The sequence below is a fragment of the Pseudoduganella sp. OTU4001 genome, from assembly GCF_038440195.1.
Lineage (GTDB): Bacteria > Pseudomonadota > Gammaproteobacteria > Burkholderiales > Burkholderiaceae_D > Rugamonas.
Genome location: NZ_JASATG010000015.1, coordinates 1 through 55,507 on the forward strand (window position 1 = coordinate 1; position 55,507 = coordinate 55,507).

A 55,507-nucleotide genomic window follows, 5' to 3' on the forward strand; every position below is an offset into this window, starting at 1 on the left:
TGAAACCGGCGTCGCCGGCTGCCGCGGCAGCGGCTGCCGCCCGTGCTGCGATGTCCCAGCCGCCCAGCGCGGCCCCTGCCGCACCTCCTGCGCCTTCCGTGGAGGAGCAATCGCCATCCGCATCTATCGCGCCGGCCACGCCGGATCGTGTGCCAGGCACCCCAAGCATCGCATCGACCGGTGAAGACATGTCCTGGTTTGACGACGCCCCTACGCCGGAATTCAAGCCGCAGCGCAAGAAGGTCGCCCCGGAGCCCGAGCAGCCCTCCGCCGCCCAGCCGCACCGCCCGTCGGCGATGCCGCCCGCCCAGCCCGCGCCGACCGCGTACGGCACGCCCGCCGCGTCCAACGCCCCGGCCGCGCGCCCGCCGTTGCCGCCGCGCGCTGCAAGCGCCCAAGCAATTCCCGCTCCGGCTGACGCGATGCCAGCCTACGACGACATCCCGATGGACGAACCACCATCGTGGTTTGACGACGACCTGCCAGCCGCAGCCGCCGCGCCAGCGCCCGGCCAAGCATCTGGCGGCGCAGTCCAGCGCGCAGGCCAGTCGACCGACGAAGAAATCGCCGCAATGGACTGGCCAACGCTGCAAGCCGCCGTAGCCAGCTGCACCCGCTGCCAGCGCTGCGAAACCCGCCAGCAAGCCATCCCCGGCCGCGGCGACGAGCAGGCGACCTGGATCGCCCTCGACACCGCCCCCGGCCAGCTGGAAGACACCGAAGGCTACCAATTCGCCGGCGACCCCGGCTACCTGCTCGACAACATGCTGAAAGCCGTCGGCCAGACAACCGGGCAGGGCGCCTACCTCACCAGCCTGGTGAAATGCCACGCCCCGAACGCGCCGACGGCCGAAGAACTGCAAGCCTGCCGCCCCTACCTGCAGCGCGAGCTGCAACTGACGCAAGCCAAAGTGATCGTCGCCTTCGGCCACACCGCCGGCAAGGGCCTGCTGGGCGCCGCCGCGCGAGGCCGCATCATGCTGCATGGCGAAGTCCCGGTAGTGGCGACCTACCACCCGTCCGACCTGCTGAAAAAGCCGGAAGAAAAGGCCAAGGCATGGCAGGACTTGTGCCTGGCCAAAGCCGCCCATGCCGGCCGACGCTAGAACCTTCCACCGCAAGTGGGGCCACCTGACCCGGCCCCACGTCCGCGCGCTCGCGTGGCTGCTTGATTCGCCCGACCTGCTGGACCCCAATAGCCCGCACTGGCAAGGCAGGATCGCCACGCTCGGCCCCATCGGCCCCGCTGTTGCTAACTGGCTGGACGACCTTGATGCCGACCCAGCGCCGCTCGACGCCGCGCTGGGCAACCGCTTCTATTCGCGGCTAGGCCTGTACGCCGAAAAGCTGATGGCTTTCTACTTCGCCCAGCAAGGGGTATTGGCCGCGCACGGGCTGCAAGTCCGCGACGGCAAGAACGGCACCATCGGTGAATTCGACTTCCTGCTGCGGGAAGACGGCGACGCCAGCGTGCGCCACATAGAATTCGCCACCAAGTTCTACCTGCTGGATGGTGACCCCGATAGCGGCAACTACAACCACCTGGTGGGCCCCAACCTGGCCGACACCCTCGGCCTGAAGATGCGCAAGATTTTCAACGCCCAGTTGCAGCTGGCCCAGCATTCCGCTGCGCAGCAGGTGGTGCCGGCCCCGGTCAGCAGCGCGCAAGCCCTGGTAAAAGGCTGGCTGTTCTACCACGCCTCCGAAGCCGAGCCGCAAATCGAAGGCATCTCGCCCGACCACTGCCGCGGCCACTGGCGCACCCTCAGCGAACAGGCCGCCGCGCCGGGCGAGCAATTCATCGTGATGCCACGCCTGCAATGGCTGGCGCCCCTGCGCACGCCAGCCGCGCGCGACGGCGGCAGCGATGCACGCGTACCCGCCACGCCCGCGCCACTTGAAGGCGCGCCACTACGGGACCTGCTGGCGGAAAAATTCGTCAACGATCCCAGCCCGGTGCTGGTCGCAACAGTGCGGGAAGAGGGCGGCTGGCTGGAAGAAGTGGAGCGCGGCTTCGTGGTGCCGGATGACTGGCGCGCCCGGGCCCAGGCGCGCCGTGGGGAAGGGGCGTTGCCCGCCTAAATCAGTGTTTGTGCTCGCCGATCAGGCCAAGCGAATCATGCTTGCGCTGGTTCGCCAAATGCAGCTGCTGGATCGCAAACATCGAGCCCGCCACGAACAGGCCAAACAGCACAATGATGGCATTGATGCTCAGGTGCAGTTTCACCATCAGCGCATACACCGCCAGCATGGTCAGGATCGACAGGTTTTCATTGAAGTTCTGCACCGCGATCGAATGGCCCGCGCTCATCAGGACGTGGCCGCGATGCTGCAGCAGCGCATTCATCGGCACCACGAAGAAGCCCGCCAGCAAGCCCACCAGGACCAGCAGCGGATAGGCCAGGCGCACATCGTGCACAAAGATCATCAGCATCACGACGATGCCCATGGCGATACCCAGCGGGATCACCTTCAGCGAATTGCGCAGCGAAATAAAGCGCGCCGACAGCGCCGCACCCAGCGCCACGCCGATCGCGAACACCGCGATGGTGCTGGTCGCCTTATCCAGCGACATGCCGAGCGACTGCTTGGCCCATTCCAGCACGATGAACTGCAAGGTCGCGCCCGCGCCCCAGAACAGGGTGGTCACGGCCAGCGAAATCTGGCCCAGCTTGTCGCGCCACAGGATGCCGCAGCAGTTGGCGAAATCGACGACCAGGCGCAGCGGATTGCGTTCCTGGTGGTCGTAGCGCGCGCCGGTATCGGGAATGCGCAGGTTGAAAATGGTCGCCAGCAGATAGGTGAACATCACCACCATCAGCGCGGTCTCGCTGACGGTATCAATACCGGTCTCGATGCCCGGCACGTCAAAGCTGTTCAGCGCAGCCGAAACCGGGCCGCCAACCAGCGCGCCGCCCAGGGCGATACCCAGGATAACCGAGCTGACAGTCAGGCCTTCAATCCAGCCATTGGCGATCACCAGTTTTTCCGGAGGCAGTAATTCAGTCAGGATGCCGTATTTGGCCGGCGAATAAACCGCAGCGCCAAAACCGACCACCGCATAGGCGGCCAGCGGATGCACGTGATAGAAAATCAGCGCGCAACCAAAAATCTTGATCAGGTTGGAAATGAACATGACCCGCCCTTTAGGCAGGGCATCAGCAAAAGCGCCCACAAATGCTGCCAACAGCACGTAAAACAGCACAAAGGTCAGCTTCAGCAAGGGGGTTACCCAGGCTGGAGCTTGCATGGTCACCAGCAGGTCAATCGCCACGATCAGCAGAGCATTGTCTGCCAGCGACGAAAAGAACTGCGCGGCCATGATGGTATAAAAACCACGATTCATTCAGGACGCCCGATAATATTCTCGGCATGCTTTATACCATGGAAAGGAAGGTTTCCAAAGAATTCGGCCTGCAATGGTCGGCCGCAAACGGTAAAATGCTGCATTCTTTTTCTGCCAGATTTCTGCCATGCCAAGGCCAATCGTTGCCCAAATCCATCTCGCTGCAATGCAGCATAACCTGGCCCTGGCCAAAGCCTGCGCCCCGGGCGCCAAGGCCTGGGGCGTGGTGAAGGCCAATGCCTACGGCCACGGACTGGAGCGCGGCATGCGCGGCTTTGCCGCCGCCGACGGACTGGCCCTGATCGAACCGGATAACGCGGTGCGCCTGCGCGAGCTGGGCTGGACCAAGCCGATCCTGTTATTAGAGGGTTGGTTCGACTGCGCCGACTTGCTGGCAATGTCCGAACATGGTATCGAAGGCGCCGCCCATTGCGTTGAGCAGATCGAGATGCTGGAGCGCACCCCGCTGGCGCGCCCGATCAATGTGCACCTCAAGATGAATACCGGCATGAACCGCCTGGGCTTCATGCCGACCGAATTTGCGGCCGCCCACGCCCGCCTGCGCGCCATCCCGCACGTTGGCACGATCACCCTGATGACCCACTTCGCCAATGCCGACGAACTGCACCATCCGTGCATGCCGCTGGCCGAGCAGGTGCGCCGCTTCAACGAAGGCGCGGCCGGCCTGCCGGGCCCCCGCAGCCTGTGCAACTCCGCCGGCATCCTGCATATGCCGGAGCTGGGCGAGGTGCTGGCAACCGACTGGATCCGCCCCGGCATCATGCTGTACGGCGGCACCCCGGGCGGCAAGACGGCCGAGGAATTCGGCCTGAAGCCGACCATGACCCTGTCCAGCGAGCTGATTGGCGTGCAGGAAATCGGTCCTGGCGACTATGTCGGCTACGGCAGCCGTTTCAAGGCCGAGAAGACCATGCGCATCGGCGTGGTGGCGTGCGGCTATGCCGACGGCTACCCGCGCCACGCGCCGCTCGATACCCCGATCGTGGTCGATGGCGTGCGTACCCGCCTGGTCGGCCGCGTGTCGATGGACATGCTGACCGTCGACCTGACCGAGGTGCCGGACGCGCGCGTCGGCAGCAAGGTGGTGCTGTGGGGCGAAGGCATGCCGATCGACGAGGTGGCGACCGCCGCCGGCACCATCGGCTATGAATTGATGTGCGCCCTGGCGCCGCGTGTCCGCGTGGTCGAGGCGTAAGCATGGCGAAGGCAAAAACCAACTACACCTGCAGCGAGTGCGGCGGCATCAGCAGCAAATGGACCGGCCAATGCTCGTCCTGCCAGCAGTGGAACACCATGGTGGAAACCGTGGTCGAAGCCGCCGGCGCCAACCGCTTCTCGCAAGGCGCGCACCAGTCGCTGGCGCAAACCGCACCGGTACTGTCGCTGAACGATATCGAAGCGCTCGACGTGCCGCGCTTCGGCACCGGCATTGAAGAATTCGACCGCGTGCTGGGCGGCGGCCTGGTGGCCGGCGGCGTGGTGCTGATCGGCGGCGACCCCGGCATCGGCAAATCGACCCTGCTGCTGCAAGCGCTGGCCAATATGTCGCAGGTCAAGAGTGTGCTCTATGTCAGCGGCGAAGAATCCGGCGCCCAGATTGCCCTGCGCGCCAAGCGCCTGGCGGTGGATGCCAAAGAGCTCAAGCTGCAGGCCGAAATCCAGCTGGAGAAAATCCTCGGCACGCTGGCCGACCTCAAGCCGCAAGTGGCGGTGATCGACTCGATCCAGACCCTGTATTCGGACGCGCTGGCGTCGGCGCCAGGCTCGGTAGCCCAGGTGCGCGAATGCGCTGCCCAGCTGACCCGCTTCGCCAAGATGAATGGCACCACCATCATCCTGGTCGGCCACGTCACCAAGGAAGGCTCGCTGGCCGGCCCGCGCGTGCTGGAACACATCGTCGACTGCGTGCTGTATTTTGAAGGCGATAACCACTCCAGCTTCCGCCTGGTACGCGCCATCAAGAACCGCTTTGGCGCGGTGAACGAGCTGGGCGTGTTCGCCATGACCGAAAAGGGCCTGAAGGGCGTTTCGAACCCCTCGGCGCTGTTCCTGTCCTCGCACGAGAACCAGGTGCCTGGCTCCTGCGTCATGGTGACCCAGGAAGGCACCCGCCCGCTGCTGGTCGAGGTGCAGGCCCTGGTCGACACCAGCCACCTGCCTAACGCGCGCCGCCTGTCGGTCGGCCTCGAGCAAAACCGGCTGGCAATGCTGCTGGCCGTGCTGCACCGTCACGCCGGCATTGCGGCGTTCGACCAGGACGTATTCATCAACGCCGTCGGTGGCGTAAAGATCACCGAACCGGCGGCCGACCTCGCAGTCTTGATGGCGATCAATTCTTCGATGCGTAACAAGGCACTGCCGAACGGTTTCGTGGTATTTGGTGAGGTAGGCCTGGCGGGAGAGATCCGGCCGGCGCCGCGCGGCCAGGAGCGCCTGCGCGAGGCGGCCAAGCTGGGCTTCTCGATCGCCATGATCCCGAAAGCCAATGCGCCGAAGCAGGCAATTGAAGGGATGACGATTATCCCAGTAGAGCGCATTGATGATGCCTTCAATCGCTTGCGGGAGCTTCAGTAATGAAGCAAAATACGGAACTCAACATTAACCAAAAAACACCGGATTAGAAATTGTTAGTTGATTCAAGGCAAGGCGCACGCAAGATCCTGCGTGTGAGGGCAATGATTTTGATGGATGGTGGGTCGCCGATGGGCGCTCGCACCTTCGACCTCGGCTTGGCAGGCATTTCGCTGACTTCCGAACATAAAGTTAATGTAGGCGCCTCCGGTCAGGTCCTGTTTGAGATGCTGGTTGATGGAAAGCCGCAAATAGTGACCACGCGCGGCAAGGTCAACCATTGCATCTTTAGCGGCGACGAATTCAAGATCGGCTTCGTGTTCGCCCCGCTCGATAACGAAGCAGCCGGAGCGATTACCAAGTTCATGCGCTAAACTTGGTATATGAACTATGTGAGCAGCCTGCTAAGCACCATGTATGGCACCTCGCTGGGCTTGGGTAACGCCAGCACAGTCGGGACGCCAACAGCCAGCGTGTTGGCGCGGGTCGAACAGACCCTGGCGCCACAGCGCGGCGCGGCTGCCAAGCTCAACTCAAGCATCAACCTCACGCAAGCGCGCCTGTCCGGCCTCGGGCAATTGCAGGGCGCGCTGTCGGTGTTCCAGGATATTGCAGAGAGCCTGGCCGGGGCAGGGCTGAGCACACGCGCCAGCAGCTCTGCCAATGGCGTGCTGGGTGTCGCCACCACTGGCGAGGCTGAGCCAGGATCGCACACGGTCAAGGTCAGCCAGCTGGCGCAGCAGCAGATCCTCATCAGCCCCGAAGCGCAGACAGCCGATACGCCGCTGGGTACGGGCTCGCCCACCGTGATCCGCATCGGCAGCGGCAATAGCAGCAAATCCATCACCATCGACAGCCGCAACAATACGCTGCAGGGCATTGCCGATGCGCTCAAGAGTGCGGGTTTCGACGCCAGCCTGGTGCGCTCCAGCACCGGCACCGCACTGCAATTGCGCAGCGCAAGCGGCGAGGCCCAGGCGCTCGACATCAGCGTGGCGGGCGATGCGACCGTGCGCCAGCTGTTCAACAGCGCGGAGCAAGTGCAGGCCGCGCAGGACGCGCTGGTCACCGTTGACGGCAAGACCATCCGCAGCGCCGACAACAGCCTGGAATCCGCCATCAAAGGCGCGACGATCTACCTGACCGGGAAAGGCGAAACCACGGTCACCATTGCGCGCGACAATGGCCAGGTCGCCAAGAACGTGGAAGCCTTCGTCACCGGCTTCAACGCGCTGCAGGACCGCCTGGGCGCCTTGCAGAAGGGCGCACTCAAAGGCAACCAGGCATTGGGCCAGGTCAGCACCCAGCTCAGCCAACTGGTGCGCACCATCGGCGGCAATGGCGATGCGTTGGCGAATGCCGGCCTGACCGTGGACGACAATGGCCGTCTCAAGCTCGACAGCGACAAGCTCACCGCCGCCATCGCCAGCGATGCGGAAGGCGTGGCGAAGCTATTTACGAACGAGGGCAGGGGCCTCGCCGACGCGCTCGGCACGCGCCTGGAAACCCTGGGTGGTGAACGCAGTGTCGTCTCGCGTGCCCTGGCGCAGGCCGACCGCGAAGTCGACACCCTGCAAGACCGCAAGCTGAAGATGTCGCAAATGCTGACGGTGCAGGCGCAAGCGCTGGTACGTCTCTACTCGCAGGAAGAGCAGCTCGGCGGCTCATCCTCGATCCTCGACCTGTTTGCGTGATCCCAAAAAAGTGAAGGCTCCTACGGCGCAGCCCGAAGGGTAGCGCAGTGGAGCCTCGCTTCTGCAGAAGCGTGTAGCTACTCGTGGTAGCGGTCGACCAGCTTGTGATGTCCCCCGCGATATTCAGCAATGATCTCATACACAATTAATGCGATCATGCAGCCAAATATCCCCATGGTGAACAGAGCCCACATAATTACCCAGCCAGCGTTTCCGGAGGCTGCTCCCTAGAGTTGATACAATTAAACTCTAGCAGACAGACTTGCAATTACAAGCCCGACAGCAACGAAAGTCGGGGTCATGTCTGACATTCGGACATTTCGTCCAGTTGACCTCGTTTAGCTTGTACCTTTTTAGGCACGGTGGGACTGGATGGCGCGGCTGACGGTCTTTACCGATACTCCCGCAAAACTTGCAATTTGGGGCATGGTGTAGGCCAAGGAAAAGTAGGCGTGGGCCATTGCCTCTTTGGGATTGGCATAAATTTGGAAGTACACCTGCAAGGGCAGGGCGACCGCTCGCCGCTGTGTTCTTGCGATTTCTCGTATATCGCCGCAGGGGACATTGCCAGCAACGCTGGCACAGAATTCTTCATCGCCCAGAACGAGCTGGTTGCTGACATTGATTAGCGGGTTAGGCCGGTCAATTCCAGAGGCAACAAACTCGCAATACGCCTTCCGCGCCTCATGGAGGTCGTTGCCGAAGTGCGCAAGGATGGCATGCGAACTCAGCCACTTTGGCGCATCGCATAAGCCCATGGTGGCTCGATAGCTGCTCCAAAGCCAATCACTTGGCTGTGCGACGATACGGGCACGTACCGGATTCAGCTCTATATAGCGCGCCAGTTCAAGTAGATATAGTTCGCTTTGACACAGAATCGCCTTGTATCGCCCTTGGAACACGTGGCCGTCCAAGTTGTATTGGCGGTTGAAGTACTGGGCATAGATCCCATTGAGGAGGCGCATGGCGCGCGCCAAGTCACTTTCCATGGTCTCAAGCAGTATGTGAAAGTGGTTGGTCATTTGGCAGTATGCCAGGACCTCGAGGTTGTACCGCTCACAGGCCTCGCCCAGCAGGGAAAGCCAGGTCAAGCGATCGTTATCCGATCTATAGATATTGTCGCGGCGAATGCCCCGGGCAGTCAGGTGGAAAAGTGCCCCAGGCACTTGTAGGCGGAGTTGGCGGCTCATGAAGGAAGCTTATGCCGGCTTCCTTCCGCAAAGTTTGAGCTTGCTCAAGTGTAGAGGGGAATTTGTCCGAATGTCAGACATGACCCCGACTTTTATTTCATGACGAGGTCGGGCTGCATCACGGCCTTCAGGTAGAAGCTGGAGGCGTCGTCGGCTTCGCGCTGGACGAACCACCAGACGGCGCCTTTCTTCATTTCCCAGTCGCTGTCTTCGCCCATCATCAGCAGGGCGGCGGCTTGGCCTAGCGTGGGCTGGTGGCCGACTACCAGCACGGCTTCTTTCGATGAGGGCCAGTTGGCGGCTTTCAGCACGTCGCTGGGGTCGGCGCCGGGGGCGAGGTCGGGGTGGATCTTGTATTTGCGGCCCAGTCCGGCCACCGTCTGCACCGTGCGGGTGGCGGGGCTGACCAGGATGCGGCAATTCTCCGGCAGGACCGAATCGAGCCATTGCCCCATGCGGCGCGCTTGCTTATGGCCTTTGGCGGTCAGTGCGCGTTCGAGGTCGTCCAGGCCGGGCTGGCTGGGTTCGGCTTCTGCGTGGCGCCACAAGATCAGGTCCATGCTTCCTCCCGTGAGCGTGCTTCAGTCTGCCGGCAAGGCTGCCGGGGTACCGAGCGACTCCATCAGGTGCTGCTGGGCGCTATAGGGCTTTTGCTTGCCGCGTGCTTTGCGGCGGTGGTAATGCCCGTGCGAATCCAGCTCCCACGCGTTGGAGTTGTCCTTCAGGTAAGGCGTCAAACCCTCCGCAACGACCCGCCGTTTCAGTGCCCGGTCCAGTACCGGGAACGCCACTTCAATGCGGCGCAGCAGGTTGCGGTTCATCCAGTCCGCGCTGGCCAGCATCACGTCGTGGGCCAGGTCATTGCGGAAGTAATAGATGCGGCTATGTTCAAGGAAGCGGCCGATGATCGAGCGTACGCGGATATTCTCGGACAAGCCCGGCACGCCAGGCTTGAGCATGCAGGCGCCGCGTACGATCAGGTCGATCTTCACGCCATCGCGCGAGGCGGCATACAGGGCGCGGATCACCGGTTCATCGGTTAATGCATTGATTTTAGCGATAATCCGGCCCGGACGCCCGGATTTCGCGATCTTTGCCTCATTTTTGATGGCTTTGATGATCTGATCCTGCAACGCGAACGGCGCCAGCCACAGGTGGTGCATGCGCTGCGGCTTGGCCAGGCTGGTCAAATGCATGAAAACCTCGTTCACGTCGCGTCCAATCTCGGGCTGGCAGGTCAAAACGCCGAAGTCGGTATAGAACTTGGTAGTCGTTGGGTGGTAGTTGCCGGTGCCAAGGTGGGCGTAGTAGCCCAGGCCGCCTTCGTCGCGGCGGATCACCAGGGCGATCTTGGCGTGGGTTTTCAGGCCGACCACGCCGTACACCACCTGGGCGCCGGCCTGTTCCAGCTTGTCGGCCCAGTTGATATTGGCTTCTTCGTCGAAGCGTGCCATCAGCTCCACCACCACGGTCACTTCCTTGCCGCTGCGGGCCGCTGCGATCAGGGCTTCCATCAGGTCGGAGTTCATGCCGGTGCGGTACACGGTCTGCTTGATCGCCACCACGGCCGGATCGAGCGCCGCGCTGCGGATGAAATCGATCACGGTCTGGAAGCTCTGGAACGGGTGGTGCAGCAGGATGTCGTGCTTGCGGATGGTGGCGAAGATGTCGTTGTTGACAGTCTTGGCCTGCACGCCGGCCACAAACGGCGGGAAACGCAGTTCGGGGCGGCGCGCCTGCTCCACGATCTCGCCCAGGCGCACCATATTCACCGGGCCGTCGACGCGGTACAGGCGGATCTGGTCCAGGCCGAACTGGTCGAGCAGGAACTGCGACAGCTCGGGCGGGCAGTTCTTGGCTACCTCGATCCGCACCGAGCGGCCGAAGGCGCGGCCTTGCAGCTCGCCTTTCAGGGCCTGGCGCAGGTTTTTCACTTCATCTTCATCGACCCACAGGTCGGAGTCGCGGGTGACCCGGAACTGCGAGTAGGCCAGTACGTCGCGCCCAGCGAACAGCTCGGAAATATGGGCGTGGATGACGGAGGACAGCAGGCAGAACGACACGCCGCCATCTTTCGACAGGTTATCGGGCAGGCGGATCACGCGCGGCAGCACGCGCGGCGCCTTGATGATGGCGATGGCGGTGCCGCGCCCAAAGGCGTCCTTGCCGTTCAACGCGACGATGAAATTGAGGCTCTTGTTTACCACTTGCGGGAACGGGTGGGCCGGGTCGAGGCCGATCGGGGTCAGCAGTGGCCGCACTTCGCGTTCGAAATAATCCTTGACCCAGGCGCGCTGGGCCTCGTTGCGCTGGCTATGGCGCACGATGTGGATGCCCTGGGCTTTCATTTCCGGCAAGACTGCCGTGTTGAAGATTTCGTACTGGCGCTTGACCAGTTCATGACATTCGTTGCTGACCCGTTCCAGCGTGGCGGCCAGGGCAGGGTGGCTTTCCAGGTCGCCGTCGAGGGCGGCGGCGGCCAGCAGGCTGGCTACCCGGACTTCAAAGAATTCATCAAGGTTGCTGCTGACAATGCACAGGTAGCGCAGGCGCTCCAGCACAGGAATTGCGGGGTCTTCGGCCTGGGCCATCACGCGGCGGTTGAACGCCAGTTGCGACAGTTCCCGGTCGAGGAATGAAACGTGGGACTTCGTCATGCTTGTCATTTTAGCACTATTTTAGGGGTGTAATTTAGTGTAATTTGGAAATATGACAAGTTTGTGACCAAGGTCTAAACTAAATTTTGACGTGTCATAAAGCTGTCATATTGGCGTCATAGACTGCGCAGCATTCAAACCCCAACCCCTGAAAAGGACCTTTGATATGCGCATGAAACAGTTGTTGACCTCCTTCGTTGTTGGCGCTTCGGCGGCAATGGCATTCTCGACCGCTTTCGCAGCGGACATGACCGGTGCAGGCGCAACTTTCCCCTATCCGATCTACGCCAAGTGGGCTGAAGCCTACAAAGCATCCACCGGCAATGGCCTGAACTACCAGTCCATCGGTTCCGGCGCAGGTATCAAGCAGATCAAAGCCAAGACCGTCGATTTCGGCGCATCGGACAAGCCACTCGATGCTGCGGAACTGGACGCCGACGGCCTGATGCAGTTCCCGGCCATCATGGGCGGCGTGGTCACCGTGGTGAACCTGGATGGTATCGCTCCTGGCCAGCTGAAGCTGACCGGTCCAGTGGTTGCCGACATCTACCTGGGCAAGATCACCGTGTGGAACGATGCCGCCATCGCCGCCCTGAACCCGGGCGTGAAGCTGCCGGCCACCGAAATCACCGTGGTGTACCGTTCCGACGGCTCCGGCACCTCATTCCTGTTCACCGACTACCTGTCCAAAGTGAACCCTGAGTTCAAGACCAAGGTTGGCGCAGGTACCGCTCTGAAGTGGCCAACCGGCGTGGGTGGCAAGGGTAACGAAGGCGTTGCAGCCAACGTGCAGCGTATCAAGGGCGGCATCGGCTACGTTGAGTGGGCCTTCGCCAAGAAGCAGAAGATCGCGCACACCCAGCTGAAGAACAAAGACGGCCAGTGGATCCAGCCTGACGACGAAAACTTCAAGGCCGCCGCCGCCAACGCGGAATGGACCAAGACCCCGGGCTTCGGCGTGGTGCTGACCGACCAGGCTGGCAAGACTTCGTGGCCAATCACCGGCGTGTCCTTCATCCTGATGCACAAGCAGCAAGCTGACGCAGCGCGCGGCAAGGAAGTCCTGAAGTTCTTTGACTGGGCCTTCAAGAACGGCGACGCCGCCGCTGTTGAACTGGACTACGTGCCACTGCCTGACAGCGTGGTCAAGCAAGTGCAGACCTACTGGAAAGCAAGCCTGAAAGACGCTTCCGGCAAGGCTCTGTACTAATCCTTCAACCCGGGCCCTGCGCAAGCAGCGCCCGGGTTCAGGGGGCTAAGCAGGGCGGCCTTATGTGCGGGACGTCCTGGTTAGCTAACTATAAAAAAACATCATCATGAGTGCAGAAATTACCTCACCATCCACCATACAGCTATCGGACCCGGCCATGAGTGCTTCCGTAGTTGCCATGCAGTCCACCATGCGCAAGCAGCGCATCCAGGACTGGTTTTTCCACAAAATTACCCTGGTGTTCGCCCTGTCCGTGCTGCTGGTACTGGTCGGCATCATCGTATCGCTGATGATCGGCGCCTGGCCCGCTCTGAAAGAGTACGGGCCAGCTTTCGTTACGACGGTCGAATGGGACCCGGTCAATGACCAGTACGGCGCCGCCATCGCGATCGTGGGCACCCTGGTGACCTCGGCGATTGCGCTGCTGATCGCTTTCCCGATCAGCTTTGGCATTGCGCTGTTCCTGACCGAGGTATGCCCGGTCTGGCTGCGCCGCCCGCTCGGTACGGCGGTCGAACTGCTGGCCGGCGTGCCGTCGATCATTTACGGCATGTGGGGCCTGTTCGTGTTTGCCCCGCTGTTCGGCGACTACGTGCAGCCGCTGCTGAAATCGACCCTGGGCACGCTGCCCTGGATCGGCGTGCTGTTCAAAGGTCCGGCGATGGGCATGGGCGTGCTGACCGCCGGCCTGATCCTGGCCGTGATGATCATCCCGTTCATCTCCTCCGTGATGCGCGACGTATTCGAGATCGTGCCCGCGGTACTGAAGGAGTCGGCGTACGGCCTGGGCTGCACCCGCTGGGAAGTGGTGCGCAAGGTGGTGCTGCCTTACACCAAGACCGGTGTGGTGGGCGGCGTCATGCTGGGCCTGGGCCGCGCCCTGGGCGAAACCATGGCCGTGACCTTCGTGATCGGTAACGCCAACAAGCTGTCGGCATCGCTGTTCGCGCCTGGCGCCAGTATCGCTTCCACCCTGGCCAATGAATTCGCAGAAGCCACCACCGCCATGCACGTATCGTCGCTGTATGGCCTGGCGCTGATCCTGTTTGTTATTACTTTCATCGTCCTGTCTGCCGCCAAGCTGATGTTGATGGGCATGTCGCGCAAGGAAGGTGTGAAATGAATCCGGTTTATCGCAAACGTCTCTTCATGCACCGCGTCGGCATGGCCCTGTCGGTCGCCGCGATGTCGATTGGCCTGATCGCCCTGCTGTGGATCCTGGCTACGCTGCTGATCAAAGGCTTTTCCGCCATCAACCTGAATATGTTCCTGGTTGATACGCCGGCTGCCGGCACCGAAGGCGGTGGCCTGCGCAACGCCATCGTCGGCAGCCTGCTGATGGTGGGTGTGGCGACTTTCGTCTCGACCCCGATCGGCATCCTGGCCGGCACCTACCTGGCCGAATACGGCGAGGAGAGCAAACTGGCGCAGCTGACCCGCTTCGTGACCGACGTCATGCTGTCGGCGCCGTCCATCGTGATCGGCATGTTCGTGTGGGCGCTGTACGTCGACACGGCCAAGCATTTTTCCGGCTATGCCGGTTCGCTGGCGCTGGCGCTGATCGCCATCCCGGTGGTTGTGCGCACTACCGACAATATGCTGAAACTGGTGCCTAACTCGCTGCTGGAAGCGGCATACGCGCTGGGCGCACCACGCTGGAAGGTGGCGCTGACGATCCGCCTGCGCGCGGTCAAGGCCGGCGTGGTGACCGGCGTGCTGCTGGCGGTGGCCCGCATCACCGGTGAAACGGCGCCGCTGCTGTTCACCGCCCTGAATAACCAGTTCTTCAGCGCCGACATGAACCGCGCCATGGCCAGCCTGCCGGCCGTGATGAACCAGTTCGCCATGAGCCCATTCGACAACTGGCGCGACCTGGCCTGGGGCGGCGCACTGCTGGTGACCTTCAGCGTCCTGGCCCTGAATATCCTGTCGCGCACCGTGTTCGCGCAAAAAGCACCAAAATAACGAGTACTGATCATGACCCAAGCAAGCAAAATCATCGAAATCTCCGGCCTGAATTTTTACTACGGTAAGACCCGCAGCCTGCATAACGTCAACCTGGACATCCACGAGAAGAAGGTAACCGCCTTCATCGGCCCGTCCGGCTGCGGCAAATCGACCCTGCTGCGCACCCTGAACCGCATGTACGACCTGTATCCGGGCCAGCGCGCCGAAGGCTCGATCCGCTACCGCGGCAACAACATCCTGGAAGCGGGCCTGGACGTGAACATGCTGCGCGCCAAAGTCGGCATGGTGTTCCAGAAGCCGACCCCGTTCCCGATGTCGGTGTACGACAATATCGCTTTCGGCGTGCGCCTGTATGAAGATCTGTCCAAGGGCGAGATGGACGAGCGCGTGGAATGGGCCCTGAAAAAGGCCGCGCTGTGGGGCGAGGTGAAGGACAAGTTGTCCAAGAGCGGCCTGTCGCTGTCCGGCGGCCAGCAGCAGCGCCTGTGCATCGCGCGCGGCGTGGCGGTGAAGCCTGACGTCCTGCTGCTGGACGAGCCGACTTCGGCACTGGACCCGATTTCCACTTCCAAGATCGAAGAACTGATCTCCGAACTGAAAGAGGATTACACCATCGCCATCGTGACCCACAATATGCAGCAGGCCGCGCGCTGCTCCGACTACACCGCTTATATGTACCTGGGCGAGCTGGTGGAGTTCGGCGAGACCGACCAGATCTTCATGAATCCTGTGCGCAAAGAGACCCAGGACTACATCACCGGCCGCTTCGGCTAATAATAAAAGAGAGAGCAAAGATTATGATGGGCGAACATTCCTCCAAGGCTTACGACACCGAACTCGAAGGCATCCGATCCAAAGTGCTGCTGATGGGCGGCATGGTAGAAACCCAGTTCCTGGACGCGATGACCTGCTTCCGCATCGGCAATATGGAACGCGCCGAGCGCGTGATTGCCGAAGACGCCAACGTCAACCAGCTGGAAGTGCAGCTGGACGACCAGTGCAGCCACCTGATCGTGAAGCGCCAGCCGACCGCCAACGACCTGCGCACCGTGATGGCCACCATCAAGGTGATCACCGACCTGGAACGCATCGGCGACGAAGCGGCCAAGATCGCGCGTATCTCCAAGGCCCTGCATTCGCGCGGCGCGGTGACCCTGAACCACTACGAAATGGTGCGCAATATCGCCACCGCCGCCAGCGACCTGCTGCACGATGCGCTGGACGCCTTCGCCCGCAGCGACGAAAAGCAGGCGCTGGAACTGATCGCCCAGGACGCGGTGATCGACCACGAATACCGCACCATTATGCGTAACCTGATTACCTTCATGATGGAAGATCCGCGTACAATCTCGGCAGCGCTGGATACGATGTGGGTGGCCAAGGCCATCGAGCGCGTTGGCGACCACGCGAAGAATATCGCCGAATACGTGATCTACGTGGTGGAAGGCAAGGATATCCGCCACACCCGCAGCGCACCGACCGAGGCGAGCCCAGAGTAATAGATAACGATGGCATCCGACAAAACGACTGTACTGATTGTTGAAGACGAGCCGGCGATCGTCGAGCTGGTGAAGTTCTCCCTGCGCGAGGCGGGCTGGAACTGCGTGGTCGCGCAAAGCACGCAGGAGGCCTGGGAAACCATGCAGACCCGCACCCCGCAGCTGGTGCTGCTGGACTGGATGCTGCCCGACCAGAGCGGCCTGCGCCTGCTGGCGCGCATCCGCGCCGACCGCCATTTTTCGAACGTGCCGGTGATCATGCTGACCGCCAAGAGCATGGAAGAGGACAAGCTGGCAGGCCTGAACGGCGGCGCCGACGACTACATCACCAAACCGTTCTCGCCGCGCGAGCTGCTGGCCCGCGCCCGCGCGCTGCTGCGCCGCAAGAGCCCCGAGCTGGCGGAAACCCAGCTCAAGGCTGGTCCGGTGACGCTGGACCCGGTCAGCTGCACGGTGTCGATGAACGAGAACAAGATCGACATCGGCCACGCCGAGTACAAGCTGCTCAAGTTCTTCATGGCCCACCCGGAGCGCGTGTTCTCGCGCAGCCAGCTGCTGGACAAGGTGTGGGGCGACCATGTGGTGATCGAGGAGCGCACCGTGGACGTGCACGTACTGCGCCTGCGCAAGGCGCTGAAGGATGCCGAGCACCTGATCAAGACGGTGCGCAGCGTGGGTTATATGCTCACTGAGAAACCATGAATCCAAAAGTAGTGTTCTGGGTGCCGGTCGCCTTGCGGCTGGCCTTCTTGCTGGCTGGTGCTGGCCTGGTGTGGTGGTGGTTCGGCATGGCGGCCGGCGTGGTGGCGGCGTTTGCCGGCGTGCTGGCGGCCGTCTTCATCCAGCTCAAATATCTTTACCAATTGAGCGAGTGGCTGGAAAAGCCGGAATCGGGCCGCTTGCCGGATGGTTGGGGCGAGTGGACCGACATCTTCGCCCGCCTGTACCGCCTGCGCCGCGACGACGAAAAGAACCAGGCCGAATTGACCGAATGGCTGGCGCGCTTCCGCCAGGCCATGCACCTGCTGCCGGACGGCGTGGTGATCATGGACGATGTGCTGTTCCTCGAATGGTGCAACCCGGCAGCCGAAGAGCACCTGGGCCTGCAGCAGGCGCGCGACAAGGGCATGCGCGTGACCAACCTGGTACGCAGCCCGGATTTCATGGACTACCTGATCCTGGGCCGCTACGACCAGCCGCTGACCTTGAATTTCCGCGGCCGCAAGCTGGTGGTGCATATCATCCCGTTTGAAAACCGGCGCCAGATCCTGGTGACGCACGATATCACCGAGACCCAGCGCGCGGAGATGATGCGGCGCGACTTTATCGCCAACGCATCGCACGAGCTGCGTACGCCGTTGACCGTGATTGCCGGCTTCCTGGAAATCGCCGCCTCGATGGAGCTGGATGCCGAGACGCGCGCCGCGCACCTGAAGCTGATGATGGAGCAGAGCACGCGCATGCAGCACCTGATCGAGGACATGCTGACCCTGTCGCGCCTGGAATCGGTGGACCACCCGATGCGGCCGGAGCAGGTGAATATCCGCGCGCTGCTGGAACAGGTGCTGCACGAAGCGCGCGCGCTATCGGGCGGCAAGCACGAGATTTCGCTGGAAGTGCAGGGCGGCGACGTGATGGGCAATGTGGACGAGCTGCACAGCGCCTTCGGCAACCTGGCCTCGAACGCGGTGCGCTACACCCCGGCCGGCGGCGCGATTCGCCTGCGCTGGGAAGACACGCCGACCGGCGTGCAATTCCAGGTGCAGGACACCGGCATCGGCATCAGCCCCGAGCACATCTCCCGCCTGACCGAGCGCTTCTACCGCGTCGACAAGAGCCGCTCGCGCGAGACCCAGGGCACCGGCCTTGGCCTGGCCATCGTCAAGCATGTGCTGCTGCGCCACAGCGGCAAGTTGCACATTGCCTCCGAGGCAGGGCAGGGCAGCACCTTCACCGTCAGCCTGCCGAAAAGCCTGATCTCCGCACCCGCCGAGCCCGCCCAAGCCGCTTGAATGTCCACCTTGGGGTCAGGCTCTTTAGTGGACACGAGCTCTGCCGCACTCGCGGCAGAGCTCGTGTCCACTAAAGAGCCTGACCCCAAGGTGGACATTTCGCTGGTTGAGGTACAATCTGCTCGCCTTAAAAACGAGCAGATAAAACCTTTACATGCAGCTAAGACGTTTCACCCTTGCCATCCTGGCCGCCGTAGCGCTGGCCGGGTGCCAGACTACCCCTACTACCGTTACCACTGACCTGCCGCCGCCGGTGAAGTCCACCGATGTGCCGCTGGTGTCGGTCGAGCCGCCGCTGCAGCCTGTCCAGCAGCCGGTGCAGCCGCCGGCCGCGCCGCCGCAGCGCAAGGTCAAGATCGGCCTGGCCCTGGGTGGCGGGGCGGCGCGTGGGTTCGCCCATATCGGTGTGATCAAGGCGCTGGAGGCGCAGGGCATCGTGCCGGACCTGGTGGTCGGTACCAGCGCCGGTTCCGTGGTCGGCGCGCTGTACGCGGCCGGCAACAACGCCAGCTCGCTGCAGAAAATGGCCATCGATATGGACGAATCGGCCATCTCGGACTGGGCGCTGCCGCTGTTCAGCAAGTCGTCCGGCGTGCTGAAGGGCGAGGCGCTGCAGGCCTTCGTCAACAAGGCGGTCAACCACCGCACCATCGAGAAGTTGAAGATCCCGTTCGGCGCCGTGGCGTCGGACCTGAAGACCGGCCAGCCGATCCTGTTCCAACGCGGCAATACCGGCATGGCAGTGCGTGCCAGTTCGGCCGTGCCGGGCGTGTTCCAGCCGGTGAAGATCGGCGAGCATACCTATGTCGATGGCGGCCTGGTGGCCCCGGTGCCGGTGCGCTTTGCGCGTGAAATGGGCGCGGAGTTCATCATCGCGGTCAACATCTCGACCCAGGCTGAAGCCCAGGCCACCAATTCTTCGCTGGAGGTCATCATGCAGACCTTCTCCATCATGGGCCAGCGCATCAACCAGCTGGAGCTGCGCGATGCCGATATCGTGATCCAGCCGCCGCTGGGCAAGATGGCCTCCAACGATTTCAACAACCGCTCGGGCGCCATGCTGGCCGGCGAGCGGGCAACAATGGCCGTCATGGCGCAGCTGAAGCAGAAGCTGAAAGCGCGCCGCGAAACGCCGGCCCCATAAACATAACAAGGAAGAGAGACAATGATCACCAAGCCAGTGCTGTCCCTGGACGACGTCAAGAAGATCGCCGCTGCTGCGGAAGCGGAAGCCATCAAGAACAAGTGGCCGGTGTGTATCGCCATCGTTGACGACGGCGGCCATCTGCTGTGGCTGCAGCGCCTGGATGGCTGCTCGCCGCTGTCGTCCCACATCGCTCCGGGCAAGGCGCGTGTGGCAGCCCTGGGCCGCCGCGAATCCAAGGTTTATGAAGACATGATCAACGGCGGCCGTTCCTCCTTCATCGGCGTGCCGATGGTGGACGCTCCGCTGGAAGGCGGCGTGAACATCGTGGTGGATGGCCATACCGTCGGCGCGGTCGGCGTGTCCGGCGTCAAATCGAGCGAAGACGCGCAAATCGCCAAGGCAGGTATCGCTGCCCTGGGCTGACGCCTCCATGCTTGTAGTACGGGAAGGAAATTCCTAAGATACAAGCATGAAATGTGCCCCTGCCCTGCTGCTACTTTTGGCCCTGCCGTTGCGGGCAAGCGAGCTGCAGCTGTCCGTCATCGCCAATAACGTGACCCATGAGGAGGTCTGGCGCGTGGTGCAAGCTGCGGCCAGGCGTGCCGGTGTAACAGTCGTGGCGCGCATGGTGCCGGCAGAGCGTGCGCTGGCACTGGCCAACAGCGGGGTCACGGACGGCGATGCCGGCCGCATCGAGGGTCTCGACAAGCAATATCCCAACCTGGTGCGGGTGCCCGAGCCGGTTTTTTACTACGCGGCCTATGCCTTTGCCTATAACAGGCTGGAAGTGAACGCCGGCTGGGAAAGCCTGCGTGGCCATGCCATCTGCATCCGGCGCGGTATCAAGCTGTTCGAGTCGCGTACCGAGGGCATGCCGCGCCAGGTGCTGGACGATGAGGGCTCCATCCTGCGCATGCTGCGCAATGGCGGCTGCGAGGTGGCTTTGCTGGAGCCGAACAACCTGGCGGTGAAGGAGGAGATGGCGGCGCGGCCGCCCTTGTTCCAATTGCGCCCTCCACTTGAAGTCGCCCCCCTCTATATTTACTTGCACAAAAGCCATGCTGACCTGGTGCCAAGCTTTGCCGAAGCCCTGAAGCAAATGCGGCGCGACGGTGCCATACAGAACGTCCCCAGCGATTAATTGTTGCCTTATCGTCTTAATTCTTGCACCCGAGGCAATGTATTCATAGAATACTAGCAAGGGAGGAGTAATGAGACTTGCGGTCGCCTTGCTGTTTTGCCTGGTTTTCCAATCGACGCCGCTGCACGCTGAAGAGCTGCAGCTGTCCGTCATCGCGCAGCATTCCGTCAACGACCGTATCTGGCCGGCACTGGAGGCGGCTGCCAAACGCATCAATATCACCGTGGTGGCGCGCCCCATGTCCGCCGATCGCGGCGTGGTGGAGGCCAGTATGGGCCAGCTCGATGGTGCTGCCGGCCGCTCGAGCGGTGTGGAACAAAAGTTCCCCGACCTGCTGCGCGTGCCCGAACCGGTGTATCACTACGCTCCCTCCGCCTATTCCTATATGCGTCCGGATGTCAGCCGCGGCTGGGCATCCCTGCGTTCCTATTCGCTCTGCATCCGGCGCGGCCTGCAGCTGACCACGGCCCGTACGCGCGACATGGCGCGCCAGCAGCTGGCCGATGAGGTCTCGATGCTGCGCATGTTGAAAGAGGGCGGCTGCGAGGTCGCCATCATGGACCGCAATGAGCCGGCAGCGAAAGCCGTCATGGCCACCGATCCCGGCCTGGCGCAATTAAAGCCTGCGCTGGAAGAAATGCCGTTGTATATTTATCTGCATAAGCGCCACGCGGCGCTGGTGCCCAAGCTGGCCGCCGCGCTCAAGCAACTGCGGGCCGACGGCACACTCAACAAGCTCTCGGGCGAAGGGGATTAGGCATGAAAGCCCTGGCGACCTTGCTCTGTGCGCTGTTCACGGCGTCCGCGCAAGGCCAGGACCTGGTGCTCTACATCATTCCCGACACGCCGGCCCACATGGAAGCCTGGCAGATCGTGCAGTCGGCCGCCCAGCGCGCCGGCATCGGCGTTGCGCTGCGGCCTTTGCCGCCACGCCGCGGCATGGTGATGGCCAATAAGGGCGAGCTGGATGGCGCCATCGGCCGCACCATGCTGGCCGCGCGCGACTTTCCCGACCTGGTGCCGGTGCCCGAATCGATCTTCAATTACGCGCCAAGCGCCTGGTCTTACAAGCAGTTCGACGTGGCCGGCGGCTGGAACGCCTTGCGCGGCCATACGCTGTGCGTGCGCAAGGGCTATTCGCTGACGGATGTACGCACCCGCCACCTGCAGCGACAAAGCATGGACAGCGACGACTCGCTGCTGCGCATGCTGCGGCGCGGCGGCTGCGATGTGGCCATCATGGACCGCAACAACAAGGCGGGCAGGGCGGCCATGGCTGCCGACCAGGCGCTGTACCTGCTGCAGCCGCCGCTGGAGGAGGCGCCACTGTACCTGTTCCTGCACAAGCGCCATGCGGGACTTGTGGGGCGCCTGAGCGAGGCGCTCAGGCAGGTGAAACGCGAATAGCGCGGCCTTGCCGATGAGGGAAGTTTAGGTTATAATTCAAAGGTTTAGCCAATTACCATTCGACCGTAGCGCCTACCTCACACATCCATCATCATCTGACCTGCGAGCCCGGCATTGCGCCCGGTCGCCCGTGGGTTGTCTGAGTGGCGTCGCTACGGTAACTTAATCAGGAGTTGCCCTTGCCGCCATTTTTTTCTGGCCCTGCCGTTCCAGCCATCCTGGCACTAGCCGACGGAACTATTTTTAAAGGTATTTCCATTGGCGCTGCCGGTCATACGACGGGCGAAGTCGTTTTCAATACCTCCATCACCGGTTATCAGGAAATCCTGACCGATCCTAGCTACTCCCGCCAGATCGTCACCCTGACTTACCCGCATATCGGCAATTACGGTATCAATACCGAAGACGTCGAAGCTTCCAAAGTTCATGCCGCCGGCCTGATCATCCGTGACCTCCCGCTGGTCGCCTCCAATTTCCGCTCCCACCAATCGCTGTCCGATTACCTGAAGGCCGAGAACATCGTCGCCATCGCCGGTATCGACACCCGCAAGCTGACCCGCATCCTGCGCGAGAAGGGCGCCCAGGCCGGCGCCATCGTGACCGGTTCGCAGGGCAATGAGCCGTCCGAAGCGCAAGCGCTGGAACTGGCGCGCAGCTTCCCTGGCCTGGCGGGTATGGACCTGGCGAAAGTCGTGACCGCACCGGAAGTCTACGAGTGGACCGAAACCGAGTGGGAACTGGGCAAAGGCTATGGCAAGGTAGCCGATGCCAAGTTCCACGTGGTGGCCTACGACTTCGGCGTCAAACGCAACATCCTGCGCATGCTGGCGTCGCGCGGCTGCAAAGTCACCGTAGTGCCGGCGCAGACCAACGCAGCCTACGTGCTGTCGCTGAACCCGGACGGCGTGTTCCTGTCCAACGGTCCTGGCGATCCTGAGCCATGCGACTACGCGATCGAAGCGACCAAAGTCTTCATGGAAAAGAAGATCCCGGTGTTCGGCATCTGCCTGGGCCACCAGATCATGGCACTGGCTTCCGGCGCCAAGACCCTGAAGATGAAGTTCGGCCACCACGGCGCCAACCACCCGGTGCAGGACCTGGACAGCAAGAAGGTGATGATCACCTCGCAGAACCACGGCTTCGCTGTGGATGCGGACACGCTGCCGGCCAACTGCCGCGTGACCCACGTGTCGCTGTTCGATAACTCGCTGCAAGGCTTCGCCCGCACCGACGTGCCGGCATTCTGCTTCCAGGGCCACCCTGAAGCATCGCCTGGCCCAACCGACGTCGCCTACCTGTTTGACCGCTTCATCAACATGATGGAAGCCGCGGAGAAGAAATAAAAATGCCAAAACGTTCTGACATTAAAAGCATCCTGATTATTGGCGCCGGCCCGATCATCATCGGCCAGGCCTGCGAATTCGACTACTCCGGCGCGCAAGCCTGTAAAGCACTGCGCGAAGAGGGCTACAAGGTCATCCTGGTGAACTCCAACCCGGCGACCATCATGACCGACCCGGAAATGGCCGACGTGACCTACATCGAGCCGATCACCTGGCAAGTCGTGGAGCGCATCATCGCCAAGGAAAAGCCGGACGCGATCCTGCCGACCATGGGCGGCCAGACCGCGCTGAACTGCGCGCTGGACCTGCACCGCAACGGCGTGCTGGACAAGTACAAGGTTGAACTGATCGGCGCCACCCCGGAAGCCATCGACAAGGCCGAAGACCGCGCCAAGTTCAAGGCGGCGATGGACAAGATCGGCCTGGGTTCGGCCCGTTCCGGCATCGCCCACTCGATGGAAGAATCGTGGGCGGTGCAGAAGACCGTCGGTTTCCCGACCATCATCCGTCCTTCGTTCACCATGGGCGGCAGCGGCGGCGGTATCGCTTACAACGAAGAAGAATTCGAGGCGATCTGCAAACGCGGCCTGGAAGCTTCGCCAACCAACGAGCTGCTGATCGAAGAATCGCTGCTGGGCTGGAAAGAGTACGAGATGGAAGTGGTGCGCGACAAGGCGGACAACTGCATCATCGTGTGCTCGATCGAAAACCTGGACCCGATGGGCGTGCACACCGGCGACTCGATCACCGTGGCTCCTGCGCAGACCCTGACCGACAAGGAATACCAGATCATGCGCAATGCCTCGCTGGCAGTGCTGCGCGAGATCGGCGTGGACACCGGCGGCTCCAACGTGCAGTTCTCGATCAACCCGAAAGACGGCCGCATGATCGTCATCGAGATGAACCCGCGCGTGTCCCGTTCCTCGGCTCTGGCATCGAAGGCCACCGGCTTCCCGATCGCCAAGGTGGCAGCGAAACTGGCGGTGGGCTTCACCCTGGATGAACTGCGCAACGAAATCACCGGCGGCGCGACCCCGGCTTCGTTCGAACCTTCGATCGACTACGTCGTGACCAAGGTGCCGCGTTTCACCTTTGAGAAATTCCCGGCCGCCGACCACCACCTGACCACCCAGATGAAATCCGTGGGCGAAGTGATGGCAATTGGCCGCACCTTCCAGGAATCGTTCCAGAAAGCCCTGCGCGGCCTGGAAGTGGGCGTGGACGGCATGAACCAGAAGACCGTCGACCGCGAAAAGCTGGAAGAGGAACTGGGCGAGCCAGGCCCGGACCGTATCTGGTACGTGGGCGATGCGTTTGCCCAGGGCTTCACCCTGGAAGAAGTGCACAACCTGACCAAGATCGATATGTGGTTCCTGGTGCAGATCAAGGAAATCATCGACCTGGAACTGTGGCTGGACACCCAGAAGCTGGAAAACCTGGACAAGAACACCCTGTACCGCCTGAAGCAGAAGGGCTTCTCGGACCGCCGCCTGGGCTACCTGCTGCAGTGCGGCGACACCGCCGTGCGCAACAAGCGCCGCGAACTGGGCATCCGTCCGGTGTACAAGCGCGTCGACACCTGCGCCGCCGAGTTCTCGACCGACACCGCCTACATGTACTCGACTTACGATGAAGAGTGCGAGTCCAACCCGACCGACAAGAAGAAGATCATGGTGCTGGGCGGTGGCCCGAACCGTATCGGCCAGGGTATCGAATTCGACTACTGCTGCGTGCACGCCGCGCTGGCCATGCGCGAAGACGGCTACGAGACCATCATGGTCAACTGCAACCCGGAAACCGTGTCGACCGACTACGACACCTCCGACCGCCTGTACTTCGAGTCGCTGACCCTGGAAGACGTGCTGGAAATCGTCGACCTGGAAAAACCGGTGGGCGTGATCGTGCAGTACGGCGGCCAGACCCCGCTGAAGCTGGCGCTGGACCTGGAAGCCAACGGCGTGCCGATCATCGGCACCTCGCCGGACATGATCGACGCCGCGGAAGACCGCGAGCGCTTCCAGAAGCTGCTGCAGGACCTGGGCCTGCGCCAGCCGCCTAACCGCACCGCGCGCACCGAAGAAGAAGCGCTGGCGCTGGCACAAGAAATCGGCTACCCGCTGGTAGTGCGTCCTTCCTACGTGCTGGGCGGCCGTGCGATGGAAATCGTGCACGAGCAGCGCGACCTGGAGCGCTATATGCGCGAAGCGGTCAAGGTGTCGAACGACTCCCCAGTGCTGCTGGACCGCTTCCTGAACGATGCCATCGAGTGCGACGTCGACTGCATCTCCGACGGCGACACCACCTTCATCGGCGGCGTGATGGAACACATTGAGCAAGCCGGCGTGCACTCGGGCGACTCGGCCTGCTCGCTGCCGCCTTACTCGCTGTCGCAGGAAACCATCGATGAACTGAAGCGCCAGACCTCGCTGATGGCCAAGGGCCTGAACGTGGTCGGCCTGATGAACGTGCAGTTCGCGATCCAGAAGCAGGAAGGCAAGGACGTGGTCTACGTGCTGGAAGTGAACCCGCGCGCTTCGCGTACCGTGCCATACGTGTCCAAAGCGACCGGCCTGCAGCTGGCCAAGATCGCCGCACGCTGCATGGTCGGCCAGAAGCTGGCGGAGCAGGGCATCACCAAGGAAGTCGTGCCGCCTTACTACAGCGTCAAGGAAGCCGTGTTCCCGTTCGTGAAATTCCCTGGCGTGGACACCATCCTGGGCCCGGAGATGAAATCGACCGGTGAAGTAATGGGCGTTGGCACCACCTTCGCGGAAGCCTTCGTGAAGTCGCAGCTGGGCGCCGGCGTCAAGCTGCCGAAGTCGGGCAAGGTCTTCCTGTCGGTGAAAGCGTCGGACAAGCCGCGCGCCGTGAAAGTGGCGAAGGACCTGGTCGATGCGGGCTTCAGCCTGTGCGCCACCAAGGGCACCGCAGCGGTGATCGCCGCCGCCGGCATTCCTGTCACCGCGGTGAACAAGATGTCCGAAGGCCGTCCGCACGTGGTCGACATGATCAAGAACCACGAAATCGTCCTGGTGATCAACACCGTGGAAGAGAAACGTACCGCGATCAACGACTCCCGCAACATCCGTACCTCGTCGCTGGCGGCCCGCGTGACCACCTACACCACCATCGCCGGTGCGGAAGCGGCCGTTGCAGGTATCCGTCATCTGGACGAATTGCGTGTGTACGATTTACAAGGCCTGCATAAGTCTTTAAACTAGGCCTGAGTAAATAACCACAGAGCCCGCGCTGAAGCATGGCGCGGGCTCTGTGCTTTTTAGCAATTTGATAAGAGACTTAAGATGAATTCCGTTCCACTGACCAAATTTGGCGCCGAACTGCTGAAGGAAGAACTGCACCAGCTCAAAACCAAGGAGCGCCGCATCGTTATCGACGCCATTGCCGAAGCCCGTTCGCATGGCGACCTGTCCGAAAACGCTGAATACGACGCCGCCAAGGAGCGCCAGGCCTTTGTGGAAGGCCGTATCGCCGAACTGGAAGGCAAACTGAGCTCCGCCCAGATCGTCGACCCGACCACCCTGGACGCGGAAGGCCGCGTGGTGTTCGCCTCCACCGTCGACCTGGAAGACCTGGAATCCGGCCAGAAGGTGAGCTACCAGATCGTCGGCACCGATGAAGCCGACCTGAAAATGAGCAAAGTCTCCGTCACTTCGCCAATCGCCCGCGCCCTGATCGGCAAATACGCCGGCGACGTGGTCGAAGTGCAGGCCCCATCCGGCCCGCGCGAATACGAAATTCTCGAAGTCCGCTACGTTTGATGGCTCTCGCTAAGGTGCGCCTGCTGGTTGCCGCCCTATGGGCGGGCAGCCTGTGGGCGGTCGGCTACCTGGTGGCGCCGACCCTGTTTGCCACGCTGGACCGCCAGCTGGCCGGCCAGATCGCCGGCAGCATGTTCCATTCGATGGCTTTGCTGTCGCTGGGCTGCGGTGCGGCGATGGGCGTGCTGCTGTTCTTCGGCACCCGCGACTGGACGCCGAAGCGCCGCCGCTCGGTGCTGCTGATCGTGGTGGCGATGGTGATGTGCACGGTGGCCAGTCACTTCGGCCTGCAGCCGATGATGGCGGCGGCCAAGGCGGCCAATGACGGCAGCTTCGGCAAGCTGCATGGGATTTCGAGCACCATCTACCTGGTGCAAAGCCTGCTGGCAGGCTGGCTGCTCTGGAAGCAGGCATAAAAAAAAGGGGACGTACCCCTTTTTTTTATTAGGCCATCGACTTCTTGGTGCCGACTTTCTTCTTGACCCGCTTGATGGTGCCGCCGGCGGTAACGCGTTCATTACCCTTCAGCAGTACCTTGCTCACGGAAGGCTTCTTAGTGCCGGAAGCGCTTGGCTTGACGATGGTCACCATGCGCATGCCCTTGCCAGCCTTGCCGGAGGAGGTCTTCTCGGCTTCGACTTTCGGGCGGTACAGCACCAGCAGCTTGCCGATGTGCTGAACCGGCGCGGCGCCAGTCTTCTCGCAGATGGTTTCGTACATTTCGATGCGGGCTTCGCGGTCATCGCCGAAAACGCGCACCTTGATCAGGCCGTGGGAGTCCAGGCCCAGCTCGATCTCCTTCATGACGGAAGGGGTCAGGCCGGATTCGCCAACCATGACGATAGGTTTCAGGCCATGGGCTTCGGCGCGCAGGACACTGCGTTCGGCAGGAGTAAGGTTCAGCATAGTTATTTTTGGATAGGTTCTCTTAAAGGCAGTATTCTACGCTAATGGCAAAGAACAAAATAAACAAAAACTGGTTGCACGACCATATTAACGATCCTTACGTGAAGGCGGCCCAGAAGGATGGCTACCGCGCGCGTGCAGCCTACAAGCTGAAAGAGATCGACGAAGACGAAAAACTGGTCAAGCCCGGCCAGGTGATCGTCGACCTGGGCTGCACCCCTGGCTCCTGGGGCCAATACGTGCGCCGCAAGCTGGCGGGCAAGGAAGACGGCGGCATCAACGGCACCATGATCGGCCTGGATATCCTGCCGATGGAGCCGATCGCCGACATGCACTTCATCCAGGGCGATTTCCGCGAAAACGAAGTGCTCGACCAGCTGGCCGAAGTGCTGCAAGGCCGGAAAGCGGACCTTGTATTGTCCGATATGGCGCCCAACCTGTCCGGTATTGCGGTGGCCGATGCCGCGCGCATGGAAGATCTTATTGATATCGCCATTGATTTCAGCCAGCACCATATGAAACCGGGTGGGGCGCTGCTGGTGAAATGTTTCAAGGATATGGGTTTTAGCCAGATCGTCGAGAAATTCCGCCGCGAATTCAAGACCGTAACGCAGAAAAAGCCCAAAGCCAGCCGCGATAAATCCTCTGAAATCTTCCTTCTGGGCCGCGGACTTAAGAATCCAGTCGAATAATTGTCAATTTGACCCTTGTTTTAGCTGGAAAAACCCACATATGCGGCGCAGGAGTATGCACCATTGGGCCGGTTTGTAGCACGGCCCGGGTTTAACGAGTAAAATCGGATTTCTGCTACAGGTAACTGGTGCGCCCCCGCATCCAAGGAGTTTTCGTGAATAACATGTTTTCTAAATCGGCTATTTGGGTTGTTGTGGCCCTGCTGTTATTTATGCTGTTTAAGCAATTCGACAGCCACAGCATCGCCGGCGGCGCCAAGCCTATCGCTTATTCCGATCTGCTGGATGAGGTCAAAGCGAAGCGCGTCAAGGATGTCCTGATTGAAGGGCAGACGATTACTGCCACCCGTATTGACGATTCCAAAGTCCGCACCACCTCCACCTTCCTGGACCGCGGCCTGATTGGCGACCTGCGCGACAACGGCGTGCGCTTCGACGTGAAGCCGCCGGAAGAGCCAGGCATCCTGCAACAGGTCTTCGTGTCGTGGTTCCCGATGCTGCTGCTGATCGGCGTGTGGATCTTCTTCATGCGCCAGATGCAGGGCGGCGGCAAGGGCGGCGCCTTCTCCTTCGGCAAATCGAAGGCGCGCATGCTGGACGAAACCAATAACACCGTGACCTTCGCCGACGTGGCGGGTTGCGACGAAGCCAAAGAGGAAGTGACCGAGATCGTCGACTTCCTGAAAGACCCGACCAAGTTCCAGAAGCTGGGCGGCCGTATTCCGCGCGGCGTGCTGATGGTGGGTCCTCCAGGTACCGGTAAGACCCTGCTGGCACGCGCCATTGCAGGCGAAGCCAAGGTGCCGTTCTTCTCGATTTCCGGTTCGGACTTCGTTGAAATGTTCGTCGGCGTGGGTGCATCCCGCGTGCGCGACATGTTCGAGAACGCCAAGAAGCATTCGCCTTGCATCATCTTCATCGACGAGATCGACGCGGTCGGCCGTCATCGTGGCGCCGGCATGGGCGGCGGCAACGACGAACGCGAACAGACCCTGAACCAGCTGCTGGTCGAGATGGACGGCTTCGAAGCCTCCTCCGGCGTGATCGTGATTGCCGCGACCAACCGTGCCGACGTGCTGGACAAGGCGCTGCTGCGTCCGGGCCGTTTCGACCGCCAGGTCTCGGTGGGCCTGCCGGATATCCGCGGACGCGAACAGATCCTGAACGTGCATATGCGCAAGGTGCCGATCAGCACCGACGTGAAGGCCGACATCCTGGCCCGCGGCACCCCAGGCTTCTCCGGCGCCGACCTGGCCAACCTGGTCAACGAAGCCGCACTGTTTGCCGCGCGCCGCAACAAGCGCCTGGTGGACATGATCGACTTCGAAGATGCGAAGGACAAGATCTTCATGGGCCCGGAACGCAAGTCCATGGTGATCCGCGAAGAAGAGCGCCGCAATACCGCTTACCACGAGTCCGGCCACGCCGTGGTGGCCAAGCTGCTGCCGAAGGCTGACCCGGTCCACAAAGTGACCATCATGCCGCGCGGCTGGGCCCTGGGCCTGACCTGGCAGCTGCCTGAGCACGACAATATTTCGGGCTACAAGGACAAGATGCTGGAAGAGATTTCCATCCTGTTCGGCGGCCGTATCGCGGAAGAGATTTTCGTCGGCCAGATGTCGACCGGCGCCTCCAACGACTTCGCCCGCGCCACCAAGCTGGCGCGCGCCATGGTCACCAAGTACGGCATGTCCGACGCGCTGGGCGTGATGGTATACGAAGACAGCCAGAACGACGGCTGGCTGGGCGGCGCCAACAAGACCATCTCGGAAGCGACCCAGCAGAAGGTGGACGCGGAAATCCGCACCATCCTGGACACCCAGTACGCGCTGGCGCGCAAGCTGCTGGAAGAGAACCGCGAAAAGGTCGAAGTGATGACCAAGGCCCTGCTGGAATGGGAAACCATCGATGCCGACCAGGTGAACGACATCATGGCTGGCCAGGAGCCGCGCCCACCGAAGGCCGGCACCACCATCCGCAAACAGCCAGGCAGCGACGGCTCCGGTTCCAACCCGAACCCGAACGCCACCGCTCCAGCTTAATCGCCTGCAAAAAGGGGACGTAACACATTTAAATGTGTTACGTCCCCTTTTTTACGCCCATCAACTATGCCTCAACACAAGTTCGGACGATTCAATTTCCCCACCAGTCGCGCGCTGGTGATGGGCATCCTGAACGCCACCCCTGACTCCTTCAGCGACGGCGGCCAGTTCGCCGCGCTGGACTACGCGATCACCCATGCCGAGCAGATGATCCGCGACGGCGCCGACATCATCGACATCGGCGGCGAGAGCAGCCGCCCCGGCGCGCCGCCGGTATCCCTGGACGAAGAGCTGCGCCGCGTCATGCCGGTGATCTTCGCCCTGCGCGACTGCGGCAAAGCGATCAGCGTCGACACCTACAAACCGGAAGTCATGCGCGAAGCGGTACTGGCCGGCGTCGACATGATCAACGACATCAACGGCTTCCGTGCCCCCGGCGCCATCGAAGCCGTGAAAGACAGCGATTGTGCGTTGTGCGTAATGCACATGCTTAACAATCCAACAACAATGCAGTCCCAGCCAGAGTACAATGACGTGGTGCGCGAGGTAACAGATTTCCTGGCCGAACGCATCGCCGTCCTGACAGCGGCCGGCATCGACAAAGAGCGTTTATGGATCGACCCTGGCTTCGGCTTTGGGAAAACGGTTGAACACAATTACGCGCTGCTGAAAGCAGGTAAGCAGATGGTGGCCGAGCTCGGCGTGCCGCTGCTGGCCGGCCTGTCGCGCAAGTCGATGATCGGCGCCGTCACCGGCAAACCAGTAGAGCAGCGCCTGGCCGGCAGTATCGGCGGCGCTTTGGCAGCAGTCGCGCATGGCGCCCAGATCGTTCGGGTGCACGATGTAGCGGAGACCGTGGACGCACTCAAGGTGTGGCAGGCGGCTCATTAAAAACGAGGAAGAAGACACAATATGGCACGCAAATATTTCGGTACTGATGGTGTACGTGGACTGGTAGGCCAGGCGCCGATCACCCCCGATTTCGTCATGCGCCTCGGCTATGCCGCAGGCAAGGTGCTGGCCAAGGCGGCCACGGTGGGCACGACCCGCCCGACAGTCCTGATCGGCAAGGACACCCGTATCTCCGGCTATATGCTGGAAGCGGCGCTGGAAGCCGGCTTTGCCGCCGCCGGCGTCGACGTGATGCTGGCAGGCCCAATGCCGACTCCGGCCATCGCCTACCTGACACGCGCGCTGCGCCTGCAGGCCGGGGTGGTGATCTCGGCATCGCACAACCCGTTCCAGGACAATGGCATCAAATTCTTCTCCGACCAGGGCACCAAGCTGCCGGACGCGGTTGAGCTCGACATCGAAGCCATGCTCGACCTGCCGATGGACTGCGTCGCACCGGAGAAACTGGGCCGCGCCAAGCGCCTGGAAGACGCGCAAGGCCGCTATATCGAATTCTGCAAGAGCACCTTCCCGAACGAACTGGACCTGCGCGGCCTGAAGATCGTGGTCGACTGCGCCCACGGCGCCGCCTACAACATCGCCCCACACGTGTTCCACGAGCTGGGCGCGGAAGTGGTCGCCATCGGCAACAAACCGACCGGCCTCAACATCAATGACGGCGTCGGCGCCACCGCACCGAAGGCCATGTCCGCCGCCGTGCTGGAGCACAAGGCTGACCTCGGCATCGCCCTGGATGGCGACGCCGACCGCCTGATCATGTGCGACGCCGCCGGCCGCCTCTACAACGGCGACGAGCTGCTGTACGTGATGGTGATGGACCGCATGGCCAATGGCGGCGTGGCTGGCGCCGTCGGCACCCTGATGACCAATATGGCGGTGGAAGTCGCGCTGAAGCAGAAGGGCGTCGGCTTCGCCCGTGCCAAGGTGGGCGACCGCTACGTGCTGGAAGTGATGCAGGAAAAAGGCTGGATCCTGGGCGGCGAGGGCAGCGGCCACCTGCTGGCACTCGACAAGCACAGTACCGGCGACGGCATCATTTCCGCGCTGCAAGTGCTGTCCGCGCTCAAGCGCAACGGCAAGACCCTGGCCCAGATCGCCGGCGAGGTCACCCTGTTCCCGCAGACCCTGATCAATGTGCGCGTGCCAGCCGGCTTCGACTGGCAGAAGAACGCCGCCATGGTGGCCGAAAAAGAAAAGGTGGAAGCCGAGCTGGGCGACACCGGCCGCGTGCTGATCCGCGCCTCCGGCACCGAGCCGCTGATCCGCGTCATGGTGGAAGCGCGCGACGCCGACAAGGCCCAGAGCATGGCGCGCCGCATTGCCGACAAAGTCGAAACTGCACTGGCTGCATAAAAGTTGCCTGTGTGACATTGACGGCCCTGGCCTCGCCGGGGTATTATTCGTTTATCGGAGTGTAGCGCAGCCCGGTAGCGCACCTGCTTTGGGAGCAGGGGGTCCAAGGTTCGAATCCTTGTACTCCGACCATGAATTACCTAGAGCGGGTTGTCCTCGGACAACCCGCTTTTCATTTTGCGGTCCAGTTTTTTTATTGGACCCGCGTCTCTGCCCTTAGCTCAGTTGGATAGAGCATCGGCCTTCTAAGCCGAGGGTCACAGGTTCGATTCCTGTAGGGCAGGCCATCATTTGCGGCGGCGCGAGCCCGCAAGAGCCAGCAAACCCAAACCCATCAATGCAAACGTGCCCGGCAGGGGAATCTCATTGCCTGGAGTGGCTTTGTCCGGCTGCGATGGCAGGCCGGTGACGACCGAGCCAACGTCCAGCTGGATATTGTTGCGGGCCATGAAGGTGCCGCCGATGGTGGAGTTCTGGTTGAAGTGCAGGTTGCTGTTGGCGCCGGAGCCGAACAGGGTGCCATACCATTCGCCGTTGATGCCCAGGTCGTAGTTGCCGAGGGTTTCGGTGTAGATGCTGCTGGCGCTGCCATTGATGGTTTCGAATTCGAAGTTCTGGCCGATGCTGACGTTGTTCTTGATGTAGAGGTTGATCGCGCCGCCCGCCAGGTCGAAGATCAGCTTGCCGTCGCCGCCGATCTCCAGCGAATCAAAATAGTAGCTGCCGGCGCTCAGCGTCAGGGTCGAATCGAAGCCAAGATTGATCTTGCCGTACTGGCCTTTGCCAAGCGCGCCGGTCTGGCTGGCGTTGAGCTGGAAGAGGGTGGTGCCGGCGCTGAAGGCGGTCGCGCCGGGCAGCACGTCCAGCGCCGGGCCGGAAACAGGGCCAACGATATCCGACACGTAGCTGGAGCCCCAGTTGGCAGTCAGCTTGGTGCCGGTATTGTGGTGGACGTTGCCAACCACCGAGCCCTGTTCCAGCGTCACGGCGACGTTGTCGGTAGTGCTGGTGCTGACTTTGCCGGTGGCGGTCGACTGGTACTTCATGTGCACCTTGCCGGCCGATTCAATATTTCCGTTCACCACAGCGGCTTGTTCTATATTGACCGCGCCATTTGCCTGGACATTGCCTTTGACGGTAGATTGGTATTTTGCGTTGACGATGCCGCCTGCCTCGACGTTGCCGGTGACCCTGGTGCCCTGCTCAAGATTGACGTTGTTGCCGGCGAACAGCGTGTATGGACCGGCGCTGGCGTAGACTGGCGCAGCGATCAAGAGGGCGGCGGCAAATAGTTTCATTATAATCAACATAAATTATTTATAGACAATTATACATAACTGAAGTCAACGTGCGCGCCAAGCCATGAGGAATTTATTGCCGGAGTTGATTGCCTTGCCTATATTGCCGCTGCTGCTGGTGCAGGGACGCCGTACGCGGGCGCGGACGCCGCGATTGCCGGAGGCGGCCGGCGAGCGGCACGGCGTTGTCGGGGGCCGCGCCGAATCCACGTCGCTGCGGGTGCTTGGCGTAGGCGAGTCGCCGGTAGCGGGTGTTGGCGTGTCGCGCCAGGACGAGGCGATCACGGCGCAATTTGCCCAGCAACTGGCGGCCCGCACCGGCCATCCCGTGCACTGGCGCGCCAGCGGCCGTAATGGCGCAACGGTGCGCGATGCGTTGGCCGAGCTTGTGGCGCAGGTTCCGCAGGAGCAGGTCGATGTGCTGCTGGTGGCATTTGGTGTGAATGATTCAGTGGCTTTCCGGCGCGTAGGCGAGTGGCAGCAAGACGTCCTGGCGCTTGCGGAGCAGCTGCGCCAGCGCTGCCAGCCGCGCATGGTGCTGGTATCCGGCGTGCCGCCCATGCAGGAATTCCCGACGCTACCGCACCCGCTGCGCTGGGTGATGGGCCTGAAAGCGGCTGCGCTGGACCGCGGCTTGCACGCTTTGGCGCGGCAGCACGGCTGGCTGCATCACGTGCCCATCGTGCTCGACACCCGCAATGACGCCACGCTGACGGCGGAAGACGGTTATCATCCATCCGCCCACGGCTGCCGTGTCTGGGCTGGCCTGCTGGCCGACGCTTACCTGGAACTCAAAAAATGAAATTACTGCTGGTTGGATCCAGCGGCCTGGTTGGCCGCGAAGTGCTACGCATGGCGCTGGAGTCGCCGCAAGTCAGCGCGGTGGTGGCGCCCACTCGCCGCCGCCTGCAGCCGCACCCCAAACTGACCGCGCCGGTTGTCGACTTCGACCGATTGCCAGGGCTGGAGCCGTGGTGGCATGCCGACGCGGTGATCTGCACCCTGGGCACGACCATCAAAGTCGCGGGTTCGAAGGAAGCATTCCGCTCCGTCGATTACGGCTACCCGATGGCTGTCGCCCGGCTCGCGCGCCAGCACGGCACGCCAACCTTCGTATTGAATTCCGCGCTGGGTGCGGATGCCGGTTCCAGCATTTTCTACAACCGCGTGAAAGGGGAAGTGGAGCACGGCCTGCGTTCGCTGGGCTTCCCTACGCTGGTGATTGCGCGCCCTGGTTTGATCGGCGGCGCGCGCGAGGAATTCCGGCTGGGCGAGAAAATCATGGTGCCGATCCTGGGCGCGCTCGGCCCGTTCCTGCCGCGCGCCTGGCGCATCAATCCGGCTGAAAACATCGCCCGCGCTATGCTCGACGCCGCGTTGAACCCGCAGCCGGGTGAGCACATCGTCAGCTCGGACCAGCTTACTTCATGATGCCCAGCAGGCTGCTGTAATCATCGGTCCAGGGCCGGATGTCCGGCGCCGGCGGCAGCTGGCGAAGGCTGGCAAAGCGCCCCAGTTGCTCGCGCGGACCGACCAGCACCCAGGTTGAGGCCTTCAAACTCTTGGCATCGTCGGAGCGGTTGGTGGCGAGGAAGGCAGTGCGCTGCCAGGCACTGGCGGAGAGTTGCACGATCGGCACCAGATCGAGGTAGCGGTTCGAGACGTGCACGGCCAGCACCCCATCGGGCTTCAAATGGCGGAAATAGATGGCGAAGGCTTCGCGCGTCAGCAAGTGCACCGGCACCGCGTCGCCGGAAAAAGCGTCAACCGCCAGCACGTCGAACAGTTGTGGCGCCTCGGACTCCAGCACCAGACGCGCGTCGCCCAGCACGACTTCCTTATGCGCCGGGCAGTCGCTCAGGAAGCTGAAATGTTCGGTGGCAAACTGCTGCACCAGCGGGTTGATTTCGTAGAAGCGGTAGACATCGCCGGGCCGGCAATACGCCGCCATTGTGCCGATGCCCAGGCCAATTATGCCCACATGCTGCGAGTCGCCATGCCGGCTGGCGGCGATGCCAAGTCCGGCGCCGCCCTGGCTGCCGAAATAGGTTGTCGGCCAGCGGCGGCGCTCCGGCGCCAGCAGCTGTCGGCCATGGATGATGACGCCGTGCGTGAGCTGGCGGACCTGCTCGTTGCCGGTGCCGGCTTCCTTGACCTTGACGGTGCCGTAGAAGTTGCGGGCTTTGATGGTTGGCGTGGCGGGCCAGATGGCATTTGCCGCCCACATCACGCCCAGCAGGGTGGTGGAAAATACCGTGACCTTGATGCGGCTCGCGCGTAGCAGCTTTTCCTGTGGGCGGTACTGGCAGGCGGCGCCCACCAGGCATACCGCTGCGATGCAGGAGAGCGTGAGTTCGTATTCGTCATTGAAGATGCGCGGCGCCAGCAGGCCGGTGAAGACGCCGCCGCAGGCGCCGCCCAGGGCGATCATCAGGTAGTAGGCGGTGAGGTGCTGCGGTGGTGGTTTCAGGCGGGCTAGCTCGCCGTGGCAGGCCATGCAATAGACGAAAATTGCCAGGCAGAACAGAAGCGTAGGCCAGATGATCCCGGAGGGCATCACGCTGGGATAAGTGCTGCCGGCGATGATGACAGGCGTCAGCACGGCCATCATCGGCAGGAAGAGCCAGCGCCGATACCAGCGGGCGCTTTCGAAGCAGAGAATGAAGGTCAGCAGGTAAAGGGTGAGCGGCAGCACCCAGAGCAGGGGAACCGGGGCGATATTGGCCGTCAGGTGGCTGGTGGCGGACATCAACACCACGGTCGGCACGGCGGCCAGCCCGCACCAGGCCAGCATATCGGTCGTCGTGGGCCTGACGACGTTGCCGCGTTCAGCCGGCATCGGGGTGCGGCCGCGCCCATTCAGCGCTAACGCCGCGCAAAATACGGCAAACAGCACGAACCCCGCCGACCAGATGGTCGACATTTCGCTGACGGTAAAGTTCGGCTCAAACAGCAGCGGATAGCTGAGCAGGCCGAGCAGCGAGGCCAAGTTGGACAGGGCGAACAGTCGGTACGGCACACTGCCGGGCCGTTCCTGGGCAAACCAGTGCTGGACGAGCGGCCCGGTAGTCGAAAGCAGGAAGTAAGGCAGGCCGACCGTTACGCAGAGCAAGCCAAGCAGCAACAGGGCTGGGTCATCGCCGGCGCCGGGTTTCCATGTGCTGTCGGGAATGATCGGCAGCATCAGGACGGCGGCTAGCAGCAAGCAGGCATGTAGCCAGGCCTGGCGGCGCGGCGCGAGGTAGCGGCTGCTTAAATGGGAATACAGGTAGCCCAGCAGGAGCGTGAGCTGGAAAAACAGCATGCAGACGGTCCATGCTGCTGCCGAGCCGCCAAACCAGGGCAGCACCATCTTGCCAATGATCGGCTGGACCTGGAACAGCAGAAAGGCGCCGAGGAAGATGGTGCCTGCATAAAGGATGAGCATGAGAAATATTAACCCGCAAAACCGCGCCCATCCCACTTCAGTAGCCTAAATCCAACATTGTTCTTTAGCTAAGGATGAGTCCTGCAGCCAGGGTCAGCATGACTGCTCCGGTCAGCCCTTCGATGCATTTCCATGCCAGCGGGCGGCCAAATACTCCAGCCAGCCGGGTGGCGCCAAAGCCCAGCGCGGTAAACCAGAGCAGGGAGGCGGTCATGGCGCCGGCCGAAAAGCCCAGGCGCTGGCCGTCCGGATAGCTGCCGCCGACCGAACCCAGCAGGACCACCGTATCCAGGTAGACATGCGGATTCAGCAGCGATAGGGCGACCACGCTGGCCAGCGCCTGGCGGGCGTCCGGCGTTGGCGCCGCCGCGTCAATGGCCAGTGACTTGGGCGTCAGCATCGATCGCCAGCTGCGCAATCCGTACCACAGCAGGAAAGCGGCGCCGCCCCAGCGCGCGGCGGCCAGCAGGAGCGGCGAACCCTGGATCATGGCGCCGGCGCCCGCCACGCCGAGCGCAATCAATATCACATCGATAACAATGCAGGCGGCCACCGTCAGCGCGACATGCTGGCGTTTAATGCCCATCCGCAGCACGTGCGCATTTTGCGCTCCGATTGCCATGATCAGGCTGGCACCCAGCCCTAATCCATTCACATAACTTTGCATTTTCCGCTCCCGTTGGTAGAGCCCAGATTCTGCCGGGGCTCGCCCGCAAAATGAAGCTGGATTAATATGATTCAATCTTCGTAAATTTCGCTAAAGGAGCGCTGCGCATGATTCCGGACCCAAAACAGGGGGAAGCGCTGTTGGCGGTGATCGATTCCGGCAGTTTTGAGGCGGCCGCGACGGCGCTGCATCTGACGCCCTCGGCGGTGTCGCAGCGGGTCAGCGGGCTGGAAGTGGCGCTGGGCACGCCCGTGCTGATACGCAGCCGGCCAATAAGGCTAACCAGTGCCGGCCAGCACCTGGTGCAATATCTGCGCCGCACGCGCTTAATGGAGCAGGAATTCCTGGCCGAATTAAAGGAAACGGAAGCGGCACCGCCGCGCATTGCGGTGGCGGTAAATAACGATACCTTGGGAACCTGGTTCCTGCCCGAGTTGAGCGGGTTCCTGAACCGCGAGAATATCCTGCTCGAAATAATCCTGGACGACCAGGACCATACTTACGCGCTATTTGAAAAGGGTCTGGTATTGGCCGGAGTATCAAGCGAGCCTGAACCCACGCGCGGTTGCCGTTCGCAGCATTTAGGCTATATGCGTTACCGCTTAATGGCGCGGCCCGAATTTGCGGCGCGCTGGTTCCCGGATGGTTTAAACCGTGAGGCGGCCCGCAAAGCGCCTGTCATGTTTTTCGACCGTAAAGACTCGCTGCAGAAAATCTTTATCGAGCGCGAGCTGGGTTTGCCGCTCGGCGCTTATCCGATCCAATATGTGCCGGCCAGCGATCCTTTTGTCGAGTCGATTCGGCTGGGAATGGGTTATGGCATGCTGCCGCGCCAGCAATATAAGTCGATGCTGGAATCGGGCGAATTGGTGGATTTGGCGCCGGGTAAATATCTGGATGTCCAATTGTATTGGCATTATTGGCGAATTCAATCGCCAAGACTGGTAATGCTCACTGAGGAGGTGCTTGCAGCTGCTGGGCGGGCGCTGGACCGCTAGACTGGCTGTTGGCGTGAACGCGCCAATAGTTGGCACGATTGGGGCGGGAAAAAGCCCGCGCGCGGCGGGCTTCCGTGGGGTCTGCGATTAATACATGTAGAACATGCGCTGCAGTTCTTTGGTATTGCTGGTTTTAGTCATGCCCAGCATCAGCAGAATACGGGCTTTTTGCGGGTTCAGGGTATCGGAAACCACGAAGTCCAATTCATCGTCATTGGCTTCGCCATTACGGGCGAGAATGCCTTGGCCTACACGGCTGGAACGGACGATAATTGTGCCGTTTTTGCGCGCCGCGACCAGATCCGGTTTTACTTTTGCGGCCAGGCTGCCATCGCCGGTACCGGCGTGAATAATACCTTTTGCGCCGGCGGCAATAAATGCGTTGAGCGCGACCGAATTCATATTGGCATAGCCATAAACAATATCAACTTGCGGCAGGGCGGTCAGGCTGGAAATATCGAATTCGGTTTCGACAGTATGTTTGCGGGTCGAAACACGATAGAAATGGGCTTTCGGGCCCTGCACATAACCCAGCATGCCCAATTCGGCGGTTTTAAATGCATCCGGGGTCGAGGTATTGGTTTTGGTGACGTCGCGTGCGCCGTGGATTTGATCGCCGAGGGCGACCATCACGCCTTTGCCAATAGCTTCGGCGCTGCCGGCAATTAATACGGCGTTATACAGGTTGATCGGACCGTCCGCCGACAGGGCGGTGGATGGGCGCATGGCGCCGACCAGCACCACCGGCTTGCGCGACTTGACCACCAGGTTCAGGAAATAGGCAGTCTCTTCCAGGGTATCGGTACCGTGGGTGATGACGATGCCGTCGACGTTCGGCTGGGCCAGCAGGACGTTGACGCGCTTGCCCAGGGTCAGCCAGTGTTCGTTGGTCATGCTTTCGGAGGCGATCTGGAATACTTGCTCGCCGGTAACGTTAGCCACCTTGCCCAGTTCCGGGACGGCATTGATCAGTTGCTGCACGCCGACCGTGGCGGCAGTGTAGCCGACCGTGGTGGTGGAGCTGGCGCCGGTGCCCGCGATGGTACCGCCAGTTGCCAGGATCATAACGTTTGGAAGTTTCTGCGCATGCACACTGAACGCCATCAGGAAGGCGAATAGTGCGAAGATGAATTGCGCGGGCTTGGAACGATGCATGCGATCTCCTTGGGGTGTTTTCGGGAATGTTGCGCATCTTACTAAATTCGGTGCAGTATTGTTATATCTTCTTCAAAGCCGGGGGGATGGTGGAGACTGATTCGCTCAGCCTCGCTGTCGTGATGCAGCGTAAGCCATTGAAGAGCACCTGGCAGCCTTTCCAGTGGCTGCCGGGGGAAGTCGTGCTGTCTCCGCTGCCGGCTGGTGAGCCGCGCTGCCTGCGCGACGATCCTTCCGAGACGCTGTGGCTATTCACCGGGCTTTCCATGCGGCTGTATTCCGATGAGGCGGAGGGGTATTTCCTGAACCTGGATTCGGGTGCGCCTTGCTGGTTTGTTATGTGGCGTCTCGAGGGCGAGCTAGCGGTGCCGCTGACTGTGACCCTGTCGTATAACGTGGCTGCCCGGCTGATGGATGGGGGCGAGCAGGTGGATACCTTGCCTTTGCCGGCGCCGATGGTGGAGCGGCTGGGTTCATTCGTGGCGGAGTTTTATCGGCCCGAGCCGAAGGGTAAGCGCCGGCGGCCCTCGTTTGAGGGCGGCGCTGCGGTTCAGCAGATGGCGCGCGAGGAGGGGATGGGGCGCCATGGCGGCTGAGACTTTCTTTGCGCGCTGGTCGCGGGTCAAGGCGGAAGCGGGGGCTGTGGCGCACGTTGCGCCGGCCGTGCCGATGGCGCCGGGTGCGTCGGGCGGCGATGAGCCGATGGCGCCGGCCGAGCCGCCGTCGCTGGAGCAGGTGGCGGGCCTCACCGCCGAATCAGACTTCACACCTTTCGTCGCGCGCGGTGTCGACGAGACCGTGCGCCGCGCGGCGATGAAAAAGCTATTCTCGGATCCTCGCTTCAATGTGATGGATGGCCTGGACACCTACATCGACGATTACAACAAGTTCGAACCACTGACGCCGCTGATGGTGGCAGCCCTCAACCACGCCAAGGACCTGATCGCCCGTGAATTCACGGCGGAAGAAGAGAATGAGCCAAAAGACGAGGATCTGTAACTGCAATCACACCATGCCGCTGGATGGCGCTGCAATCGGTGCGGCGCTGGAGTCGGGCCCGCTGCCTGTCGCCACCCAGCTATGCCGCCGCGAGGTCGGCCAATACCTGCAAACCCTGGAGGGCGGCGAACGCATCATCATCGGCTGCACGCAGGAGGAGCCGTTGTTCCGCGAAATGGCGGAGATGAAGGGGACGGTTGCGCCGCTGCGTTTCGTGAACCTGCGCGAGACCGGCGGCTGGAGCGCGGAGGCGCGCCACACGACGCCGAAGATGGCGGCCTTGCTGGCCGCCGCGCGCTTGCCGGATGCCGAGCCGGTGCCGGAGGTCGAGTACACGTCGGAAGGCCGCGTCCTGCTGCTTGGCCCGGCGCGGCGCGTGCTGGCGTGGGCCCGCAAGCTGGAGCGGCAGCTGCAGGTCAGCGTGCTGCTGACGGATGGCGCGGATGCGGTGCTTTCGGGCCATTCCTGGCCGGCCTTCAGCGGCAGCCAGCCGCGCGTACAGGGCTGGCTGGGTGCCTTCAAAGTGAGCTGGCAGCAGTCCAATGCCATCGATCTTGAGCTTTGCACGCGCTGCAATGCTTGCGTAAAAGCGTGCCCGGAAGGAGCCATCAGCCTGGCCTACCAGATCGATCTGAATGCCTGCAGTACGCATCGCGATTGCGTAGCGGCTTGTGGTGCGGTGGGGGCGATCGACTTCGAGCGCGTGGACACGGAACGCAGCGGGCAGTTCGACCTGGTATTCGATCTGCACGAAACGGCGCTGTTGCGGATGCATCAGCTGCCGCAGGGCTACTTTGCGCCGGGCGCGGACGAGGGCGCGGCGGCCTTGGCGGCGATGCAGATGCTGGAGCTGGTCGGCACGTTCGGCAAGCCGCGCTTTTTCCAGTACAAGGAAAGTATTTGCGCGCATAGCCGCAGCAGGCAGCAGGGCTGCAATGCCTGTATCGATATCTGCTCGGCGGAGGCGATTTCCAGCGTGGGCGACCATATCCAGGTGACGCCACAGCTGTGTGCGGGATGCGGGGCTTGTACGACGGTGTGCCCGTCGGGGGCGCTGACTTATGCGTGGCCGCGCGCTTCGGATCTCGGCGAGAAGGTGCGCACCATGCTGGCGGCCTATGCGCGTGCTGGCGGTGCGCGGCCGGCGTTGCTGCTGCACAGCGAAGAAGAGGGCGGTGCACTGGTGCGAGATCTGGGGCAGCTGGCTGCTGCCGGTGCTGCTCGTGGCGTGCCGGCGCGGGTGCTGCCGGTTGGGGTGCATCATGTGGCCTCGGTCGGGATGGATTTGTGGCTTGCCGCTGTCGCGTATGGCGCGGTGGATGTGGTTATGCTGGCGAGCGGTGCGGAGGCGCCTCAATACCTGGATGCGTTGGCGATGCAAATGACGTACGCGCGCGCCATCATCGAGGGACTTGGCTACGGCGGCATTTCGCTGCAGCTCCTGCACGCGCGCGACGCCGCGGAGCTTGACCGCGCACTTGAGCAATTCGCCGCCAGCCGCGCCACCTCGCCCGCCCACGACGCCGCACCAGGCAGCGCGGGGACGGGACTGTCGGGGGCGGCGATGCCGGCGGCGGGCTTCCACGTGGCGGCAGCGAAGCGGGAGACGCTGGACTTTGCGATCACGCACCTGGCGCGGCATGCGCCCACACCGCAGGACTGCATAACCCTCCCACCCGGTGCGCCGTTCGGGACGATCGAGATCGACAAGGACAAATGCACACTCTGCATGGCCTGTGTCGGCGCCTGTCCCGAGTCAGCGCTGACCGACAACCCGTCGACACCCCAGCTACGTTTCACCGAATCGAATTGCGTGCAATGCGGCCTGTGCGTCAGAACCTGCCCTGAGCAGGCGCTCGGCCTCACGCCGCGCCTGGTGCTGGGCGGGCAGGCAAAGCAGCCCCGCGTCATCAACGAAGCCCAGCCTTACCACTGCATCAAATGCCAAAAACCTTTCGGAACGCTTCAAATGGTGGAGAATATGGTTAACAAGCTCGCTGGTCACGGCGCCTTCGCCGCCAACCCTGACCGCCTGCGCATGTGCCCCGACTGCCGCGTGATCGACATGATGCAGCCGGAAAAAGAAGTCTCCATTTTTGAGGTAAAGCGTCGATGACTGAAGATGAAGAGTATGCGCGTTCCGAGCTGTATGGCCTGCTGTCGATGCTGTTCTATGGCCCGCCATCACAAGTCGTGCTGGACCTGATCACCGATGCGGCGATTGAAGGCGAGGGCGTGCTGGCCGACGCCTGGCGCGTACTGCAGCGTGCCAGCGGCAAGACCGACCAGGACCGCGCCAAGGACGAATACGAAACCCTGTTCATCGGCGTCGGCAAGCCGGACGTCATGCTGTATGGCTCCTATTACCTGTCCGGCTTCCTGATGGAGAAACCGCTGGCCGCCTTGCGTAGCGACCTGGCCCGCCTTGGACTGGAACGCTCCGAGCACCTGTCCGAAAGCGAAGACCATTTCGCCGCCCTGTGCGATGCAATGCGATTGCTGCATGGCAGCATAGCAACACAAAAGGAATTTTTTACCACTCATATCCAGCCCTGGGCGCGCCAGCTTTTCGAGGCAATCGACGCCCACCCCAAGGCAGCCTATTACCGCGCGGTCGGCAACCTGGCGCGCAACTTCGTGGAAGTGGAAACCCAGGCGTTCGATATGATTGGCGAATAATGCATCATTAAAATTTTTGTGCTAGTGTTAAAAGACTAACGGTTGTTGGCAAGGGAGACCGAGATGTCAACGCAATCCAAAACTGGAAGAAGGTCCTTTATCACTGGCCTTGGCACACTGGCCGCAGCCGGTGTGGCGGCAAAGATCGCCAGCAGCCCCCCAGAAACAGCCCCGCCTCCTGAACCGGAGCCGCCTCCCGGCCCCGGCTACCGCCTTACTGAACATATCCAGAAGTACTACCGCACCACCAAGATTTGAGTGGAGGGCACATCATGCTCCTGACACGTAAGGGACCGGCTGGTCCGCGTGGCGCTGGACGTTTGGCAGCTAGCCTCGAAGGCAGTCTGGCGCGCGCCATGCCGACCATGGACCGCCGCACATTCCTCAAACGCTCCGGTATCGGCGCAGGGCTCGGCCTGGCGCTGACGCAAACGCCGCTGATGCGCAAGGCGCAGGCCAAAGATCCCGCAGCTGCTGCGGGCGAAGGCAAGCAGGTGGTGCGGCGCACCGTCTGCACACACTGCTCGGTGGGCTGCGCGGTGGATGCCGTGGTGGAGAATGGCATCTGGATCCGCCAGGAACCGGTGTTCGATTCGCCCATCAACCTGGGCGCGCATTGCGCCAAAGGCGCGGCGCTGCGCGAACATGGGCACGGCGAATACCGGCTGAAATATCCGATGAAGCTGGTGAACGGCAAATACCAGCGCATCAGCTGGGACGTGGCCTTGCAGGAGATTTCGGCCAAAATGCTGGACCTGAAAAAGACCAGCGGCCCTGATTCAGTCTTCATCGTCGGGTCGTCCAAGCACAATAACGAGCAGGCGGCGCTGCTGCGCAAATTCGTCTCCTTCTTCGGTACCAATAACTGCGACCACCAGGCGCGCATCTGCCATTCGACCACCGTGGCGGGCGTGGCGAATACCTGGGGCTACGGCGCTATGACCAACAGCTACAACGATATGCAGAACGCCAAGGCGGCCATGTATATCGGTTCCAACGCGGCGGAGGCGCACCCGGTATCGATGCTGCACATGCTGCATTCGAAGGAGAACGGCTGCAAGATGATCGTGGTCGACCCGCGCTACACGCGTACGGCCGCCAAGTCGGACCAGTACATCCGCATCCGTTCCGGTTCCGACATCCCGTTCCTTTACGGGATGCTGTGGCATATCTTCAAGAACGGCTGGGAAGACAAGGAGTACATCGCCGCGCGCGTGTACGGCATGGACAAGATCCGAGAGGAAGTCGACAAATGGACGCCGGACAAGGTGGAGGAAGCCTGCGGCGTGCCGGAAGCCCAGGTGCTGCAGGCGGCGGAAACCATGGCCAAGAACCGTCCTTCGACCATCGTCTGGTGCATGGGCCAGACCCAGCACACCATCGGCAATGCGATCGTGCGCGCCTCGTGCATCCTGCAGCTGGCGCTCGGCAACGTAGGCAAGAGCGGCGGCGGCACCAATATCTTCCGTGGCCACGACAATGTGCAGGGCGCGACCGACGTCGGCCCCAATCCGGATTCGCTGCCGGCCTACTACGGCCTGGCAACCGGCGCCTGGAAGCACTGGTGCGCGGTGTGGGGCGTGGATTACGAGTGGGTCAAGAGCCAGTTCGCCTCGCAGGCGATGATGGAAAAATCCGGCACCACGGTATCGCGCTGGGTCGATGCGGTGCTGGAGAAGAATGAGCTGATCGACCAGGACAGCAACGTCAAGGCGGTCTTCTTCTGGGGCCATGCGCCGAACTCGCAAACGCGCGGCCTGGAAATGAAGAAGGCGATGGACAAGCTGGATATGCTGGTGGTGATCGATCCCTACCCATCCGCCACGGCGGCCATGGCGGCCATGAAAGTGGAGGGCCAGGAGGTCAATCCGAACCGCGCCGTCTACCTGCTGCCGGCGGCGACCCAGTTCGAGACTTCCGGCTCGGTGACCGCGTCCAACCGCTCGTTGCAGTGGCGCGAAAAGGTGATCGAACCGCTGTTCGAATCGCGCACCGACCACATGATCATGTACCAGCTGGCAGAGAAGCTGGGCTTCGCCAAGCAGCTGGTGGCGAAGATCAAGCTGGTGCCGGGCAAGGGCAATATGATGGAGCCCGAACCGGAAGACATGCTGCGCGAGATTAACCGTGGCAGCTGGACCATCGGCTACACCGGCCAGTCGCCGGAGCGCCTGAAGGCCCATATGCGCAATATGCATATGTTCGACGTGAAGACCTTGCGCTGCAAGGGCGGCAAGGACGCCGTAACGGGCTACGACCTGACGGGCGACTATTTCGGCCTGCCATGGCCATGCTACGGCACGCCCCAGCTCAAGCACCCGGGCTCCGCCAACCTGTACGACAACACGCGCCATGTGATGGATGGCGGCGGCAACTTCCGCGCGAATTTCGGCGTCGAGCGCGAAGGCGTCAACCTGCTGGCGGAAGACGGCTCGCATTCGCTGGGCGCCGACATCACGACCGGCTATCCGGAATTCGACCATATGCTGCTGAAGAAGCTGGGCTGGTGGGATGAGCTGACCGATGCCGAAAAGGCCGCTGCGGAGGGCAAGAACTGGAAGACCGACCTGTCCGGCGGCATCCAGCGCGTCTGCATGAAGGTGCATGGCGTGCATCCGTTCGGCAACGCCAAGGCGCGCGCGGTGGTGTGGAACTTCCCCGACCCGGTGCCGCTGCACCGCGAGCCCTTGTTTGGTACGCGGCCCGACCTGGTGGCCAAGTACCCGACGCACGACGACAAGAAGGCCTTCTGGCGCATGCCCACGCTGTACAAGACGGTGCAGCAGAAGGCGCTCGACGATGGGCTGGCGAAGAAATTCCCGATCATCCTGACCTCCGGCCGGCTGGTGGAGTACGAGGGCGGCGGCGAGGAAACGCGTTCCAACCCCTGGCTGGCGGAGCTGCAGCAAGAGAACTTTGTCGAGATCAATCCGGCGGCGGCTTCCGAGCGCGGCATCCGCAATGGCGACTATGTCGTGGTGTCGACGCCGACCGGCGCGCGCATCAAGGTGCGGGCGCTGGTGACGCAGCGCGTCGGACCGGATACGGCCTTCATTCCATTCCACTTCTCCGGCTGGTGGCAGGGCAAGGACATGCTGGAGTTTTACCCGGAGGGTGCGGCGCCTCTGGTGCGCGGCGAGGCGGTCAACACCGCCACCACCTACGGCTACGACTCGGTCACCATGATGCAGGAGACCAAGACCACCATCTGCAATATCGAACGCTTCGCGGGCTGAGGAGATTGCCATGGCACGGATGAAATTCATATGCGACACGGAGCGCTGCATTGAGTGCAATGCCTGTGCGACGGCGTGCAAGAACGAGCATGAGGTGCCGTGGGGCGTGAACCGGCGGCGGGTGGTGACCATCAATGACGGCGTGATCGGGCAGGAGAAGTCGGTCTCGGTGGCGTGCATGCATTGTTCGGATGCGCCATGCATGGCGGTGTGCCCGGTCGATTGCTTCTACCGCACCGAGGAGGGCGTGGTCCTGCATAACAAGGACGCCTGCATCGGCTGCGGCTACTGCTCTTATGCCTGCCCGTTCGGCGCGCCGCAGTTCCCGTCCAATGGGACTTTTGGCTTGCGCGGCAAGATGGACAAGTGCACCTTCTGCGCAGGCGGGCCGGAGGAGAATGGCTCGCAGGCGGAGTTCGAGAAGTATGGCCGCAACCGGCTGGCCGAGGGCAAGCTGCCGGCCTGCGCGGAAATGTGTTCGACCAAGGCGCTGCTGGGCGGCGATGGCGATGTGGTGGCGGATATCTTCCGTACCCGTGTTGTTACGCGCGGCAAGGGCAGTGAAGTTTGGGGCTGGGGAACTGCTTACGGCAAGCCGGAGGCTAAATCATGAAGACGATTCTGGTGGCGTTGGCGCTGCTGGCGCTGGCCGGCTGCGGCGAAGTGTCGCAGTCGAAGCAGGGCAGTGCGGTTAATCGCGGCGATGAGCCGGCCTATATGGGCGCGCGCAACGCGCAGGTGGCCAAGGGGTGGGCGCCGGGCGACAAGGCGGCCTGGGACCGCCAGGTGCGCGAGCGCGGGCAGTTGCAGAACGAGTATCCACGGACCAACCGTTAGGAGGCTTGCCATGAAAAGATGGTTGGCAATGCTGGCCGTGGCGCTTGCCGCCAGCGCGGCGCTCGCCGCCGACGCGCCACCGCCGCCGCGCGAACAGGGCGCCGCAAAGGCAGCATCGACGGGCCCCGCGGCGGTGGGGCCGGGCACCGCTGCGCCGCGCGTCGAATCGGTCGACATCCTGAACCAAAACCAGGCCGAGCGCACACGCGACCAGCCAGGCAATGCGGCGCCGGTATGGCGTAAGGTGGTGGCGGGCGAGGCGCATTACAGCAGCCTGCCTTATCCCGAATCCGGCGTCCTGATCCAGCCCAAGGCCCAGTTGCCGGGCCAGGCCACGCCCACCACGGCCGGCGAAGCATGGCGCCGCTTCCGCAACGGCCCGATGATGAGCATCGGCGGCTGGCTGATCCTTGGCGTGGCCGCTATCCTGGCAGCGTTCTACTTCATCAGCGGACCGATCAAAGTGCACTCGCCGCCCACCGGCCGCAAGATCCAGCGCTTTACGCCGCTGGAGCGCTTCGTGCACTGGACTACCGCCATCACCTTCGTGCTGCTGGCCATCTCCGGCCTATGTATGATGTTCGGCAAATTCGTGCTGATGCCCATCCTCGGCCACACCCTGTTCGGCTACCTGACCTACGTCCTGAAAACCATCCACAACTTCGTCGGCCCCCTGTTCACGGTATCGATCGTGGTTACCTTCATCGTCTACGTGAAAGACAACTTCCCCATTGCAGCCGACATCAAATGGCTGGCGCGCCTTGGCCGCCACCACCCGCCGGCAGGCCGTTTCAATGCCGGCGAAAAGCTGTGGTTCTGGGGCGGCGTCACCTTCCTTGGACTGGCCGCCAGCGCCTCCGGCTTCGTGCTCGACAAGCTGGTGCCCAACCTGGAATACACACGCTTCATGATGCAGGGCGCCAACCTGCTGCACATTAGCGCCACGGTGCTGATGATGGCCTTTGCCTTAGGCCACATCTACCTCGGCACCATCGGCATGCAAGGCGCATACGACGCCATGCGCGAAGGCTATGTGGACGACGCCTGGGCGCGCGAACACCACAATATCTGGTACCAGCAAGTGGAAGAAGGCAAGATCCCACGCATCCGCGCGCCGGAGCACGACGGCCAGACAGTGCCGCCGCCCGCGCCAAAGACGGTATAAGGAGCACGCCAAATGAAGACACGCCACATCGCACTGATGCTGCTGGCAGCAGCCAGTGCCGCGCACGCCAAGCTGCCGGCACCGACGGAAGAACAGAAAGCCGCCGCAGCTGCCGCTAAAGACAAGCAGGCCTGGACCGATAAAGTCTCGGCCTACAAACTGTGTCTCGCGCAGGATCGTGTGGCGGCCTACTATTTCAAAGTCAAAGGAGGCGGCGGCAAGCCATCGGCAATGCTGCCGCCATGCAGCGACCCTGGGCCTTATGTCGCCCAGGTGGCCGCCACCAAGGAGGTAGGTGTGGCGGACTCAAAGCCGGTTCCAGAGGCCGGCAAGAAGAAAAACTAAAGCATGGAAAAACCCGCCGAAGCGGGTTTGCATCAGAGGAGGGCGCAGCTTAACCCAGCTTGTCGTTGGATTTGCGACGGGAAGCCAGGCCGAGCAGGCCAACGCCTACCAGCAGCATCGCATAGGTAGCCGGTTCCGGAATCGGAGCGGCCAGGTTCAGGTTACCAGCATAGGAACCGCCCATACCTGCAATGGCAGTGCCGCCAGTGACCGTGAAGCCATAATTACCAGACAATAGGGAATCCATTGGGTAGAACTCAATCCCTTCGGAGGTGCTGAACACCGTGCCCAGGTTGGAATGGCTGTCGTCGGCTTCGACTTTGAAGAACTGGATGCCGGTAATGCCGTAATTTGCCAGGCGGGCTGCGTCGATCCAGGTCTTGCCCACGACGACGGTGCCGCTGGCATAGCTGGCATTGGTGTCGACCGAGAACAGATAAGTATCGATATAGTCGCCAGGCGTTGCGTGCAGTGCCCCGAAAATGGCATTACCTGCAGCATCGAAGGTCAAGGTCGTCTGCGCCATCGCGCCCGAGCTGGCGAACAGCCCAGCGGACAGCATCAGTGTGCCGGCTACCTTGCTAAAAAACGCTTTCTTCATGTTAATACCCCTTGAGTAGTGTTGTTGTGAAGGTGAAGCGGTGCTTTGTCAGCGCGCAAGAGATTGCCCGGTTACATCGTCAGTGGCCTGCTGAAAACATAACCTTTCCTGCTTGCTAACGTTGACCAATATATCCCACTGCTTTTCGCGAATACTTCATTAGTGAAGTGTGTATGTTTTCAAGCGAACAGAGGGCTGTCGGGTCTGCGGGGCACTGTCCAAATCGCGAAAAACTTCAAGCAGATTTTTTTTGAGTGCTCGAGTCCGCCGGGGGCGGAAGACACATTTCGTAGTCCGATTCCGACATTGGCAAGAGCCGAACTGACGGGGGATTTGTACGCAAACGCACCGTTTGGAAATCCCACGCAGCCATAAGATGGAACTGTGATCGACGCGCCCTGCATGCGAAGAAGACTTGAAGCATGGGCCGTCCATCAGGCCAGCCGGTCGCCAGAGCACCGGCACCAATACAGAATACGGAGGCCTATCATGACCCAGTCGAATCACCCATCCAAGTATGTGGTGCGAGAGTATCTCGAGCGCCGATCGCAGGAAGTCAAGCCCCCCCCTTCGCCAGAGGAGATTCGCCGCCAGTTGGGTTGGGGCTTGATGCTGTTCGAACCGAAGATGGAAAGCGGCCGCTAGGCCTCCGTACCACCACTTGCCCGCTGCTTGCAGCGGGTTTTTTTTCGTCGTTCGTCGAAATTTTCGCCATTCACCGAGCCGCCACCGCCATTCACCGAAAAGCCGTTTCGCCGACGCCCGCGCCCCGATAAAGTTCACCCATCCAATCAACGGGGAGCAAGAAAATGGAACAATCGATGCGTAGCCGCCGCCAACTGCTGTGGGGCGTGATCTTCATGGTAGTGGGCGTGCTGTTCCTGAGCGATCTCGATATGCCGCCGATCGGGCAGCTATGGCGCTACTGGCCATTCCTGGTCATGATTTTCGGCGCCGCCAAACTGATCCCGCCAACCGCCCCGAAACATGTGCTGGATGGCTTGTGCCAAATCGCCTTTGCAGGCTGGTTCTACGTCTCGTTTGAACGCCTGTGGGGCCTGAACTTCCACAACAGCTGGCCGATCCTGGTCATCATCGCCGGCATCAGCATGCTGATGCAGCCAGTTGTGTTTAAAATCACCGCCAAGAAAGAGGAGAAATAATAATGCGACGTAGTAACCGCGAACGTAATACCGCCACCCAGATGTTCATCGGCGGCGCCGTGATCCTGGCCGGCTTCCTGTTCCTGATCGATAACCTGGGCTGGATCGACCTTGAGATGCACGTGCATTTCTGGCCCTTCGTGATCATGGTGATGGGCGCCTCCACCCTGGCGCAAGCGCCGCGCCGTGGCAGCGGTTCCGCCATCGCCGGTATCGTCATGCTGGGCTTTGGCCTGCTGTCGCTGCTCAAGGGCATGGGCCTGATCTATATCAGCTGGAAGGTGATCTTCCCGATCGGGATCATCGCAGCGGGCTTGATGATGGTGCTGCGCGCCCGCCGCCGTAGTGCTTCCTCGTCGACTGTCGATGCGATGGCCGATGTCGACAATCCAGACCGCTCCGCCATGTTCTGTGTATCGGAAGGTGAAAGCAGCGAACGCATTCTGGACCTGACTGCTGTCCTCGGCGGCTTCCAGCGCAAGGTGACCACCCAGGACTTCCGCGGCGGCGATATCACCACCGTCATGGGCGGCGTGGACCTGGACATGCGCACCGCATCGCTGAACGGCACCGCCGTGGTGAACGTGTTTGCGCTGATGGGGGGCATCTCGATCAAGGTGCCGACCGACTGGACGGTGGAACTGGAAGGCACGCCTATCCTGGGCGGCTTCGACGAGAAGACCATGCAGCCGAAGGACGCCAGCAAGCGCCTGGTGGTACGCGGCACCGCCATCATGGGCGGCGTGGAAATCCGTAACTGATGCAGCGCGTTTTGACCAGCCGCAGCGGCGTCCTGCTGTACCTGACGGTGTGGCTGCTGCTGGGGATCGTCCTGGGCGGTGCGGTGTCCGCCCTGGGCGATGTGCCTATGCTTCCGGCGATGTTGTTCGCCATTCCCGCGACCTTGCTGTTTTCGGTGGCCGGCGGTTTTTCCGCCTACTACATGTGCAAGGCCAACCCGCTGCGCGAACGCAGCCCGGCGGTGATCATGGTGTCGACGCTGACGGCTGCGATGTTTGCGGGTTTCTTCTGGGTCTTCATGATGGGCATGTGGAATGGCGCCGCCGAAGCGTTCGGAACGCCGGGCTTCGCAGCGCGCCCTCAGCTGATGGCCCTGTTGTTCTGCCTCGGCGCCATGATGTACGGCCTGCTGGCGGCCTTGAATTACCTGTACGCCGAGTTTGTCCGGGCCCGCCAGGCGGAGCAGCGCGAGCTGGAATCGAAACTGGCGGCACGCAACGCGGAGCTGCGCATGCTGCGTACCCAGATCGACCCGCACTTCCTGTTCAACAGCCTGAACTCGATCAGCGCACTGACTTCGATCGACGCCAAACGGGCGCGCGATATGACGCAGCGCTTGTCGGACTTCTTCCGCCAAAGCCTGGGCATCGAAGCGCAGGGCAAGATTACGCTGGAAGAGGAAGTGCGCCTGATCGGCAATTTCCTCGCGGTGGAGAAAGTGCGGTTCGGCGCGCGGCTCGGGGTGGAGCAGGAGGTGGACGAGGCGGCGCTGAAATGCCTGCTGCCGCCCATGATCTTGCAGCCGCTGGTGGAGAACGCCGTCAAGCACGGCATCGGCGGCCTGCCCGAAGGCGGCATGGTGCGGATCGATGCGCAGCGCGAAGCGTCGCTGCTCAAGATCAGCGTGGAAAACGATACAGACCCGGACACGCCGCCCCGCAAGGGCAATGGCATTGGCCTGGTCAATGTGCGGGAGCGGCTGGCGGCGGCATACGGCCACCAGGCCAGCGTGCACTGCACACATGAAAACAATAAATACCGGGTGGCCCTGACGCTGCCCGTAGAGACGAAGGAGTCCTGAACCATGCGCGTCATCATTGTCGATGATGAGGAATTGGCCCGCGGCGTCATGCGCGAATACTTGCGCGCCCACCCCGATGTGGAAGTCGTGGCCGAATGCGCCAACGGTTTCGAAGCCGTGAAGGCGATTGCCGAAATGGAGCCCGACGTGGTGTTCCTCGACATCCAGATGCCCAAGCTCGACGGCTTTGAGGTGGTGGAACTGGCCGGCAGCAAGCCGCATTATGTGTTCGCCACGGCATACGACCAGTATGCGCTGAAGGCGTTCGAGGTCCACGCGATCGATTACCTGCTCAAGCCTTTCCCACAGGAGCGGCTGGACCAGGCGGTAGCGCACGTGCGCCAGCGTGTAGGCGGCGCGGCGCGGCCGGCAGTGACCCAAATGGCGGCCGAAGCGGCGGTACGCAATGGCCCGCTGGAACGCATCCTGATCCGCGACGGCTCACGCGTGCACGTGATTGCGGCCGAGCGCATCGACTCGATCGAAGCGCAGGATGATTACGTCGAGATCCAGGCCGAGGGCAAGCCTTACCTGAAGAACCAGCGCTTGTCCGAACTGGAAGAGCAGCTCGACCCGACCCGCTTCGTGCGCCTGCACCGCTCGTGGATCGTGAATATCGAACGCATCGAGCGCATCGAACAAGCCACCAAGGATAGCCATTGCGCGGTGCTGAAAGACGGCCGCAAGATCCCCGTCAGCCGCAGTGGCTATCAGAAAGTAAAGGGGCTGTGAGAATGTGAGAGGAATGGAGGGGGGGCCTGTCCGTTATGCTGTCGAGATGAAACGCTCCACCTTCCTCATGTTGATGCTGGCAGCCGTGCCAGCGCACGCCCCCGCTGCGTCAGCGGGCGGCGACGACTGGCGCGAGCGTGAACGCGAATCGCGGGTACGCCTGGTCAAGCGCGAACAGGATGAACGGCGCGAGGCTGCTGCCGAAGCGGCACGGGCAGCGCGCACGCCCTACAACCCCAGCATGCACAAGTCGGACAAACCGATGACCGACGACGAAGTCTGCACGCGCGACGCGCAGCAGATTGCATATTCCGAAAAGGCCAAACGCCTGGCCTTCAACCGCGGCGCTGCCGGTAGCACCGTGGCCAGCGAAGAAGAAACCCGTGAAATCGTCCGCCAGCGCAAGGAAAACCACGCGCTGCTCTGCGGTCCCAACCAGCGCCGCCGGTGAAGTGCTTTTAGAATATCCCCGCCATCCTGGCCATCAAGCCAACGATCGCCGCACCATAGGTCACGCCCAGGCCAATTAACCAGCGCGTATTCCTTGACATCTCCTGGCGCAATTCGGCGAAACCGCGGTCCATGTGGTCACGCAATCGCACCTGTTCGGCCAAAATCTGCCGCCATTGTTCTCGTAGGAAATCCACCTCAGCCTCCAACTTTGCAATTCGCTCACCGTGATCCATAAGTCCTCCGCGCAGTGCCGAAGCTATACTGTGTGGAGACGCGCCACGGGCGGTATTGAGCTTGGACAGGGTTTAGGTAGAAAAGTTCCGGGCGTCGACTTGCCACCAGGCGGGGAGGAGGGCCTGGATTTCGGGGCGGGAGAAGCGGTCGTCGATGAGGTGGACGGTGCCGCGGTCGCTGGTGGTGCGGATCACGCGGCCGGCGGCCTGCACCACCTTCTGCAGGCCGGGGTACAGATAAGTGTAGTCGTAGCCGGCGCCGAAGGCGGTCTCCATGCGGGCCTTGATTTGCTCGTTGACAGGGTTGATCTGCGGCAGGCCTAGCGTGGCGATGAAGGCGCCGATCAGGCGGTCGCCGGGCAGGTCGATGCCTTCGCCGAAGGAGCCGCCCAGCACGGCGAAGCCGATGCCCTGGCCGCCTTCGCGGAAGCGGGCAAGGAAGGCGTCGCGTGCGCTTTCGTCCATGCGGCGTTCCTGGCGCCATAACGGCACGCCGGGTTGCTGCGCGGCGAACAGGTCCGCCACCTTTTCCATGTAATCGAAGCTGCTGAAGAAGGCCAGGTAGTTGCCGGGCTGTTGCTGGTACTGTTCGCCCATCAGCGCGGCGATCGGCGCCAGCGAACGCTCGCGGTGCTGGTAGCGCGTCGAGATATTTCGGGCGATGTGGACCTGCAGCTGCTGCGCGTCGAAGGGCGAGGCGACATCGACCCAGGCGGTATCGGGCGGCATGCCGAGCGTGTCGGCGTAATAATTCCAGGGACTCAGCGTGGCGGAGAACAGGGCCACCGCATGCGCGGCTTCGAAGCG

The 55,507-nt window shown here is 62.1% G+C and carries 56 protein-coding genes and 2 tRNA genes (1 of these 58 cut by a window edge); 46 read left to right on the plus strand and 12 right to left on the minus strand.

What is annotated here, in order from left to right; translation table 11 throughout:
- A partial coding sequence (locus AAHE99_RS14910) for a uracil-DNA glycosylase (protein WP_342118139.1) occupies window positions 1-1,106 on the plus strand: 1,106 nt, incomplete at its 5' end.
- Window positions 1,090-2,082, plus strand: coding sequence for a DUF1853 family protein (locus tag AAHE99_RS14915; protein WP_342118140.1), 993 nt, complete (start codon window positions 1,090-1,092; stop codon window positions 2,080-2,082). The genes AAHE99_RS14910 and AAHE99_RS14915, both read left to right, overlap by 17 nt.
- Window position 2,083: 1 nt before the next feature.
- Here AAHE99_RS14915 and lplT read toward each other — a convergent pair whose 3' ends face one another.
- Window positions 2,084-3,346: a lysophospholipid transporter LplT gene (lplT, locus tag AAHE99_RS14920; protein ID WP_342118141.1), complete on the minus strand. Its 1,263-nt coding sequence runs from the start codon at window positions 3,344-3,346 to the stop codon at window positions 2,084-2,086.
- A 127-nt stretch (window positions 3,347-3,473) separates the two neighbouring features.
- Here lplT and alr point away from each other — a divergent pair, with 127 nt between their 5' ends.
- Genes alr through fliD form a run of 4 tightly spaced genes read left to right on the plus strand, consistent with a single transcriptional unit; the run spans window position 3,474 to window position 7,632 of the window.
- Entirely contained in the window at window positions 3,474-4,562 is a 1,089-nt protein-coding gene (alr, locus tag AAHE99_RS14925) for an alanine racemase (protein WP_342118142.1), read from the plus strand.
- A gap of 2 nt (window positions 4,563-4,564) precedes the next feature.
- Window positions 4,565-5,941, plus strand: coding sequence for a DNA repair protein RadA (radA, locus tag AAHE99_RS14930; protein ID WP_342118143.1), 1,377 nt, complete (start codon window positions 4,565-4,567; stop codon window positions 5,939-5,941).
- A gap of 50 nt (window positions 5,942-5,991) precedes the next feature.
- Entirely contained in the window at window positions 5,992-6,312 is a 321-nt protein-coding gene (locus AAHE99_RS14935; protein WP_342118144.1) for a PilZ domain-containing protein, read from the plus strand.
- A gap of 18 nt (window positions 6,313-6,330) precedes the next feature.
- On the plus strand, window positions 6,331-7,632 hold the full coding sequence (gene fliD, locus AAHE99_RS14940) for a flagellar filament capping protein FliD (RefSeq protein WP_342118145.1): 1,302 nt from the start codon (window positions 6,331-6,333) through the stop codon (window positions 7,630-7,632).
- Between the two features lie 353 nt (window positions 7,633-7,985).
- Here the strand turns inward: fliD and AAHE99_RS14945 are convergent, their stop codons facing one another.
- From AAHE99_RS14945 to ppk1, 3 genes are all read right to left on the minus strand, one after another.
- Entirely contained in the window at window positions 7,986-8,822 is an 837-nt protein-coding gene (locus AAHE99_RS14945) for a transposase (protein WP_342118146.1), read from the minus strand.
- Window positions 8,823-8,914: 92 nt separating this feature from the next.
- Complete coding sequence (locus AAHE99_RS14950; RefSeq protein ID WP_342118147.1) at window positions 8,915-9,382, minus strand: SixA phosphatase family protein; 468 nt, start codon at window positions 9,380-9,382, stop codon at window positions 8,915-8,917.
- Window positions 9,383-9,403: 21 nt separating this feature from the next.
- A complete protein-coding gene (ppk1, locus tag AAHE99_RS14955; protein WP_342118148.1) occupies window positions 9,404-11,479 on the minus strand; it encodes a polyphosphate kinase 1 in 2,076 nt (691 codons plus the stop codon).
- A gap of 166 nt (window positions 11,480-11,645) precedes the next feature.
- Between ppk1 and pstS the strand changes: the two genes are divergently transcribed.
- The 16 genes from pstS (at window position 11,646) to AAHE99_RS15035 (ending at window position 27,401) form a co-directional block, all read left to right on the plus strand.
- Window positions 11,646-12,689 carry a phosphate ABC transporter substrate-binding protein PstS gene (gene pstS, locus AAHE99_RS14960; protein ID WP_342118149.1) on the plus strand — a complete coding sequence of 348 codons (1,044 nt, stop codon included), beginning with the start codon at window positions 11,646-11,648 and terminating at the stop codon, window positions 12,687-12,689.
- Between the two features lie 157 nt (window positions 12,690-12,846).
- A complete protein-coding gene (gene pstC, locus AAHE99_RS14965; protein ID WP_342118150.1) occupies window positions 12,847-13,812 on the plus strand; it encodes a phosphate ABC transporter permease subunit PstC in 966 nt (321 codons plus the stop codon).
- A complete protein-coding gene (gene pstA, locus AAHE99_RS14970) occupies window positions 13,809-14,654 on the plus strand; it encodes a phosphate ABC transporter permease PstA (protein ID WP_342118151.1) in 846 nt (281 codons plus the stop codon). Before pstC ends, pstA begins: the two co-directional genes overlap by 4 nt.
- 12 nt (window positions 14,655-14,666) lie before the next feature.
- Window positions 14,667-15,431 (plus strand): phosphate ABC transporter ATP-binding protein PstB, encoded by a 765-nt coding sequence (pstB, locus tag AAHE99_RS14975; RefSeq protein WP_342118152.1) that lies wholly within the window; start codon window positions 14,667-14,669, stop codon window positions 15,429-15,431.
- Window positions 15,432-15,454: 23 nt separating this feature from the next.
- On the plus strand, window positions 15,455-16,156 hold the full coding sequence (gene phoU, locus AAHE99_RS14980) for a phosphate signaling complex protein PhoU (protein ID WP_342118153.1): 702 nt from the start codon (window positions 15,455-15,457) through the stop codon (window positions 16,154-16,156).
- Between the two features lie 9 nt (window positions 16,157-16,165).
- Window positions 16,166-16,858, plus strand: coding sequence for a phosphate regulon transcriptional regulator PhoB (gene phoB, locus AAHE99_RS14985; RefSeq protein ID WP_342118154.1), 693 nt, complete (start codon window positions 16,166-16,168; stop codon window positions 16,856-16,858).
- A complete protein-coding gene (gene phoR, locus AAHE99_RS14990; protein WP_342118155.1) occupies window positions 16,855-18,168 on the plus strand; it encodes a phosphate regulon sensor histidine kinase PhoR in 1,314 nt (437 codons plus the stop codon). The genes phoB and phoR overlap by 4 nt, the downstream gene beginning before the upstream one ends.
- A gap of 154 nt (window positions 18,169-18,322) precedes the next feature.
- Window positions 18,323-19,312, plus strand: coding sequence for a patatin-like phospholipase family protein (locus AAHE99_RS14995; protein ID WP_342118156.1), 990 nt, complete (start codon window positions 18,323-18,325; stop codon window positions 19,310-19,312).
- Between the two features lie 21 nt (window positions 19,313-19,333).
- On the plus strand, window positions 19,334-19,738 hold the full coding sequence (locus tag AAHE99_RS15000) for a GlcG/HbpS family heme-binding protein (protein WP_342118157.1): 405 nt from the start codon (window positions 19,334-19,336) through the stop codon (window positions 19,736-19,738).
- A 46-nt stretch (window positions 19,739-19,784) separates the two neighbouring features.
- The gene (locus tag AAHE99_RS15005) at window positions 19,785-20,456 is read left to right on the plus strand and encodes a hypothetical protein (protein ID WP_342118158.1); all 672 of its coding nucleotides are present in this window, start codon (window positions 19,785-19,787) and stop codon (window positions 20,454-20,456) included.
- 70 nt (window positions 20,457-20,526) lie between these two features.
- On the plus strand, window positions 20,527-21,213 hold the full coding sequence (locus AAHE99_RS15010) for a substrate-binding periplasmic protein (RefSeq protein WP_342118159.1): 687 nt from the start codon (window positions 20,527-20,529) through the stop codon (window positions 21,211-21,213).
- A gap of 2 nt (window positions 21,214-21,215) precedes the next feature.
- Window positions 21,216-21,863 carry a substrate-binding periplasmic protein gene (locus AAHE99_RS15015; protein ID WP_342118160.1) on the plus strand — a complete coding sequence of 216 codons (648 nt, stop codon included), beginning with the start codon at window positions 21,216-21,218 and terminating at the stop codon, window positions 21,861-21,863.
- Between the two features lie 179 nt (window positions 21,864-22,042).
- On the plus strand, window positions 22,043-23,206 hold the full coding sequence (gene carA, locus AAHE99_RS15020; protein ID WP_342118161.1) for a glutamine-hydrolyzing carbamoyl-phosphate synthase small subunit: 1,164 nt from the start codon (window positions 22,043-22,045) through the stop codon (window positions 23,204-23,206).
- Between the two features lie 2 nt (window positions 23,207-23,208).
- The gene (gene carB / locus AAHE99_RS15025) at window positions 23,209-26,427 is read left to right on the plus strand and encodes a carbamoyl-phosphate synthase large subunit (RefSeq protein ID WP_342118162.1); all 3,219 of its coding nucleotides are present in this window, start codon (window positions 23,209-23,211) and stop codon (window positions 26,425-26,427) included.
- A gap of 81 nt (window positions 26,428-26,508) precedes the next feature.
- Entirely contained in the window at window positions 26,509-26,985 is a 477-nt protein-coding gene (greA, locus tag AAHE99_RS15030) for a transcription elongation factor GreA (RefSeq protein ID WP_342118163.1), read from the plus strand.
- Entirely contained in the window at window positions 26,985-27,401 is a 417-nt protein-coding gene (locus AAHE99_RS15035) for a DUF4149 domain-containing protein (RefSeq protein ID WP_342118164.1), read from the plus strand. Before greA ends, AAHE99_RS15035 begins: the two co-directional genes overlap by 1 nt.
- Window positions 27,402-27,429: 28 nt before the next feature.
- Here AAHE99_RS15035 and yhbY read toward each other — a convergent pair whose 3' ends face one another.
- Window positions 27,430-27,891: a ribosome assembly RNA-binding protein YhbY gene (gene yhbY / locus AAHE99_RS15040; protein WP_342118165.1), complete on the minus strand. Its 462-nt coding sequence runs from the start codon at window positions 27,889-27,891 to the stop codon at window positions 27,430-27,432.
- 44 nt (window positions 27,892-27,935) lie between these two features.
- Here yhbY and AAHE99_RS15045 point away from each other — a divergent pair, with 44 nt between their 5' ends.
- From AAHE99_RS15045 to AAHE99_RS15070, 6 genes are all read left to right on the plus strand, one after another.
- On the plus strand, window positions 27,936-28,583 hold the full coding sequence (locus AAHE99_RS15045; RefSeq protein ID WP_342118166.1) for an RlmE family RNA methyltransferase: 648 nt from the start codon (window positions 27,936-27,938) through the stop codon (window positions 28,581-28,583).
- Between the two features lie 155 nt (window positions 28,584-28,738).
- Window positions 28,739-30,625 (plus strand): ATP-dependent zinc metalloprotease FtsH, encoded by a 1,887-nt coding sequence (gene ftsH, locus AAHE99_RS15050; protein ID WP_342118167.1) that lies wholly within the window; start codon window positions 28,739-28,741, stop codon window positions 30,623-30,625.
- Window positions 30,626-30,691: 66 nt separating this feature from the next.
- A complete protein-coding gene (folP, locus tag AAHE99_RS15055; protein WP_342118168.1) occupies window positions 30,692-31,516 on the plus strand; it encodes a dihydropteroate synthase in 825 nt (274 codons plus the stop codon).
- 21 nt (window positions 31,517-31,537) lie between these two features.
- Window positions 31,538-32,890, plus strand: coding sequence for a phosphoglucosamine mutase (glmM, locus tag AAHE99_RS15060; protein ID WP_342118169.1), 1,353 nt, complete (start codon window positions 31,538-31,540; stop codon window positions 32,888-32,890).
- Window positions 32,891-32,945: 55 nt separating this feature from the next.
- Window positions 32,946-33,022, plus strand: a tRNA-Pro gene (locus AAHE99_RS15065).
- 78 nt (window positions 33,023-33,100) lie between these two features.
- Window positions 33,101-33,177 (plus strand) — tRNA-Arg (locus AAHE99_RS15070).
- Here the strand turns inward: AAHE99_RS15070 and AAHE99_RS15075 are convergent.
- Window positions 33,178-34,188: a polymer-forming cytoskeletal protein gene (locus AAHE99_RS15075; RefSeq protein WP_342118170.1), complete on the minus strand. Its 1,011-nt coding sequence runs from the start codon at window positions 34,186-34,188 to the stop codon at window positions 33,178-33,180. It abuts the tRNA gene before it with no gap.
- Window positions 34,189-34,252: 64 nt separating this feature from the next.
- Between AAHE99_RS15075 and AAHE99_RS15080 the strand changes: the two genes are divergently transcribed.
- Window positions 34,253-34,990 carry an SGNH/GDSL hydrolase family protein gene (locus AAHE99_RS15080; protein WP_342118171.1) on the plus strand — a complete coding sequence of 246 codons (738 nt, stop codon included), beginning with the start codon at window positions 34,253-34,255 and terminating at the stop codon, window positions 34,988-34,990.
- Entirely contained in the window at window positions 34,987-35,619 is a 633-nt protein-coding gene (locus tag AAHE99_RS15085; RefSeq protein ID WP_342118172.1) for an NAD-dependent dehydratase, read from the plus strand. The genes AAHE99_RS15080 and AAHE99_RS15085 overlap by 4 nt, the downstream gene beginning before the upstream one ends.
- On the opposite strand, the gene AAHE99_RS15090 is transcribed toward AAHE99_RS15085, so the two are convergent.
- Both AAHE99_RS15090 and AAHE99_RS15095 read right to left on the minus strand, forming a co-directional pair.
- Entirely contained in the window at window positions 35,609-37,615 is a 2,007-nt protein-coding gene (locus AAHE99_RS15090; RefSeq protein ID WP_342118173.1) for a spermidine synthase, read from the minus strand. The two genes, AAHE99_RS15085 and AAHE99_RS15090, sit on opposite strands and share 11 nt — an antisense overlap.
- A 64-nt stretch (window positions 37,616-37,679) precedes the next feature.
- On the minus strand, window positions 37,680-38,282 hold the full coding sequence (locus AAHE99_RS15095; protein ID WP_342118174.1) for a LysE/ArgO family amino acid transporter: 603 nt from the start codon (window positions 38,280-38,282) through the stop codon (window positions 37,680-37,682).
- Window positions 38,283-38,389: 107 nt separating this feature from the next.
- On the opposite strand from AAHE99_RS15095, the gene AAHE99_RS15100 reads away from it, so the two are divergent.
- Window positions 38,390-39,280: a LysR family transcriptional regulator ArgP gene (locus AAHE99_RS15100; RefSeq protein ID WP_342118175.1), complete on the plus strand. Its 891-nt coding sequence runs from the start codon at window positions 38,390-38,392 to the stop codon at window positions 39,278-39,280.
- 87 nt (window positions 39,281-39,367) lie between these two features.
- Here AAHE99_RS15100 and AAHE99_RS15105 read toward each other — a convergent pair whose 3' ends face one another.
- Window positions 39,368-40,384 (minus strand): type II asparaginase, encoded by a 1,017-nt coding sequence (locus AAHE99_RS15105; protein WP_342118256.1) that lies wholly within the window; start codon window positions 40,382-40,384, stop codon window positions 39,368-39,370.
- Window positions 40,385-40,521: 137 nt separating this feature from the next.
- Here AAHE99_RS15105 and AAHE99_RS15110 point away from each other — a divergent pair, with 137 nt between their 5' ends.
- The 9 genes from AAHE99_RS15110 (at window position 40,522) to AAHE99_RS15150 (ending at window position 49,696) form a co-directional block, all read left to right on the plus strand.
- Window positions 40,522-41,031: a DUF3305 domain-containing protein gene (locus tag AAHE99_RS15110; protein ID WP_342118176.1), complete on the plus strand. Its 510-nt coding sequence runs from the start codon at window positions 40,522-40,524 to the stop codon at window positions 41,029-41,031.
- A complete protein-coding gene (locus AAHE99_RS15115; protein ID WP_342118177.1) occupies window positions 41,021-41,434 on the plus strand; it encodes a DUF3306 domain-containing protein in 414 nt (137 codons plus the stop codon). Before AAHE99_RS15110 ends, AAHE99_RS15115 begins: the two co-directional genes overlap by 11 nt.
- A complete protein-coding gene (locus tag AAHE99_RS15120) occupies window positions 41,409-43,550 on the plus strand; it encodes a 4Fe-4S binding protein (protein ID WP_342118178.1) in 2,142 nt (713 codons plus the stop codon). Before AAHE99_RS15115 ends, AAHE99_RS15120 begins: the two co-directional genes overlap by 26 nt.
- Window positions 43,547-44,113, plus strand: a complete 567-nt coding sequence (locus AAHE99_RS15125; RefSeq protein ID WP_342118179.1) for a TorD/DmsD family molecular chaperone — start codon at window positions 43,547-43,549, stop codon at window positions 44,111-44,113. Before AAHE99_RS15120 ends, AAHE99_RS15125 begins: the two co-directional genes overlap by 4 nt.
- A 272-nt stretch (window positions 44,114-44,385) precedes the next feature.
- Window positions 44,386-47,349 (plus strand): formate dehydrogenase subunit alpha, encoded by a 2,964-nt coding sequence (locus tag AAHE99_RS15130; RefSeq protein ID WP_342118180.1) that lies wholly within the window; start codon window positions 44,386-44,388, stop codon window positions 47,347-47,349.
- Window positions 47,350-47,359: 10 nt separating this feature from the next.
- Window positions 47,360-47,962, plus strand: coding sequence for a formate dehydrogenase FDH3 subunit beta (gene fdh3B / locus AAHE99_RS15135; RefSeq protein ID WP_342118181.1), 603 nt, complete (start codon window positions 47,360-47,362; stop codon window positions 47,960-47,962).
- Complete coding sequence (locus tag AAHE99_RS15140; protein ID WP_342118182.1) at window positions 47,959-48,186, plus strand: hypothetical protein; 228 nt, start codon at window positions 47,959-47,961, stop codon at window positions 48,184-48,186. Before fdh3B ends, AAHE99_RS15140 begins: the two co-directional genes overlap by 4 nt.
- A gap of 10 nt (window positions 48,187-48,196) precedes the next feature.
- Window positions 48,197-49,351, plus strand: a complete 1,155-nt coding sequence (locus AAHE99_RS15145; protein ID WP_342118183.1) for a formate dehydrogenase subunit gamma — start codon at window positions 48,197-48,199, stop codon at window positions 49,349-49,351.
- 12 nt (window positions 49,352-49,363) lie between these two features.
- Window positions 49,364-49,696 carry a hypothetical protein gene (locus AAHE99_RS15150; protein ID WP_342118184.1) on the plus strand — a complete coding sequence of 111 codons (333 nt, stop codon included), beginning with the start codon at window positions 49,364-49,366 and terminating at the stop codon, window positions 49,694-49,696.
- A 49-nt stretch (window positions 49,697-49,745) separates the two neighbouring features.
- Here AAHE99_RS15150 and AAHE99_RS15155 read toward each other — a convergent pair whose 3' ends face one another.
- Window positions 49,746-50,297: an FxDxF family PEP-CTERM protein gene (locus AAHE99_RS15155; protein ID WP_342118185.1), complete on the minus strand. Its 552-nt coding sequence runs from the start codon at window positions 50,295-50,297 to the stop codon at window positions 49,746-49,748.
- Window positions 50,298-50,786: 489 nt separating this feature from the next.
- On the opposite strand from AAHE99_RS15155, the gene AAHE99_RS15160 reads away from it, so the two are divergent.
- The 6 genes from AAHE99_RS15160 to AAHE99_RS15185 all read left to right on the plus strand — a co-directional run bounded on the left by AAHE99_RS15160 (window position 50,787) and on the right by AAHE99_RS15185 (window position 54,465).
- Window positions 50,787-50,942, plus strand: a complete 156-nt coding sequence (locus AAHE99_RS15160) for a hypothetical protein (RefSeq protein ID WP_342118186.1) — start codon at window positions 50,787-50,789, stop codon at window positions 50,940-50,942.
- A gap of 164 nt (window positions 50,943-51,106) precedes the next feature.
- Entirely contained in the window at window positions 51,107-51,460 is a 354-nt protein-coding gene (locus tag AAHE99_RS15165) for a LiaF transmembrane domain-containing protein (protein ID WP_342118188.1), read from the plus strand.
- A 2-nt stretch (window positions 51,461-51,462) separates the two neighbouring features.
- Window positions 51,463-52,221 (plus strand): LiaF transmembrane domain-containing protein, encoded by a 759-nt coding sequence (locus AAHE99_RS15170; protein ID WP_342118189.1) that lies wholly within the window; start codon window positions 51,463-51,465, stop codon window positions 52,219-52,221.
- On the plus strand, window positions 52,221-53,282 hold the full coding sequence (locus AAHE99_RS15175) for a sensor histidine kinase (protein ID WP_342118190.1): 1,062 nt from the start codon (window positions 52,221-52,223) through the stop codon (window positions 53,280-53,282). Before AAHE99_RS15170 ends, AAHE99_RS15175 begins: the two co-directional genes overlap by 1 nt.
- Before the next feature lie 3 nt (window positions 53,283-53,285).
- Window positions 53,286-54,014, plus strand: a complete 729-nt coding sequence (locus tag AAHE99_RS15180) for a LytR/AlgR family response regulator transcription factor (protein ID WP_342118191.1) — start codon at window positions 53,286-53,288, stop codon at window positions 54,012-54,014.
- Window positions 54,015-54,060: 46 nt separating this feature from the next.
- The gene (locus tag AAHE99_RS15185) at window positions 54,061-54,465 is read left to right on the plus strand and encodes a hypothetical protein (RefSeq protein WP_342118192.1); all 405 of its coding nucleotides are present in this window, start codon (window positions 54,061-54,063) and stop codon (window positions 54,463-54,465) included.
- A 7-nt stretch (window positions 54,466-54,472) separates the two neighbouring features.
- Here the strand turns inward: AAHE99_RS15185 and AAHE99_RS15190 are convergent, their stop codons facing one another.
- Together AAHE99_RS15190 and AAHE99_RS15195 are read right to left on the minus strand one after the other, a co-directional pair.
- On the minus strand, window positions 54,473-54,700 hold the full coding sequence (locus AAHE99_RS15190) for a hypothetical protein (RefSeq protein WP_342118193.1): 228 nt from the start codon (window positions 54,698-54,700) through the stop codon (window positions 54,473-54,475).
- A gap of 72 nt (window positions 54,701-54,772) precedes the next feature.
- Window positions 54,773-55,507, minus strand: the final stretch of a protein-coding gene (locus AAHE99_RS15195; RefSeq protein ID WP_342118194.1) for an ATP-dependent DNA helicase. It continues 1,533 nt past the right edge of the window; only the last 735 of its 2,268 coding nucleotides appear in the window; the start codon falls outside the window, past its right edge — the gene reads right to left on this strand; the stop codon is at window positions 54,773-54,775.

Excerpts from the sequence above, each read along its gene's own strand:
- AAHE99_RS14915 (WP_342118140.1), top strand. The coding sequence starts at position 1,090 with ATGCCGGCCGACGCTAGAACCTTCCACCGCAAGTGGGGCCACCTGACC.
- lplT (WP_342118141.1), bottom strand. The coding sequence starts at position 3,346 with ATGAATCGTGGTTTTTATACCATCATGGCCGCGCAGTTCTTTTCGTCG.
- alr (WP_342118142.1), top strand. The coding sequence starts at position 3,474 with ATGCCAAGGCCAATCGTTGCCCAAATCCATCTCGCTGCAATGCAGCAT.
- radA (WP_342118143.1), top strand. The coding sequence starts at position 4,565 with ATGGCGAAGGCAAAAACCAACTACACCTGCAGCGAGTGCGGCGGCATC.
- AAHE99_RS14945 (WP_342118146.1), bottom strand. The coding sequence starts at position 8,822 with ATGAGCCGCCAACTCCGCCTACAAGTGCCTGGGGCACTTTTCCACCTG.
- AAHE99_RS14950 (WP_342118147.1), bottom strand. The coding sequence starts at position 9,382 with ATGGACCTGATCTTGTGGCGCCACGCAGAAGCCGAACCCAGCCAGCCC.
- ppk1 (WP_342118148.1), bottom strand. The coding sequence starts at position 11,479 with ATGACGAAGTCCCACGTTTCATTCCTCGACCGGGAACTGTCGCAACTG.
- pstS (WP_342118149.1), top strand. The coding sequence starts at position 11,646 with ATGCGCATGAAACAGTTGTTGACCTCCTTCGTTGTTGGCGCTTCGGCG.
- pstC (WP_342118150.1), top strand. The coding sequence starts at position 12,847 with ATGAGTGCTTCCGTAGTTGCCATGCAGTCCACCATGCGCAAGCAGCGC.
- pstA (WP_342118151.1), top strand. The coding sequence starts at position 13,809 with ATGAATCCGGTTTATCGCAAACGTCTCTTCATGCACCGCGTCGGCATG.
- pstB (WP_342118152.1), top strand. The coding sequence starts at position 14,667 with ATGACCCAAGCAAGCAAAATCATCGAAATCTCCGGCCTGAATTTTTAC.
- phoU (WP_342118153.1), top strand. The coding sequence starts at position 15,455 with ATGATGGGCGAACATTCCTCCAAGGCTTACGACACCGAACTCGAAGGC.
- phoB (WP_342118154.1), top strand. The coding sequence starts at position 16,166 with ATGGCATCCGACAAAACGACTGTACTGATTGTTGAAGACGAGCCGGCG.
- phoR (WP_342118155.1), top strand. The coding sequence starts at position 16,855 with ATGAATCCAAAAGTAGTGTTCTGGGTGCCGGTCGCCTTGCGGCTGGCC.
- AAHE99_RS14995 (WP_342118156.1), top strand. The coding sequence starts at position 18,323 with ATGCAGCTAAGACGTTTCACCCTTGCCATCCTGGCCGCCGTAGCGCTG.
- AAHE99_RS15000 (WP_342118157.1), top strand. The coding sequence starts at position 19,334 with ATGATCACCAAGCCAGTGCTGTCCCTGGACGACGTCAAGAAGATCGCC.
- AAHE99_RS15005 (WP_342118158.1), top strand. The coding sequence starts at position 19,785 with ATGAAATGTGCCCCTGCCCTGCTGCTACTTTTGGCCCTGCCGTTGCGG.
- AAHE99_RS15010 (WP_342118159.1), top strand. The coding sequence starts at position 20,527 with ATGAGACTTGCGGTCGCCTTGCTGTTTTGCCTGGTTTTCCAATCGACG.
- AAHE99_RS15015 (WP_342118160.1), top strand. The coding sequence starts at position 21,216 with ATGAAAGCCCTGGCGACCTTGCTCTGTGCGCTGTTCACGGCGTCCGCG.
- carB (WP_342118162.1), top strand. The coding sequence starts at position 23,209 with ATGCCAAAACGTTCTGACATTAAAAGCATCCTGATTATTGGCGCCGGC.
- greA (WP_342118163.1), top strand. The coding sequence starts at position 26,509 with ATGAATTCCGTTCCACTGACCAAATTTGGCGCCGAACTGCTGAAGGAA.
- AAHE99_RS15035 (WP_342118164.1), top strand. The coding sequence starts at position 26,985 with ATGGCTCTCGCTAAGGTGCGCCTGCTGGTTGCCGCCCTATGGGCGGGC.
- yhbY (WP_342118165.1), bottom strand. The coding sequence starts at position 27,891 with ATGCTGAACCTTACTCCTGCCGAACGCAGTGTCCTGCGCGCCGAAGCC.
- AAHE99_RS15045 (WP_342118166.1), top strand. The coding sequence starts at position 27,936 with ATGGCAAAGAACAAAATAAACAAAAACTGGTTGCACGACCATATTAAC.
- folP (WP_342118168.1), top strand. The coding sequence starts at position 30,692 with ATGCCTCAACACAAGTTCGGACGATTCAATTTCCCCACCAGTCGCGCG.
- glmM (WP_342118169.1), top strand. The coding sequence starts at position 31,538 with ATGGCACGCAAATATTTCGGTACTGATGGTGTACGTGGACTGGTAGGC.
- AAHE99_RS15075 (WP_342118170.1), bottom strand. The coding sequence starts at position 34,188 with ATGAAACTATTTGCCGCCGCCCTCTTGATCGCTGCGCCAGTCTACGCC.
- AAHE99_RS15080 (WP_342118171.1), top strand. The coding sequence starts at position 34,253 with ATGAGGAATTTATTGCCGGAGTTGATTGCCTTGCCTATATTGCCGCTG.
- AAHE99_RS15085 (WP_342118172.1), top strand. The coding sequence starts at position 34,987 with ATGAAATTACTGCTGGTTGGATCCAGCGGCCTGGTTGGCCGCGAAGTG.
- AAHE99_RS15090 (WP_342118173.1), bottom strand. The coding sequence starts at position 37,615 with ATGCTCATCCTTTATGCAGGCACCATCTTCCTCGGCGCCTTTCTGCTG.
- AAHE99_RS15095 (WP_342118174.1), bottom strand. The coding sequence starts at position 38,282 with ATGCAAAGTTATGTGAATGGATTAGGGCTGGGTGCCAGCCTGATCATG.
- AAHE99_RS15100 (WP_342118175.1), top strand. The coding sequence starts at position 38,390 with ATGATTCCGGACCCAAAACAGGGGGAAGCGCTGTTGGCGGTGATCGAT.
- AAHE99_RS15105 (WP_342118256.1), bottom strand. The coding sequence starts at position 40,384 with ATGGCGTTCAGTGTGCATGCGCAGAAACTTCCAAACGTTATGATCCTG.
- AAHE99_RS15110 (WP_342118176.1), top strand. The coding sequence starts at position 40,522 with ATGGTGGAGACTGATTCGCTCAGCCTCGCTGTCGTGATGCAGCGTAAG.
- AAHE99_RS15115 (WP_342118177.1), top strand. The coding sequence starts at position 41,021 with ATGGCGGCTGAGACTTTCTTTGCGCGCTGGTCGCGGGTCAAGGCGGAA.
- AAHE99_RS15120 (WP_342118178.1), top strand. The coding sequence starts at position 41,409 with ATGAGCCAAAAGACGAGGATCTGTAACTGCAATCACACCATGCCGCTG.
- AAHE99_RS15125 (WP_342118179.1), top strand. The coding sequence starts at position 43,547 with ATGACTGAAGATGAAGAGTATGCGCGTTCCGAGCTGTATGGCCTGCTG.
- AAHE99_RS15130 (WP_342118180.1), top strand. The coding sequence starts at position 44,386 with ATGCTCCTGACACGTAAGGGACCGGCTGGTCCGCGTGGCGCTGGACGT.
- fdh3B (WP_342118181.1), top strand. The coding sequence starts at position 47,360 with ATGGCACGGATGAAATTCATATGCGACACGGAGCGCTGCATTGAGTGC.
- AAHE99_RS15140 (WP_342118182.1), top strand. The coding sequence starts at position 47,959 with ATGAAGACGATTCTGGTGGCGTTGGCGCTGCTGGCGCTGGCCGGCTGC.
- AAHE99_RS15145 (WP_342118183.1), top strand. The coding sequence starts at position 48,197 with ATGAAAAGATGGTTGGCAATGCTGGCCGTGGCGCTTGCCGCCAGCGCG.
- AAHE99_RS15150 (WP_342118184.1), top strand. The coding sequence starts at position 49,364 with ATGAAGACACGCCACATCGCACTGATGCTGCTGGCAGCAGCCAGTGCC.
- AAHE99_RS15155 (WP_342118185.1), bottom strand. The coding sequence starts at position 50,297 with ATGAAGAAAGCGTTTTTTAGCAAGGTAGCCGGCACACTGATGCTGTCC.
- AAHE99_RS15160 (WP_342118186.1), top strand. The coding sequence starts at position 50,787 with ATGACCCAGTCGAATCACCCATCCAAGTATGTGGTGCGAGAGTATCTC.
- AAHE99_RS15165 (WP_342118188.1), top strand. The coding sequence starts at position 51,107 with ATGGAACAATCGATGCGTAGCCGCCGCCAACTGCTGTGGGGCGTGATC.
- AAHE99_RS15170 (WP_342118189.1), top strand. The coding sequence starts at position 51,463 with ATGCGACGTAGTAACCGCGAACGTAATACCGCCACCCAGATGTTCATC.
- AAHE99_RS15175 (WP_342118190.1), top strand. The coding sequence starts at position 52,221 with ATGCAGCGCGTTTTGACCAGCCGCAGCGGCGTCCTGCTGTACCTGACG.
- AAHE99_RS15180 (WP_342118191.1), top strand. The coding sequence starts at position 53,286 with ATGCGCGTCATCATTGTCGATGATGAGGAATTGGCCCGCGGCGTCATG.
- AAHE99_RS15185 (WP_342118192.1), top strand. The coding sequence starts at position 54,061 with ATGAAACGCTCCACCTTCCTCATGTTGATGCTGGCAGCCGTGCCAGCG.
- AAHE99_RS15190 (WP_342118193.1), bottom strand. The coding sequence starts at position 54,700 with ATGGATCACGGTGAGCGAATTGCAAAGTTGGAGGCTGAGGTGGATTTC.